General features: G+C 47.8%; 43 protein-coding genes, 1 tRNA gene and 2 pseudogenes (1 of these 46 running past the window's edge). 32 read left to right on the forward strand and 14 right to left on the reverse strand.

The annotated features are described in order from the left end of the window. From JW984_10430 to JW984_10470, 9 genes are all read left to right on the forward strand, one after another. Positions 1–121 (forward strand): PQQ-binding-like beta-propeller repeat protein (locus JW984_10430; protein ID MBN1573600.1); only part of this gene is annotated, 121 nt, incomplete at its 5' end. 37 nt (positions 122–158) lie between these two features. Further along, positions 159–1,607, forward strand: a complete 1,449-nt coding sequence (locus tag JW984_10435) for a PQQ-binding-like beta-propeller repeat protein (GenBank protein ID MBN1573601.1) — start codon at positions 159–161, stop codon at positions 1,605–1,607. Positions 1,608–1,662: 55 nt separating this feature from the next. Next, positions 1,663–3,396, forward strand: coding sequence for a VWA domain-containing protein (locus tag JW984_10440; GenBank protein MBN1573602.1), 1,734 nt, complete (start codon positions 1,663–1,665; stop codon positions 3,394–3,396). A gap of 37 nt (positions 3,397–3,433) precedes the next feature. Next, complete coding sequence (locus JW984_10445) at positions 3,434–4,897, forward strand: serine/threonine protein kinase (protein MBN1573603.1); 1,464 nt, start codon at positions 3,434–3,436, stop codon at positions 4,895–4,897. Between the two features lie 30 nt (positions 4,898–4,927). Continuing rightward, on the forward strand, positions 4,928–6,250 hold the full coding sequence (locus tag JW984_10450) for a WG repeat-containing protein (GenBank protein ID MBN1573604.1): 1,323 nt from the start codon (positions 4,928–4,930) through the stop codon (positions 6,248–6,250). Positions 6,251–6,287: 37 nt separating this feature from the next. Continuing rightward, positions 6,288–7,016, forward strand: coding sequence for a tetratricopeptide repeat protein (locus JW984_10455; GenBank protein ID MBN1573605.1), 729 nt, complete (start codon positions 6,288–6,290; stop codon positions 7,014–7,016). A gap of 17 nt (positions 7,017–7,033) precedes the next feature. Next, positions 7,034–8,428, forward strand: a complete 1,395-nt coding sequence (locus JW984_10460) for a PQQ-binding-like beta-propeller repeat protein (GenBank protein ID MBN1573606.1) — start codon at positions 7,034–7,036, stop codon at positions 8,426–8,428. 23 nt (positions 8,429–8,451) lie between these two features. Further along, positions 8,452–9,456: a serine/threonine-protein phosphatase gene (locus JW984_10465; GenBank protein MBN1573607.1), complete on the forward strand. Its 1,005-nt coding sequence runs from the start codon at positions 8,452–8,454 to the stop codon at positions 9,454–9,456. 119 nt (positions 9,457–9,575) lie between these two features. Further along, a complete protein-coding gene (locus tag JW984_10470; protein ID MBN1573608.1) occupies positions 9,576–11,747 on the forward strand; it encodes a WG repeat-containing protein in 2,172 nt (723 codons plus the stop codon). A gap of 81 nt (positions 11,748–11,828) precedes the next feature. On the opposite strand, the gene JW984_10475 is transcribed toward JW984_10470, so the two are convergent. After that, positions 11,829–12,059, reverse strand: a complete 231-nt coding sequence (locus JW984_10475; protein ID MBN1573609.1) for a hypothetical protein — start codon at positions 12,057–12,059, stop codon at positions 11,829–11,831. Between JW984_10475 and JW984_10480 the strand changes: the two genes are divergently transcribed. The 4 genes and pseudogenes from JW984_10480 to JW984_10495 all read left to right on the forward strand — a co-directional run bounded on the left by JW984_10480 (position 12,040) and on the right by JW984_10495 (position 16,128). Beyond that, entirely contained in the window at positions 12,040–13,032 is a 993-nt protein-coding gene (locus tag JW984_10480) for a VWA domain-containing protein (GenBank protein ID MBN1573610.1), read from the forward strand. The genes JW984_10475 and JW984_10480 overlap by 20 nt on opposite strands. A gap of 50 nt (positions 13,033–13,082) precedes the next feature. Next, on the forward strand, positions 13,083–14,414 hold the full coding sequence (locus tag JW984_10485; GenBank protein MBN1573611.1) for a WG repeat-containing protein: 1,332 nt from the start codon (positions 13,083–13,085) through the stop codon (positions 14,412–14,414). Positions 14,415–14,452: 38 nt separating this feature from the next. Further along, positions 14,453–15,754 (forward strand): PDZ domain-containing protein, encoded by a 1,302-nt coding sequence (locus JW984_10490; protein MBN1573612.1) that lies wholly within the window; start codon positions 14,453–14,455, stop codon positions 15,752–15,754. Positions 15,755–16,062: 308 nt separating this feature from the next. Continuing rightward, positions 16,063–16,128 (forward strand): annotated as a pseudogene (locus tag JW984_10495) (transposase). A gap of 208 nt (positions 16,129–16,336) precedes the next feature. Here JW984_10495 and JW984_10500 read toward each other — a convergent pair. From JW984_10500 to JW984_10515, 4 genes are read right to left on the reverse strand one after another with little or no spacing between them, the layout of a single operon-like run. Continuing rightward, complete coding sequence (locus JW984_10500; protein MBN1573613.1) at positions 16,337–19,297, reverse strand: type I restriction endonuclease subunit R; 2,961 nt, start codon at positions 19,295–19,297, stop codon at positions 16,337–16,339. Positions 19,298–19,309: 12 nt separating this feature from the next. After that, positions 19,310–19,672 carry a hypothetical protein gene (locus JW984_10505; protein MBN1573614.1) on the reverse strand — a complete coding sequence of 121 codons (363 nt, stop codon included), beginning with the start codon at positions 19,670–19,672 and terminating at the stop codon, positions 19,310–19,312. A gap of 1 nt (position 19,673) precedes the next feature. Then, a complete protein-coding gene (locus tag JW984_10510) occupies positions 19,674–20,987 on the reverse strand; it encodes a restriction endonuclease subunit S (protein ID MBN1573615.1) in 1,314 nt (437 codons plus the stop codon). Then, on the reverse strand, positions 20,984–22,696 hold the full coding sequence (locus JW984_10515) for an SAM-dependent DNA methyltransferase (protein MBN1573616.1): 1,713 nt from the start codon (positions 22,694–22,696) through the stop codon (positions 20,984–20,986). Before JW984_10515 ends, JW984_10510 begins: the two co-directional genes overlap by 4 nt. 571 nt (positions 22,697–23,267) lie before the next feature. Here JW984_10515 and JW984_10520 point away from each other — a divergent pair. The 4 genes and pseudogenes from JW984_10520 to JW984_10535 all read left to right on the forward strand — a co-directional run bounded on the left by JW984_10520 (position 23,268) and on the right by JW984_10535 (position 26,425). After that, positions 23,268–24,062 (forward strand): MerR family transcriptional regulator, encoded by a 795-nt coding sequence (locus JW984_10520; GenBank protein MBN1573617.1) that lies wholly within the window; start codon positions 23,268–23,270, stop codon positions 24,060–24,062. A gap of 221 nt (positions 24,063–24,283) precedes the next feature. Next, positions 24,284–24,802 (forward strand): hypothetical protein, encoded by a 519-nt coding sequence (locus JW984_10525; GenBank protein MBN1573618.1) that lies wholly within the window; start codon positions 24,284–24,286, stop codon positions 24,800–24,802. Positions 24,803–24,925: 123 nt separating this feature from the next. Further along, positions 24,926–25,381: pseudogene (locus JW984_10530) on the forward strand (recombinase family protein). 225 nt (positions 25,382–25,606) lie between these two features. Further along, positions 25,607–26,425: a zinc ribbon domain-containing protein gene (locus tag JW984_10535; GenBank protein ID MBN1573619.1), complete on the forward strand. Its 819-nt coding sequence runs from the start codon at positions 25,607–25,609 to the stop codon at positions 26,423–26,425. On the opposite strand, the gene JW984_10540 is transcribed toward JW984_10535, so the two are convergent. After that, positions 26,385–26,462 (reverse strand) — tRNA-Glu (locus tag JW984_10540). The two genes, JW984_10535 and JW984_10540, sit on opposite strands and share 41 nt — an antisense overlap. Positions 26,463–26,790: 328 nt before the next feature. On the opposite strand from JW984_10540, the gene JW984_10545 reads away from it, so the two are divergent. From JW984_10545 to JW984_10575, 7 genes are all read left to right on the forward strand, one after another. Then, positions 26,791–28,203, forward strand: a complete 1,413-nt coding sequence (locus JW984_10545) for an O-antigen ligase family protein (GenBank protein MBN1573620.1) — start codon at positions 26,791–26,793, stop codon at positions 28,201–28,203. A gap of 509 nt (positions 28,204–28,712) precedes the next feature. Then, positions 28,713–29,939, forward strand: coding sequence for a DUF2088 domain-containing protein (locus tag JW984_10550; GenBank protein ID MBN1573621.1), 1,227 nt, complete (start codon positions 28,713–28,715; stop codon positions 29,937–29,939). Between the two features lie 129 nt (positions 29,940–30,068). Next, positions 30,069–30,416, forward strand: a complete 348-nt coding sequence (locus JW984_10555) for a cupin domain-containing protein (GenBank protein ID MBN1573622.1) — start codon at positions 30,069–30,071, stop codon at positions 30,414–30,416. A gap of 268 nt (positions 30,417–30,684) precedes the next feature. Further along, entirely contained in the window at positions 30,685–32,223 is a 1,539-nt protein-coding gene (locus tag JW984_10560; protein ID MBN1573623.1) for a 2,3-bisphosphoglycerate-independent phosphoglycerate mutase, read from the forward strand. 218 nt (positions 32,224–32,441) lie between these two features. Beyond that, positions 32,442–33,428: a calcium/sodium antiporter gene (locus JW984_10565; protein ID MBN1573624.1), complete on the forward strand. Its 987-nt coding sequence runs from the start codon at positions 32,442–32,444 to the stop codon at positions 33,426–33,428. A gap of 387 nt (positions 33,429–33,815) precedes the next feature. Further along, positions 33,816–34,436: a 4-vinyl reductase gene (locus JW984_10570; GenBank protein ID MBN1573625.1), complete on the forward strand. Its 621-nt coding sequence runs from the start codon at positions 33,816–33,818 to the stop codon at positions 34,434–34,436. Between the two features lie 314 nt (positions 34,437–34,750). Further along, complete coding sequence (locus JW984_10575) at positions 34,751–35,596, forward strand: bifunctional methionine sulfoxide reductase B/A protein (protein MBN1573626.1); 846 nt, start codon at positions 34,751–34,753, stop codon at positions 35,594–35,596. A 286-nt stretch (positions 35,597–35,882) separates the two neighbouring features. On the opposite strand, the gene JW984_10580 is transcribed toward JW984_10575, so the two are convergent. Next, entirely contained in the window at positions 35,883–37,436 is a 1,554-nt protein-coding gene (locus JW984_10580; protein MBN1573627.1) for a long-chain-fatty-acid--CoA ligase, read from the reverse strand. Between the two features lie 85 nt (positions 37,437–37,521). Further along, the gene (locus JW984_10585; protein ID MBN1573628.1) at positions 37,522–38,496 is read right to left on the reverse strand and encodes a nitronate monooxygenase; all 975 of its coding nucleotides are present in this window, start codon (positions 38,494–38,496) and stop codon (positions 37,522–37,524) included. 318 nt (positions 38,497–38,814) lie between these two features. Here JW984_10585 and JW984_10590 point away from each other — a divergent pair, with 318 nt between their 5' ends. The 4 genes from JW984_10590 to JW984_10605 all read left to right on the forward strand — a co-directional run bounded on the left by JW984_10590 (position 38,815) and on the right by JW984_10605 (position 43,833). After that, a complete protein-coding gene (locus tag JW984_10590; protein ID MBN1573629.1) occupies positions 38,815–39,603 on the forward strand; it encodes an enoyl-CoA hydratase/isomerase family protein in 789 nt (262 codons plus the stop codon). A 287-nt stretch (positions 39,604–39,890) separates the two neighbouring features. Beyond that, on the forward strand, positions 39,891–40,715 hold the full coding sequence (locus tag JW984_10595) for a crotonase/enoyl-CoA hydratase family protein (GenBank protein ID MBN1573630.1): 825 nt from the start codon (positions 39,891–39,893) through the stop codon (positions 40,713–40,715). A 76-nt stretch (positions 40,716–40,791) separates the two neighbouring features. Further along, positions 40,792–42,462: a long-chain fatty acid--CoA ligase gene (locus JW984_10600; GenBank protein MBN1573631.1), complete on the forward strand. Its 1,671-nt coding sequence runs from the start codon at positions 40,792–40,794 to the stop codon at positions 42,460–42,462. 390 nt (positions 42,463–42,852) lie between these two features. Next, positions 42,853–43,833 carry a response regulator gene (locus tag JW984_10605; protein MBN1573632.1) on the forward strand — a complete coding sequence of 327 codons (981 nt, stop codon included), beginning with the start codon at positions 42,853–42,855 and terminating at the stop codon, positions 43,831–43,833. A 248-nt stretch (positions 43,834–44,081) separates the two neighbouring features. On the opposite strand, the gene JW984_10610 is transcribed toward JW984_10605, so the two are convergent. Continuing rightward, positions 44,082–46,571, reverse strand: coding sequence for a penicillin acylase family protein (locus JW984_10610; GenBank protein ID MBN1573633.1), 2,490 nt, complete (start codon positions 46,569–46,571; stop codon positions 44,082–44,084). 376 nt (positions 46,572–46,947) lie between these two features. On the opposite strand from JW984_10610, the gene JW984_10615 reads away from it, so the two are divergent. Next, complete coding sequence (locus JW984_10615; GenBank protein ID MBN1573634.1) at positions 46,948–50,028, forward strand: FAD-binding oxidoreductase; 3,081 nt, start codon at positions 46,948–46,950, stop codon at positions 50,026–50,028. A gap of 243 nt (positions 50,029–50,271) precedes the next feature. On the opposite strand, the gene JW984_10620 is transcribed toward JW984_10615, so the two are convergent. From JW984_10620 to JW984_10640, 5 genes are all read right to left on the reverse strand, one after another. Further along, positions 50,272–50,913, reverse strand: a complete 642-nt coding sequence (locus tag JW984_10620; protein MBN1573635.1) for a YfcE family phosphodiesterase — start codon at positions 50,911–50,913, stop codon at positions 50,272–50,274. Positions 50,914–51,107: 194 nt separating this feature from the next. After that, on the reverse strand, positions 51,108–51,716 hold the full coding sequence (locus JW984_10625) for a tetratricopeptide repeat protein (GenBank protein ID MBN1573636.1): 609 nt from the start codon (positions 51,714–51,716) through the stop codon (positions 51,108–51,110). A gap of 95 nt (positions 51,717–51,811) precedes the next feature. Further along, positions 51,812–52,273, reverse strand: a complete 462-nt coding sequence (locus JW984_10630; GenBank protein MBN1573637.1) for an N-acetyltransferase — start codon at positions 52,271–52,273, stop codon at positions 51,812–51,814. A 121-nt stretch (positions 52,274–52,394) separates the two neighbouring features. Further along, complete coding sequence (recN, locus tag JW984_10635) at positions 52,395–54,131, reverse strand: DNA repair protein RecN (GenBank protein ID MBN1573638.1); 1,737 nt, start codon at positions 54,129–54,131, stop codon at positions 52,395–52,397. 1 nt (position 54,132) lies between these two features. Next, positions 54,133–54,990, reverse strand: a complete 858-nt coding sequence (locus tag JW984_10640) for an NAD(+)/NADH kinase (protein ID MBN1573639.1) — start codon at positions 54,988–54,990, stop codon at positions 54,133–54,135. Between the two features lie 260 nt (positions 54,991–55,250). Between JW984_10640 and JW984_10645 the strand changes: the two genes are divergently transcribed. The 3 genes from JW984_10645 to JW984_10655 all read left to right on the forward strand — a co-directional run. After that, positions 55,251–56,408, forward strand: a complete 1,158-nt coding sequence (locus JW984_10645) for a PQQ-binding-like beta-propeller repeat protein (protein ID MBN1573640.1) — start codon at positions 55,251–55,253, stop codon at positions 56,406–56,408. 317 nt (positions 56,409–56,725) lie between these two features. Then, a complete protein-coding gene (locus JW984_10650) occupies positions 56,726–57,172 on the forward strand; it encodes a hypothetical protein (protein ID MBN1573641.1) in 447 nt (148 codons plus the stop codon). Positions 57,173–57,486: 314 nt separating this feature from the next. Further along, positions 57,487–57,671, forward strand: partial view of a hypothetical protein gene (locus tag JW984_10655; GenBank protein ID MBN1573642.1) — the 5' portion only. Its footprint extends 283 nt past the window's final position; the window shows 185 of its 468 coding nt (coding positions 1–185); its start codon is at positions 57,487–57,489; its stop codon lies off the right edge, out of view.

A 57,671-nucleotide genomic window follows, 5' to 3' on the forward strand; every position in this document is an offset into this window, starting at 1 on the left:
CAAGACAGGCCAAGAAAAGTGGCGGTTCAAGACTAGCATTGGTGTATACTCTTCTCCCTGTGTTGTGGACGGTGTGGTCTATTTCGGGAGTGGTGATGGCTTTCTCTACGCGGTGAAATAAGACAAATCTTGTAAAATTTACTCATAAGGGGTAAAAAATGAAAACTGTAAAAGTAAATTTTCTTTTCATTATTACAGCACTTTTGTTTCTATCCCCAATGTACGTTGCTTCCAAGACAAAGACCATAAGCGGGACAATCGCCTCGGTCGAGGCGGGAAACGGGAGCGTGGGGACGACCATAACAATCAACCTCGGTTCCAACAATAACCTGAAAAAGGGCGACCTGGGATGGGTAAGCAAGGGGGATGAAAATATAGCTTATATCAAGATAATAACGGTGGGCACAAACTCCGCCGCTGCTGTTGTTACCGCCCATGAAAACGTGGTGAAGGTAATGTCCGGGCTTCCTGTCCACTTTAAGGTGGAGGTGACCGAGGCAAAGCCGGAATCGAAGCCGGATAAAAAAATTGGGGAAAAACCAAAAGAAGCACCGATATCAAAAACACAGGGAAAGATATATCCGTACATGCCGATGTTTCGGGGGAACCCCGCCCGCACCGGCACGTGGATAACCAGGGGCGTTCCCGAAGCATCAGAAGTCCTCTGGAAGTTCAATACAAATAATCATGTTATATCTTTATCTCCTTGTGTTGTGGACGGTATTGTTTACTTCGGGAGTATTGATGGTTTTGGTTTTCTTCATGCTGTGGATACGAAGACAGGTCAAGAAAAGTGGCGGTTCAAGACGGGTACTATAGAATCCTCCCCATGTGTCGTAGACAGTGTGGTCTATTTCGGGGGGGATTATCATCTCTACGCCGTTGATGCCAAGAAAGGTTTTGAGAAGTGGCGGTTTAAGACTAGTGGTTATGTAGAATCCTCCCCCTGTGTTGTGAATGGGATTATCTATTTCGGGAGCAATGATGAAAATCTCTACGCCGTTGACACGAAGACAGGTCAAGAAAAGTGGCGGTTCAAGACGGGTAGTAGTTTTAGAGACTCCTCCCCATGCTTGATGGACGGCGTGGTCTACTTCGGGCGTGATGCTCTCTACGCTGTGGATGCAAAGACGGGGCAAGAGAAGTGGCGGTTCAAGAGGCCTGAATGTTTATATTCCTCCCCGTGTGTAGTGGACGGTGTGGTCTATTTCGGAAGCCAAGATTCCAATCTTTACGCCGTGGATGCAAGGACGGGTCAAGAGAAGTGGCGGTTTAAGACTGGTGGTTATGTATATTCCTCCCCCTGTGTTGTGCACGGGGTTGTCTATTTCGGGAGCAATGATGAAAATCTCTACGCCGTTGACACGAAGACAGCTCAAGAAAAGTGGCGGTTCAAAACGGGTGATAAAGTATCCTCCTCCCCCTGTGTCGTGGACGGTACGGTCTATTTCGGGTGTTGGGATGGTCATCTGTACGCCGTGGATATCAAAACAGGCCAGGAGAAGTGGTGGTTCAAGACGGGTTATAGAATATACTCATCTCCCTGTGTTTTAGACGGCGTGGTCTATTTCGGGTGTGCTAATGGTTTTCTATACGCGGTGAAATAAGGAGACGTATTAAGAATTTTGATTTTCTAATTTTTACAGTGAGGATAATATTAAAATGGACTTTCGAAGATTTTTTCTAAAAATATCCCTGTCCGTTCTTTTTATCTTCCTCTCGGCATCTCTCGTGTTTGGACAGGATTTAATCCACAAGAACGGCAAGGCCGAAGTCTATCTGCTCCCCGACAAGGTCGAGCATCGGGTAAAGGTGAAAAAGCTCATCGCAAGTGCGGTGATCCACGAAGAAATCAAACATGCCGATGTATTTTTAGAGCTATTTCTTGAAAATGACGGTAAAGTGGATTTCGTTGAGGTCAAATTTTTTGGCAATGAGTATACGGAAGAACAGAAAAAGGCGTGGAAAGAGCACATCCAGACAATGCCTGCATCATTTCATCACGTTGAGCTGGCGGAAGTTTTCACCATCCCCAACACGAGGATGGCGAAGGTATTGGGAGGCCACTACAAATATTCTGTAACCATCATCAACAATCAAAAGGCCGCCGGGGAAGTAGTCACATTTCTGACCTTTATACCATCTGAGCTCATAGATATTGTCACAAGCCTTACGATGCCCGAGCTTGGTATCGAAAGCATCGTTATTTCCGAAGGCAATTTCAGCCATGTAATTCCGCTGGGGAAAAAGCTCACAGAGATACCCGCCGTTCCAACGGAGGTCGACCTTAAAAACATAGGCATACCCGCCAAACCCACGATTACAGTAACGATAGATAAAAGCGGGAAAAACGAGATAGCGATGGGAGAGAAAATATCGCCGGAAATTGTCTATTCACCGGCCTCCTCCGATCTGACCGGAAAATCGCTTGTCATGGAGATTGTAAAAATCGAGATATTGCAAGATTATGCCAATGAGTTCACGCCTGGGTATACTCTAAAAAAAGGTCACATAAGCTACTCCAGAAGAAAGACCATCGAAGAAATTACCCTCTTAGACGCAACCGAGCTGAAAAAGCTAAATCTAAAACCGGACGATATTATCAAAATAGTGCCGACAAAGGAATTCGTATTCAACAGCCCGAGAAAGCATGAGATCATTGTAAAAGTAGATAAGGCGGAAGCCAAAACGGATTTTATGGTGAAAGCACCGGAGGGACCAAGCCCTTCCATTACGATGTCTCTGCCGCCCACGACGGAGGAAAAGCCGCCCACCGTTGCCGAGAAGCCGAAAGGCCCGGATATATCGTCTATATTGACCGAGTCTAAAGACACACAAAAAGACACGAATCTCCCGTCGATTCTCAAAAAGACGGATACGGAATCCGGGGTGCCAATTACCGCGGGACCGGTGGGACTCTCCTATACAGTCCTTTTGATGGATGTCAGCGCCAGCATGGGAAGCAAGAGCAAGATATACCAGGCCATAGATATTGCCACGGACTACGTCAACAAGGCGGGGCCGAAGGACAGGATCGCGTTGATGAAGTTCAACAACAGCTCCAGGCTCCTTCACGATTTCAATGAAAAGAGAGGTATCATAATTAGTTCCTTACATCGTTTAAAACCCGGCGGCGGCACGGCCTTGCGAGACGCTCTTTTGGATGCCATGAATGTTCTAGACAATGCGCCGGGGGGAAGAAGGATCGTCTACGTCATAACCGATGGTATTGACACGGCAAGCACCGCGACGATAGATCAACTCAAGTTCAAGGCAACCACTCTCGGTGTGGAGATAGAAACCGTTCCCGTGGGATCGGACGCAAAACTGGATGTGCTGAAATCAATCTCGGGGATATCGGGAGGCTCAAAGACTAAAATATTGGAAAAAAGGTAGAATATTTAAATATGTATAATGGAAAAAGGAGTTAATCGTGAAATCAAGGTTTTCCTATTATGGCTTGGCGCTATTAATGTTTCTGTCATTTTCGAGTCAGATTTTCGCCAATGAGCTAAAGATTATACCAAAGAGCGGTTCGGGGCTTTTTCAGAGGGATCTAACCGGTATAAAAGTGACCCTCGACGGGGCAAGTGTATACAGTGGTATTTTGGATGATGAAGGATTGGTGAAAAGTTCAACCGGGAAATCAATTAATATTAAGCCGGGCGATTATACCCTCTCATTTACACTGGATGGATATAAGCCCGCGAAGTTTGAAGTTATAATTCCCAAGACGCCGGAAGGATTGCCGATTCTGACAGTAAGCAGGGAGATATCTCTGATAAAACTGCCTCCACCACCTGTCGAGGAGAGAGGTCCCGCACCAAGATTTAAATCCTTTATGGAAGACGAAGAATTCTGGGGATATGTGATGGTTATACTTCTCCTGTTGATTGCGGTGCTTGTTATCGTATTGTTGTTTATACTGATGCGAAGGAGATCATTATACATGGGAGGTGCGGCAGCTGCCAAGGATAAACCAAAGCTAAAGGCTTCAAAGACAAAATCCAAAGCACCGCCGGCTGAATATGATGACGGGCCTATTGCTTCCAAAGAGCAGCGGTTTACGGGCAAGCGTTTCGGGAAATATCTGGTAACAAAGACTATAGCCAGGGGCGGTATGGCCTATGTTTTGGAGGCGGAGTTTGAAAAAGGTGGGGGCACTCAGAAGGCCGCCCTCAAGATACCTTACGAGAATTATCAGGAAGATAAGGAGTTTGTCAATCGTTTCAACCAGGAGGCCGAACTGGGAGATATCCTGTTTCATGAGAATATCATTCAGTTGTATGAATATGGGAAGGCCGAAACGGGGACGAAGTTTATCGCTATGGAATACGTTGACGGGACTGACCTTAGAAAGCTCATCGAAAAGGAGGGCATATTGGAGCCTGAGCGATCCGCGAAGATAGTCATGGACGTTGCGAAGGCGCTTGATTATGCCCACAGCCAGAACCCGCCGGTGTACCACCGCGATATCAAACCCGAGAATGTCATGTTTAAAGACAAAAAAGGTCAAAGTCCCGCAATATTGACCGATTTCGGAATCGCCACGCAGGGGGGCACCATGGGAACCGGAAAGGCGTTGATCGGCACCGCCCTCTATTCATGCCCCGATGCCGCAAAGGGCCATCCCGTTTCACCGGGGTATGATATCTACTCGCTGGGCGTGGTTTTCTACGAGCTGTTGACCGGCGAGGTGCCGTTCAGCGGGCCTGATTTCTATACCATTATGCGGCGGCATGAGGAAGTGGAACCGAAGCCTCCGAGAGAGATAAATCCTGACGTGCCGGAAGAGCTTGAAGAGATAGTATTGAAGATGATGGAGAAGGACCCGAAGAAGAGATACAAAAAGGTAAAGGAGTTGTTGGTAACGCTGCGAGATTACCTCAACAGGTAACAAGAAATTTTACCATAGGAGGAAAGGGAAATGAAAAAGGCTTTATTGTTTGTGATTCTTCTATTCGCGATGGCAGTTGTAATAATGCCTTTATATACTGAGGCAACTACAAAGACCATAAGCGGGACAATAACGGTCGTGGAGGGCGGAAACGGGAGCGTCGGGACGACGATAAGGATAAATATCGGCTCCAGTAAAAATATCAAAGAAGGCGACCTGGGCTGGGTGAGCAAAGGTAGTGAGGTGATTGCGTATATTAAAATTATATCTGTGCACAGTAATTCGGCAATAGCTATTGTGACGACCCATCAGCACGTAGTGAAGGTGACTGCTGGGCTGCCGGTGGGGTTTAAGGTGGATGTAACCGAAACGAAGCCGGAGCCGAAGCCGGAGCGAAAGCCGGTGAAGAAATATCCCGTACAACCGGAATTTGTCATCAAACCCCAGTTTGATGATGCCGGGTCTTTCAGCGAGGGCCTGGCTCCGATAAACATCGGCGGCAAGAGGGGTTACATAGGCAAGACCGGGAAATATGTCGTCAACCCGCAGTTTGATGATGCTGGGAGTTTCAACGAGGGCCTGGCTCAGGTGAAAATCGGTGATAAGTATGGCTATATCGATAAGACCGGGAAGTATGTTATTAACCCTTATCAGTTTGATGATGCCTACTCATTCAGCGAGGGCCTGGCTTGGGTAGAAATCGGAGGGAAGAAGGGCTACATCGACAAGACAGGGAAACTAGTAATCAAACCCCAGTTTGATGGAGCCTATCCTTTCAACGAAGGCCTGGCTACTGCATGGATCGGCGATAAGGAGGGCTACATAGACAGGACCGGGAGATATATTATCAAACCGCAGTTTAATTTTACCCGGCCTTTCAGCGAGGGTCTGGCTTTTGTTCGTATCGGCGACAAGGGCGGTTGCATAGACAAGACCGGGAAATATGTTTTTACCACGCAGTCTCTTTATGTCGGGGTTTTCAGCGAGGGTCTGGCTACGGTGTTTAACGGCAGCAAGAGAGGTTACATAGACAAGACCGGAAAAATTGTGATAACCCCGCAGTTTGAAGGGGTTGGTAATTTCAGCGAGGGCTTGGCTCGGGTAGAAATCGGTGGCAAGTACGGCTATATCGACAAGACCGGGAAGATTATCGTCAACCCAAAGTTTGATGATGCTTTAGGTTTTAGAGAGGGCCTGGCTTTAGTGAAAATCGGTAGTAAGTGGGGTTACATCGACAAGACCGGGAAGTATATCATCACCCCGCAGTTTGAAAATGCCGGTAATTTCAGAGAGGGCCTGGCTCCTGTTAAAATCGGCGGCAAGTACGGCTATATAAAAAATCCGTTGAAATAATTTCAGATTTTTTGAATTACAAGAACAGGAGAAATATATGAAATCGATTAAGATATTTGTCCTTCTTGGCATTATTTCTATCTTGGTTCTATCTCCAATGTACGTTGCTTCAAAGACAAAGACCATAAGCGGAGCGATAACTTCGGTTGAGGCAGGGAATGGGAGCGTGGGAACGACTATAAAGATAAATATTGGTTCCAGCAAAAATATAAAAGAAGGCGACCTGGGCTGGGTGAGCAAAGGCAGTGAGGTAATTGCGTATATCAAGATAATATCGGTGCACAGTAATTCTGCAATAGCCATTGTCACAACCCACCAGCACGTGGTGAAGGTGACGTCTGGCCTGTCGGTGGGGTTTAAGGTGGAAGTAACTGAGACAAAGCCGAAAAGTGACAAGGAAAAATCTGAAGAGTGGTTTAAAAAAGGGAGAGAACAACATAAAAAGGAACACTATGAGGAAGCTGTTCGATCTTTTACAGAGGCAATAAAAATAAACCCAAATTATGAAGAAGCATACAAAAATAGAGCTTATTCATACAGTAGAATGAAAAAGTATACTCAAGCAATATCTGACTTTAAGAGAGCTTTGGAAATTAATCCGAACAATGAATATTACTATTGGGTTTTAGCCGTAACATATAAAAACTACGAGGGAACGTGGCACGGAACAGCCAAGGACTACTTACGAATAGGTTGTGAGCATGGTGATAGTAATTGTTGTAGAAACTATCATTGGCATTTAGAAGATCCAGGAAGTTATGAATAAGCAAATAGGGGAAAAAGATGAAACCAATAAAAGCATATATACTTTTTACTATTATAACCTTCTTGATTCTATCTCCAGTGTATGTAGCTTCCAAGACAAAGACCATAAGCGGAACGATCACGGCCGTGGAGGGTGGAAACGGGAGCGTGGGAACGACGATAACGATTAACCTCGGTTCCAACAATAACCTGAAAAAAGGCGATTTAGGTTGGGTTTCAAAGGGTGATGAAAATATAGCTTATATCAAGATATTGTCTGTCGAAAATAATTCTGCAATAGCCATTGTCACGACCCATGAGCATGTGGCAAAGGTCACTTCGGGGCTGAGAATCAGCTTTAAAGTGGATGTAAAGGAGGAGATTATACCGGAAAAGAAAACTGTTTCAAAAATTAAAGAACCGACTTTTCTGTGGCGATTTGGCAGGTTTAATATTGCTAATGTACCAGAAACTGTAAAGCCTCTTTTTTCTAATGGGACTATCTATTTTGGATCCTCTGAATTGTATGCCCTTAACTCAATGACGGGAAAACAATGTTGGAAATTTGACAAGGATGTGTTTGAAAGTAGCATTTTTCCTATAAACTCACCAATGGTTTATAGTAATACACTTTATGTATGTAACTCGTTTTCAATATGCGCTTTCAATATTGACACAGGGTATCTTTTTTGGGCGAAGCAAACCGAACAAGTCTACGATGGCCCCCCCGTTTTTATTGATAATATGTTATTTTATAGCGTAATTCATCAGGGTATTATAGCAAGAGATGCCAGAAGCGGCAGTTTGCTTTGGAGATATAAGACTTATGAAAGTATCTATAATGCCCCGATTATTTTTGATAGTAAAGTATATGGCTGGGATCAAGAACAAGTATATTGTCTGAATTCAAAAACAGGAAGTTTAATATGGAAAAAGAAGGTAAAACCGAGAACAGAAGAAGTAGTGAATTACAAAAATACACTTATCATTCCCTGTGTTGAAGGACTTTTTTGTCTGGATAAAGATTCTGGAGAGATTGTAAAACAGCAACGATATCCTTCTAATTTTGGTTTTGGGGATTTTTTTAGAGCACATTCTGTTATTAATGGGAGTAATGTGTTCTATAACATCGAGAGCAGTTTAATATCAATAAATCTTGATTCCGGAAGGGTCAATTGGGAAGCGAAGTTAGAAGGTTCTACAAGATTTTCAGCTCCAGTGTTGTCGAAAGGCAGGGTATATATTGGAGATAATGATGGTTATGTGTATGCTTTGGACGCTTACTCGGGAAAAATATTATGGAGGTATACAGAAGAAAATATTAAGGAAGTTTATGGATTATGTGTGGAAAATAGTATTCTATATTTCATTTGTGTTGAGGGATTAAAACACACATCGGTAGATGGTTGGCTTTATGCTATCAAAATTCAATAACCTCAAAATACGAGACAGAATAAATGAAAAATACTCATACCCTACCTATAACCTTTTCATGGAGAACCGATACCGGCAAAGTCAGAGAAAACAATGAAGACAGCTTCCTGGCCTTAAGACAAGCCGGTAAAAATCCCCTGAACATACGCTCCGTCCTCATTGTTGCCGATGGCATGGGCGGACACGTTGGCGGAGATAGGGCCAGCAGTTCCGTGGTGAGATTCGTTGATGAAATTTTCAAACCGAAGAGCGTCAGCAAGCTCGACAAATTTATCGGTAAAGAAGATAAGGCGATTGTATCGATAATAAAAGCTGCGGATAAAAGAGTTAGAGATCTTTCTGGAGGGGATACACACAAAGCCCCTGGCACTACCTTTACCGGGGCGTTCATAATAGACAATAAGGCATTGATTGGTCACGTTGGGGACAGCCGCGCTTATCATATCAGAAACGACGAAATTGTTCAGGTTACCGAGGATCACTCCTACGTGGCGAGCCTTGTGCGGGATGGAAAACTCACTCCTGAAGAGGCGAAGGATTTCCCTCATAAAAACGTAATCTTAAAGTCATTGGGATCGGGCGAATCTCTGAAAGTTGATCCGCCGAGAAAAATCAATCTCTTGGATGGAGACATTTTGCTACTCTGTTCCGATGGCCTTTGGGATCTCGTGTCGGATACCGAGATATTGTCGATTATCCACAAATCGAAAAGCATAAAGATAGCAAGTGACAGACTCATAAAGCTGGCAAATCATCGTGGTGGGCACGACAATATCACGGTAGTCATGGCGGAATTCGGCCAATTAAAGAGAAACCCAAAATTATTCAGTGATTTAAAAGAGCTCCCACGCATTCAACCATTGAGCAATAAAAACTTCAGAAATCTTTTGAAAGGGATTTTGGTGCTTCTCTCAATCTTGCTTGTTTTTATTATATGGCAAATCGTAAAGGATTATAGGGGAATCGAAAAAAATGTAATGCCTCGTGCGGGGCAATCGACATCAAAGCCATTGGGAGATATCCCTTAGAATTAGGACGATGTGGGGGGAACATAGAGAATATAAAAATACCAATTCCGATAGTCCAAATTTGAATTAAGTAAATTGTGAACGAGTATCCATTTTTTTAATTGTCGGAGTAAAAGATCATGCCTATTTGCGGTAATTGTGATTACAAAAATCCAAAAGATGCTGAATTCTGTAAGAAATGCGGGGCGAGGTTAAAAGGAGACGAAGATCCTTTTGTTGGGACGATCATTGAAAAACGATACGAGGTGCTCGAGAAGATAGCTGAAGGTGGGATGGGAACGATCTACAAAGCTCATGACAAAAGGCTTGATATAACCGTTGCTCTGAAAATACTTCATCCGGAGCTCGCTCGCAACAAGAAATTTCTTTCCCGCTTTGAGAACGAGGCGAAGACCGTCGCAAAACTGAGACACGAAAATATTGTCTTGGTAAACGATACCGGCCCTGTCAGGGATACCTATTTCATCTCGATGGATTATGTTGATGGAGATGACCTCGTGGAGATCATCAATGACAGGGGGCTGTTGTCTATTGATGAGGCCTTCTCCATCGCCTCGCAGGTGGCCGAAGGGCTGGCCTATGCCCATTCCAAGGGAATCCTTCATAGAGATATCAAGCCTGCCAATATCATCATAGACAGGTCAGGAAAGGCGGTGATTACAGATTTTGGGATATCCAAAGCATTGGGTGAAAAGGGTCAGACAACTACCGGGACATCTATCGGCACACCGGAATATATGAGTTTAGAACAAATCAAGGGGAAGAAGCTCGATGGGAGGACGGATATCTATTCGTTGGGAGTTGTGCTTTATGAGATGCTGACTGGGAAATCTCCATTTCGCTCAGATACAGGAGTGTCCGCCATCGCCAAGATACTGAGTGAAGAAGCGGAGCCAATAGAGAGTCTGCGTCCCGATATTCCAGGCTGGGCTCTAGGGCTGCTCGAAAGGGTGATGGAAAAGGATCGGGAAAAGAGAATCGAGACAGCAGATGAATTTATTACTGTAATAAAGAAAGAATCTGAAAAAGAGACCAAAACCTCCGAACCAAAACCAAGAAAAGCTGATAAAAGCAAAGCTCCTACAGCCCCGGACCTAATTAAGAAGAAGAGGAAGGATAAAGTACAAGAATTGAAACTAAAGCTAAAAACCCAAAAGCATGCCTTCCCACGTAATAGAAAACTTGTTATTGCAGCGCTGTCAATTCTCATTGTTATTGGTATATCAATAGCCTTATTTCCCTTGGTGCATACATGTTCAAGTATGAAGAGTGTAGATGATTACGATGAATTAAAATCAGGCCTTTACAGAGTGATGATTAAAGATAAATGGGGTTATGCCGATGATAAAAAGGTGATGGTAGGTGAAGGATTCTTCCATATAATTATTGAGCCTCGATTTGATGAAGCTGGTGATTTCATCGATGGTATTGCAGTGGTGAAGATGGGAGATAAGTATGGCTATATAGATAGAAGGGGATATTTCATCGCAGATCCTCGTTTTGATAAAGCTGAAAATTTCAGCGAAGGATTAGCCGAAGTAATGATCGGTGATAAATATGGCTACATTGATAAAACGGGAAAATATGTAGCTGAACCTAAGTTTGATTTTATTGGTGATTTCATCGACGGTATTGCAAGAGTCAAGATTAATAATAAATATGGCTATATTGATAAAACAGGAAAATGTATAGCTGAAACTAAGTTTGATTTTATTGGTGATTTCATCGACGGTATTGCAAAAGTCAAGATTAATGATAAGTATGGCTATATTGATAAAACAGGAAAATATATAGCTGAACCTAGGTTTGATTTTATTGGTGATTTCATCAATGGCATTGCACGAGTAAAGATCAATGATAAATATGGCTATATTGACAAAACATGGAAATATATCGTAATCCCACGATTTGATAAAGCAAGTGATTTCGAGGGTGGTAGGGCGAAAGTGGAATCAGGGGGGAAATGGTGGTATATAGACCAAACTGGAGAACTAATCAAGGGAGAATGCCATTCAACGGAATCATCTGCATTGGGGTATCTGTCAGGCCCCGGAGATTCATGCAAATTTAGGGTACCTGTGTCGCGGAAAGAGAACAAACAATCCCCAATTAGATTTACTTGTGAAAACAAATCAGAAGATTTTTGGATTAGATTTATACATTCCGGCGGCAAGGAAACGAAATATTCTTTGAAAAAGTATACATCATTCTCGGCATGGGATTCAAGTGGTTACGTAAATATATTAATCTATTCAAATTCAGGTTCCGGAGATTGGAAATGCAATTGGTAATAACGTTAATGGAATACAAAATGCCCATAAAAATGTTTCATTGCAAAGAGTTTTTCTTATTGTTTATACCTATTCCAAAGTTTAATTGAATTTTTCTAATTCAGTTATCGAGTACTGATAGATAATCTCAATAATAGGAGAATAAAATATGAAAGAGAAATATAATCGCAAAGCCATTTTCCCCTTGTTTGGAACTTTAACAATTTTTTTTGTTCTCTCGATCTTACCGTGCCTTTCGGCCGAAAAAACTTCTAATCCATCTTCGAAATCACCTTCATCAAATATTGGCGTTGTGACCTTATCCCAGCTCAACCTCAAAGACTATCCCACCATCACTGCTTACCTCTCGATTACCGATCCCGATGACAGGCCGATTAACCTCATTGATATAAAAGACCTCACGGTTACCGAAGAGGAGAAACCCGTAGGAGACCTCAAGATAATCGAGGCCGATCCTGTGACTGACCCACTTTCGGTGGTTCTGGCTATCGATATCTCCGGGAGTATGGCGGGCAAACCACTGGAAAAGGCAAAGAACGCCGCAGAGGCCTTCGTAAATCTACTTGAGGTGGGGGACAAAGCCGCCATCGTCACATTTGATCAGGATGTTTATCAAGATATGCCCCTCACGGATGATAAAACTGCATTGGTCAATACAATCCGTGGCCTCAAATACAAGGGAGATACCGCATTGTATCAGGCAATCATCGATTCGGCCGATGTATTAAAGGATGCACCCGATGGAAGGCGAATCGTGATTATCCTGACCGATGGGAGAAACGATAAGGCCAACAGCACCTCCACCAAGGAAGATTCGGTCAGTGCGGCGGGTGTGGGCAGGGCAGTTGTCATTACCGTGGGTCTGGGAAACGAGATAAACGCCGATGTGCTAAAATATATTGCCGAGGAGACGGGCGGGAGATTTTTCTTTGCCCCGAAGCCGGAAGACCTAAAGGAGATATATGAGCTTATCTCCGACCAGATACACGCCCAGTACCGCCTATCTTTTACATCCCCCTTTCCCGAGCGCCCCGATCGGGTTGTCCTTTTTCACACCATCGATGTGGGCCTTCGTTACGGTGGCGAGAAGATCAGTGGAACAAGAGAATTTTTGGCCTCCACCAACCCCCCACCCAATACCGGGATACTTCTCGATTATCAGAAGAAAAATGTGGCGGAATCTGAATGGCAGGCTATCTTATACACGTTGATTGCTATCGCCTTTGTGTTGCTGGTGGTGATATTGTTGGTTTTGATACTAAAGGCGGTGAAGGCAAGGAAGTAGGAGTTTTTCCTAAGAGACAATTTCATACCAAAAAATTGGAGGTGCTTTCCATGAAAGGAAAAAAATATTCATATGTACTGGTCTCTTTGCTGGTTTTTGCTTTCTTGATATCGCTTTCCACATTTTTGATGGCAAAGACGGAGACAAAGAGCGGGACAATTATTTCTGTAATAAGCGGGGATGGTAGCAAGGGAACGGTTATAAAGATAGACCTTGGGTACAGTGATAAGCTCAAAGAGAAGCAGCTGGGCTGGGTCACAAAAGACGGCGACGCGATTGCGTATATTGAGATCGTATCTCTCGAAAGCCATAAGGCCGTTGCTCTTGTAACGACCCACGAGAACGTTGAGAAAGTAACAACTGGGTTGTTGGTAAGCTTCAAGGTGGAAGTGTCCGAGACAAAGCCGGAGCCGAGGCCGGAGCGAAAACCGGTGAAGAAATATCCCGTACAACCGGAATTTGTCATCACCCCGCAGTTTGATGATGCTGGGAGTTTCAACGAGGGCCTGGCTCAGGTGAAAATCGGTGATAAGTATGGCTACATCGATAAGACCGGGAAGATAGTAATCAACCCGCAGTTTGATGGTGTCTGGGATTTCAGCGAGGGCCTGGCTAGTGTGAAAATCGGTGGTAAGTGGGGCTATATAGATAAGACAGGAAAGTATATCGTCAACCCGCAATTTGATTATGCCGATGTTTTCAGTGAGGGGCTGGCTTTGGTGAAAATCGGCGGCAAGTGGGGCTATATAGATAAGACCGGGAAATACGTCATCAAACCTCAGTTTGATCGTGCCAACCCTTTCAGCGAGGGACTGGCTCGTGTGGAAATCGGCGGCAAGTACGGCTTCATAGACAAGACCGGGAAGACAATCATCAACCCACAGTTTGACCAAATCTATGATTTCAAAGAGGGCATGGCTAATATGAAAATAAGAGGTCTAAAGTCAGGCTTTATCGACAAGACCGGGAAATATGTAATCAGCCCTCAGTTTAATTCTGTTCGTTTTTTCAGCGAGGGGCTGGCGATGGTCGTTGTCGAAGGGAAGCGGGGCTTCATAGACAAGAGCGGGAAGATAGTCATCAACCTGCAGTTTGATGATGCAGATTGTTACAGCGAGGGCCTGGCTTGTGTGAAAATCGGCGGCAAGTGGGGCTATATAGATAAGACCGGAAAAATTGTCATCACCCCGCAGTTTGATAGATCCGGGTCTTTCAGAGAGGGGCTAGCTATAGTGAGAATCGGTGAAAAAAGAGTCTACATCGACAAGACCGGAAAGTATATTATCAATTTGCAGTTTGATGGTTACGGGCATTTCAGCGAAGGACTGGCTCAGGTGAAAATCGGTGATAAATGGGGCTACATAAAAAATCCGCTGAAATAATTGCAACCCTTTTTGAATTACAAGAACAGGAGATATATATGAAATCGATGAGGATATTTGCCCTTCTTGGCATTATTTCTATCTTGGTTCTATCCCCAGTGTACGTTGCCTCCAAGACGAAGACCGTCAGCGGAATAATCACCTCGGTTGAGGCCGGGTCTGGAAGCGTGGGAACGACGATTAAGATAAACATCGGCTCCAATAAGAAAATTAAAGAAGGCGACCTGGGATGGGTGACAAAGGGTGATGAAGCTATAGCTTATATCAAGATCATTTCAATTCATGGCAATTCGGCTGTTGCAGTTGTGACCGTTCATCAACATATTGAGAAGATAACATCAGGATTGTCGGTCCATTTTAAAGTTGATATCCACGATCCAAAGCCGAAACCTAAACCTGATACAAAAGCTGAACTCATTACTAAACTTGGTTTCACAGTGGAGAATGTAACAGACAGTATAGCAAAATATCTGGGGCTTCCAGATACTAATGGTGTTATCATAACTCATGTAAAGAGTGGAAGTATTGGTTCAAGATTAGGATTAAAGAAAGGTTTTATTATACAAAAGTTAAATGATAGCAAAATAAGAAACACAGCTGATCTTAAACAAGCAATAAAAAAGGTTGAAAAAACTGGTAACTATAGATTCTCAATATGGCATGACGGGCATTCTGTCACTTTTGTTTATAATGACCTAGAAAAAGTAAAAAAGGATTTAGATGATGAAGGTTATATAGGAGTTGTTGTTCAAAAGATAAATACAGAAATAGCAATGTCGTTAAAAATGGAGAATCCAAGAGGTGTGTTAATAAGCGGAATTGAACCTGGGAGTCCTGCGGATAATGTAGATTTAATAGAATGTGATGTGATAATTAAATACAATGACATAGAAGTAAACGAGCCTTCAGATCTTGTAAGACTTGCATCGAACTCAAAAATTGGAGAAAGAGTTTATATAACAATAATAAGACATGGAAAAGAAAAAGTTGTTTCCTTAAAAATGGCGAATAGAAAATGGTATCTTGGTTCATCTAAAAGTAAAAAAGGTTTTCTTGGAGTGGATTGTAAAGTGATTTATTCTGATCCTTTTGGTCCTTTTACTAAATCTGGTTCAATTAGGTTTGAAATCACAGGGATATTTCCTGGGAGTCCTGCAGATAATGTAAACCTTCAGAGAGGTGATATTATTTATAAATTCAATAATAAAAAGATTGAAAGCAGTGATGATTTCAAAACATTGGTTGCTAATACAAAAGTTGGCGAGGGAGTGGTGGTCAATATTTTAAGAGAGGGTAAAAAGGTAGACATATACGTGAAGATCGGGAGAAAACCTGAATAGTCAGACTTCCGAATCATTAAATTGAAAAAGTTACGATTTCCCAAAATTGTATAGTCGTATTAGTTACGGGTTGTATTAACAGTTTGCCTCCCTGAGAGATGTTATCAATTTACTCTTCTTAGTATACTTCCCACCTTATTTACCATGACCTTGCCCCCCAAAACGAGTCAATTTTAGAGTTAGAATTTGAGGTAAAATAGGCTCAGAAAGGAGGGACAAGGCAATATCAAGAAAACGACTTGCCGTAGAACAGATCATCAGCAAACTGAGAGAAGCAGAGATGGAACTGTCTCAGGGGTTAAACGTAAGAGAATGGATACATCGAATCTTTCAATGGGAAATTTAGGGACGAATTGCTGAATGGAGAGATATTTGATATACTGCAATATACTGCAATATACCACAGTAAAAAAGTTGTCACTTTTTGCCGCAAATGCAATATCATCTAGTAACTCGACTATCTGGTCTTCACCCCATATATAGGGTCGCTGATAGTTTGGAGTCTTAAACCACTTACTGAAGGCGTCTCTAATGAATATCTTTTCAATTTCGATTTTCGTTTTTGGCATTTATTTCCTCTTCTTATTCTCTTGCAGCTTCCCCTATCATCCCCTCAAAAAGTTTCCTCTTCAACATCGCATTGACCTTCGGGTCGTTCATCTTCTTATAGAGGTCAATCTTGGTGTTCACAAATTCTAGAAGCAAATCATCGAACACCTTGTCAAACTTGTATTTCTTGTTCTCTTTGGTATTGTTTCCGCTCAAAACCGCTTGAAGCCCCTCATCTCCATTGAGTTTCTCTTGAATGCGTTCTAGGTCAACTTTATCCTCATCGGTTAGATCGACTCCATAGGTTTCGTTGAGAGTTTTAATTATTAAAGATAGGAGGTCTTTTTCACCTTTCTCATGCTTTACCTTTCCGTTACTCCATGTTACTACTCCATCCTTTTCTTCAGGTTTCGGACTTCCATTGAATGTCTTCTGTATTCTAAAGGAGTCTAAATCAACCGCATCCCGAATCTCGTCTGGGTAAATCGGCTTTCTCTTCGGCAGTTTCCTGTTGAGGTTTTTCCCGAATACGTATAATTTCTCCCATTCGATGTTCTGGAAGATGATAATTTGTGAGATAAATCCATACAGGCGGACAAACCTCTGCAGGATTGACCGGAAGTCCTCCCGCTCTTCTTCAGTTCGCTCTCTCCATACTTCCACCACCCTATCAAGAATCGGTTGCATCCTTTCGGGTGGCTCCTTTGGATTGAAGAATATCTTGGCAAATTCCTCAATATGTTCTTTGGTGAATATCCCGAATTGCTCCAACTCATCTTCAAGGTTGTGGAGCTTATTGGGATCGATTTCTTCCTCAAGGAAAGTCGTCTGGTAATAGGGTTGGAACGCATCCCGAATCTCTTCCGCCTCGTTCACGAAGTCAAGGATGAAGGTCTCAGACTTACCCCTCAACGTCCGGTTGAGCCTGCTCAACGTCTGCACCGCCTGAAGCCCACTCAACTTCTTGTCTACATACATGGTGTGGAGTAAAGGCTCATCAAATCCGGTCTGGAACTTCTCGGCGACAATCAGTATTCGGTATTCGGGTGTCTTATAAGCATCCTGAATTGCCACCCTCGGTGGAAGCCTGTTAAGGCTCGTCTCGGTGTATTCTTCCGGTGAGTCGGGGTCTTTAACGGTTCCAGAAAAGGCTACCAGCGGTTTGTAGGGAAGGTTCATTTCCTCCATTACTTTCTTGAACATCAAGAAGTATTTTACCGCATGGAGCCTTGACCGAGTCACCACCATAGCCCTTCCGCGACCCTGAATGGCTCTTTCGGTTTTTTCAAGGAAGTGATCCAACATTATCCGAGTCTTGGTCTCAAAAGTATGAGGTTGCAAGTCTACATAGGAGACTAAAAGACGTTTTGCCTTCTTTGTCTCATACTCTTTGTCGGTTTCCACCGTCTTCACCAGCTTGAAATACCTTTTATATGTCGTGTAGTTCTCAAGAATATTGAGTATAAATACCTCTTCAATCGCCTGCCTCATGGAATAGATATGGGTTGCCACGAAACTGCCGTCTTCGAGTTTTTGCCCGAAAAGCTCAAGCGTTTTATTCTTTGGGGTTGCGGTAAAGGCAAAGAAAGAAATATGTGGCTGTTTACCCCTTGCTCGAATTTCTTCGATAATATTATTAATCTCGTCTTCAGGGTCAAAGTCATCCCTGTCCTCTTCTTCCGCCTGTTCGAGGTTAACGGAAAGAGTCTTCTTCAGGTGCTTCGCCGACTCTCCCGACTGGCTCGAATGAGCCTCGTCGAGGATCACGGCGAACTTATGACCAGCTAGTTTATCCGTACTTTCTGAAATGACTGGAAATTTCTGGAGCGTGGTGATGATGATGTCCTTGCCTAATCCAAGGGCGTCCCTCAACTGAGCGGAGTTTATGTCTATCGGATTGACTACCCCTGTCGTTTGCTCAAACTGCTTGATGGTGTTCTGGAGCTGCCTGTCGAGAATCTTCCGGTCGGTAACAACGATGATTGAATCGAACATCCTTTCCTTGTCCGTTTCTTTCCTATAGAAACTAGCAAGCTTGTGGGCGAGCCATGCAATAGAGTTTGATTTACCCGACCCCGCCGAGTGCTGAATCAGATAGTTATGGCCAACACCCTGCTGTCGGACGGCAGTCAGAAGCGTCCTGACGGCATCCAACTGGTGATATCTCGGAAAGATAAGGGTTTCGTATTCCTTCTCAAATAATCCCTTTTGCTTATCAAACTTCTTCTCGGTTATCTTCTGAATGTGGAGGTAGCTCTTCAATAGCTCAAGCAGCGTATCCGGCTGGAGTATGTCTTCCCACAGGTAGGCCGTCTTGTGGCCGTTGGGATTGACCGGATTTTCAGTTCCCTTGTTGAAGGGCAGAAACCTTGTGCCGTCTCCCTGCAACCGTGTGGTCATGAAGACCTTTTCGTTGCCAACGGCAAAGTGTACCAGGCACCGCTTAAACTGGAGCAAGGGTTCCTTCGGATCACGGTCTGTCTTGTACTGTTTAATGGCGTTTTCAACGAATTGGGCGGTGAGCGAGTTCTTCAGTTCCGCCGTGATGATGGGGATGCCGTTGAGGAATATAACGACATCAATCGTCTTCTCGTTTCTCTTGCTATAGGCAAGCTGTCTGACGATTGAGAACCTGTTCTGTTCATAGAGCCTCCGATGCTCCGGATTCATCCCGCTCGACGGCTTGAAGTATGCCATGCGGAAGCTCGCTCCCCTGTCCTTGAAACCCTTACGCAATACTGCAAGCGTTCCCCTGCTCGTGATTTCGTCAGAAAGACGCCTGCAGAGTTTTGCGGGAGTGTCCGCCCCGTACTGCCTTTCGAGCTTCTCGTATTCCTTTGGCTGGGTGGATTTAACGAAGTCCAGCACCTCATCGGTAATGAGACACAACGATCTGTCGTATTCTTCGGACAGCCGTTTGAGGTATCCGGTGGAGAGGAGGTGTTCTTCGATATGCTCTTCAAAGTCCTTCTCAAGATATGATTGCGGTGTCATCAGTATTCCTTATTAATCCCAACAGCCGATAGAAATAAATTCCATAGTCATCTTTCCGCACTTCGGGCAGAGGTACATAGTGTCAGGTAATTCAAAGAAATTGTCATCCTCAAGACGCCAGTCAAATATAACATTGTCTTCTTCTGATGAATCAATGGGAGCATGAACAGAAGGGTCGTCATAGAATATTACCGGCCTTTTGCAGTATGAGCACTTTGGGTTATCCTTTAGGTAGTTCTTGACGAACAGCTTCCTGCATTTAAGGCATATTGCCGGAGCGCCACAGTACTCTGTAAAATTCAACATCCCGCCGCCTGCAAAGATTTCTTCGCTTTCAAAGCCGCATTCACATTTTGCTTGAAATACTGTTCCCATATCACTGCCTCACATCAAATTTGCCCGTGACAACATCTGAGATAATGGATGTTTTATATTCATTGAGCATTTCTATTGATTTTTGATGTTGCTCGATGAGATTGTAAATTTCTTTTGTTTTATTATCCAAATATCTTGAAATCTCATTTTGTTCATTTTGATTTGGCAGCATAATTAACAAATTCTTTATAAAGTTTTCTGGTATACGTTTTTGACCTGCAGCACCTGTCATGAATGCTTCACCTATTTTACGAAAAGAATCTTGTCTGGTGAGGTAAAATATAAACTTAGAATCAACATATTCAGAAGTTCTAAGAACATGTAGCTCAGTTGTGCCAAAACCGATACCATTTTTAAGTTCTCTTGCCAGAGCACCCTTACCATTTTCAAAACAAGGAGTTATTTTTGCAATTAATACATCACCATCGCCGAAATAAGTATAGCCTTCCCATACTTCATCTAATAGTCGAAAATCTTCTAAATAAAGCTCTCCTTCTTCACCAATCATTTCCATTGGCAAAAATGACACTTCAGTATCTTTTGGAAAATGGGCAATTTCTTGTTTACTTGGATTTAATTGTACAGCAAATCGCATTCGCTTCACTCCCCAACCCTCCGGTATCTCGCCAATCCACTCGATGCCGGAATCCTTCATCTTGGCGCTGGGATTGAGGCCTTTTGTGACCGCATGGGTGATGACGGCGGTGCGGTATTCCTTCAGAAGCTCTATTAGCCTCCGCTTCTTATCGATCAGGTTGTCTATCTGCAGGGTTTTTCGGTCGAGAAAATCGGCGATGGAGGTTTGTTCTGGTAAAGAGGGGAGTGTCAAAGGATAGTCGCAAACTTCTGGTTTACCTATATTATCTTGTGCTCCACCTCCACATTCATAGTCTATATGCCTCTTAAAAAAGTGGGAATCAATAACATACTTTAAGAAAGCTTTAGTTGTCACTTCTTGGGGACGAACAATAGCAACACGCTGATTTAATAATGCATCTTCAGTCAAATTAAATACTGCAGTCTTACCGATTGTCGCACCTGTTAAAGCAAGTAGTATATCACCATACTCAATTTTGAATTCGGAATGGCTCTTGAAAAAGCTCTTGGGCACCTTTTTTGTTTGGGATAAGTCTATATCCCTTTTTATATCCCCAATCCTTATAATTGCAATTCCTTCATCTACGTATGAATCCGAGTTAAATGCGAATCCATTTTTGAATTGGCAAAGATATTTTAGTCGTTTCTTTTCCCAATGTTCTGGTATCTCCCCCAACCACTCGATACCACTATCCTTATACGCCGGATAACGCTTCATGGCTCCAGTATCTCCTTCAGCAACCCTTCCGTTTCCGCCTCCAGAGCCAGGATGTCCGCCTTGATTTCATCCAGTGAGCGAAGCGGCTGATATTTGTAGAAATACTTCGTAAAGCTTATCTCGTACCCAATAACGTCCCTGCTTCTGTCCATCCACGCATCGGGGACATGGGGTTTCACCTCCCGCCTAAAATATTCGTCTATACTCTCCTTCAACGGCACCTTCTCGTAATCCCTCAAGGACGTATCTGGTTTGGGATTACCTCTGGCATCCTTGACAACCTTACCCTTTTCAAGCAGAGGACGCTCTACAGTTACCTTTGTATATCCAAAATCACTGTTATCAAATATCTTGCACTGTTCTCCCTCCTGAAAGGCGGTGTAGATTTCGGTTATCTCAACTATCTGGTCATCATGAATGTAGTTTCTTTTGTTCCCCAGACTCTTCTTCATCTTCTGATAAAAATCGACTGCGTTGACAAGCTGAACCTTGCCCTTTCGTCTCGCAGGTTTTTTGTTTGTGACAATCCAGACATAGGTGGCGATTCCCGTGTTGTAGAAAAGCTCGGTGGGCATGGCGATGATGGCTTCGAGCCAGTCATTTTCGATAATCCACTTCCTGATATTGCTCTCCCCAGAACCTGCATCGCCCGTGAAGAGGGGGGAGCCGTTGAATATGATGGCGATTCGGCTTCCCTTCGGCTCCATCTTCGAGATCATGTGCTGGAGAAAGAGCATTTGCCCGTCGCTTATCCTCGGCAGTCCGGCATGAAATCGCCCGTTTGGGTTGCTTGATTCATTGGTGATGAACTCCCGTTCCTTCTTCCAGCTCACCCCAAAGGGGGGATTGGTGAGCATATAATTGAATCGCCTTCCTTTGAAGTTGTCATCGGAGAAACTCGTACCGAGTCGGATATTATCTGCTTCCTCCCCCATTATGAGTACATCAGATTTTGCGATGGCGAAGGTCTGGTCGTTCAGCTCCTGACCGAACATAACGATTTCGACATCGGGGTTGATGTTCTTCTGGATGTATTCCTTCGAAAAGGTCAGCATACCGCCCGTCCCGCATGCAGGATCAAAGACCGTCCTGATAATCCCCTTTCCCTTCAGCTCATCGCCATGTTCGGCGAACAGCACATTGACCATTAAACGGATCACCTCACGAGGGGTATAATGCTCCCCTGCGGTCTCGTTCGACATTTCTGAAAACCGACGGAGCAACTCCTCGAAGATATACCCCATCTCGTGGTTGTTCACGACCTTGGGATGGAGATCGATTTCGGTGAACTTATCGACCAGCATGAACAGCAGATTGTTTTTGGCAAGTTTCTGGACGGTTTTGTCTATTTTAAAATTCTCGATTATCTCCCCGACGTTGTCGCTGTATCCGTTGATGTAGTTGTTAAAGTTCAGCTCGATGTTTCCCGCATCTTGTGCAAGCCTGTAGAGATCAAACACGGAAGTATTGTAGAAGTTAAGCCCACCTGCAGCCTTGAGCAAGACCTGCTTGAGGTCGGGAAGCTTGTCCTTGAACTCATTGTACGTATGAATGACGGAATCTTTACGCTCTTCCAGGACACAATCCAGCCGTCTAAGCACAACGAAGGGAAGTATAACATCGCCGTATTCGTGCTGCTTGAACGAACCCCGAAGAATATCATCAGCGACCTGCCAGATGAAGTTTGCCTTTTGCTGGAAGTTGTTCATTGAGTTGAACCTTCAGAATTATTACTCGTTTTGGTCAATTAGATTAAATGGATTTAGTCTTTTAAAGAAGATTATATATTTATTTCTTACTTCGACTGGTTTTCGGGTCTGTCATCAGAAAAACTGCCAGTAGTATTTCTGACTAACCGAATCAAAAGAGGTAATGCTACTTTGCTTAGTAATATTAGCTTTTATAGGATAAAAAGTAAAGATTTTTAGCAAAGGTATTTTTTAAAGTTGATTTTTTAATGCCCAAGTCGGCAATTAATAAATAGCCTTGTGCTTTGATAATAGGGGAGGTAAAAAATAGAGCGATTTGGTATTAGAGATGAAAATAGAGGGTCTGCGTTATATTCATTATCATGTGTTGTTCAAGAAAGTCTTTTTACGAATCCCAACGATAATAGAAAAAATAAAACAAAATTGAAGTATAGTTCAATTTGTAACAGTATTTTCAGAAATTATTTTTGGAATTGTCTTAAAATACATTTTCCGCAGATTAGGTAAATTATACTTGACGGTATAATTTAGATATGCTATAATTGGCACAAAATTGGGGTAAAATTGAAACATGTCAAAAGATAAAGTAAAAGAAACTAACGGAGATGAGGTTTTAAAGGCAAGTGATGTGCAAAAATGCGCTGGTATTTCTTATCGCCAGCTAAATGACTGGGATTCTAAAGGCATTATATCTTCTTCAAGAAAAAAAAAGGCTGGTTGGCGAACTTTCTCTACAAAGGAAGTTTTTATGCTGATGATCTGCAAGGAAATTAGAGATAAGTTTGGCACGCCTTTAGAATCTCTTGGTTTCATTAAATCATTTATGCTACAGGATAAAGCTGATCATTTCAGATATGCTTTGGAGATGATGGCTCTTTATGGATTAAATGTCTATCTGCTGACAGATCTCAAAGAAACTTTCATAATGGATAATGAGTTGGAGTTCAGGGATTTATTCAAATTAGGCTTTTTTAGGGGAGAGGAGTCAAAAAGTTATATTTTTATCAGCATCAATCCAATTGTTAATCGTATGTCAGAAGCAAGAGGTATCCAGACCTTTAAAGCGGACGGTCGTCTTGTTATAGAGTTAGACAAAATGGCAGCTAAAGGCTTTGAATTGCAACAGATTTTACAAGGTGGTAATTACTCTAAAGTAATCATTCAGCTTAAAAATGGTCAAATTTTTCAAGTAGATACTGAAGAAGAACTGGGAGAGGAGGAGAAGGAAAACTTAAATAGAGAATTGATGAAAGTGTTTGGATCGGAGAAATACGGAAATCTCATGCTAAAAATGCATGATGGGGAAATCACGAGAGCAACCCGAACCTTACACAAAAAAGTAAAAAAGGCGACAGAAAGAACCTGAGCCAAGTGAATTAGTTAATTGTCCGAAGCGACAGAGAGACCCTGAGTGACGGACTTAATGGCGTAGTAAAATAGCGCCTTGGGTTTATATTATGCTCTCTGTCTCGGAATGTCGCAAAAGACTAAAAAATTCACATTTAACAGACTTACAAATAGAACTAATACGGGACTCTCTTTATCAATTAGCTGAGATAATCGTATTAGGCTATGAAAAGGAAAAAAATGACAACGGAAAAACAGATAATGGCAAATCGGAAAAATGGTTTACTGGGCGGTGTAAAGACAGAAGAAGGAAAACAGATATCCCGTCTTAATGCAGTAAAATATGGCTTTTTCAGTAAAATCCTAATTGAAGCAGACAAGTTGTCAAATCAGGATTTATGTGAGGATATTTATAATGTTTTTAAACCTAACAATGCCTATGAGGCTTTACTAGTGGAGATTATTCTCTCTAATCTTCTTACCTATCGTCGTATATGTATCATTGAGAGTGAACTCACGCAAAAGACCTTAAAAAGTAATCCTCTTGAATTCTCATTTGGCCAGAAATCTTTTGAATGTAAAATGGAACGTGATTTTACAGCTGAATTACTGAAGTTCCAGCGGTATAAAGTATCATGCTTCAATATGATAATCAAAACACAACATGAGTTGGAACGACTCAGACGTATAAATAGCGGAGAAGAAATCCCTCCGCCGGAGGTTAGTGATATTAACATATTAGTCAGTACTAGTCAGTAATTCGGTTCGTTCTGAAAAATCATTATTGAGAGAAATGGGTAATAATCAATGATACGGGAATTGATTTCAAGTCATCTTTAGATACGAATGGAAAAGTAATATAAAATATTTTTGGAATATGTAATGAAGGCAATAATCTACTGTAGAGTGTCTACAAAAGAGCAAGCTGAGCAGGGTTTTAGCCTTGAAGCACAGGAAAAAGACTGTAGGAAGTTTGCTTATAATAATGGTTATGATGTAGATAAGGTCTTTATTGAAAGAGGTGAGAGCGCAAAAACCACTGAAAGAACACAGCTACAAAAACTAATCAAATATGCGGTCGAAAACAAAAAAAGCCTGTCCTTTTTAATTATATGGAAATATGACCGTCTTGCCCGTAATCTTACCGATCAAACACTTCTTGTAAAAAATTTTACCTCATTAGACATTAGGGTTCTATCAGTTACAGAGAACAATGAAGATAATTCTGTTGGGCGACTAATGAGGAATATTATTGGTTCATTTGCTCAATATGAAAATGATGTCAAAACTGAGAGAACAATTAATGGGATGAAACAAGCAGTTCAACATGGAAGATGGTGTTGGAAAGCTCCTATTGGCTATAAGATGTCAAGAGATGCCGAAAATAAGCCTTTATTAGTTCCCTCAGAGGATAGTCGATTCATAGTTGAGATTTTCGAGCTATTTGCCTCTGGTCTTCATAGGCAAACCGAGATTGTAGATAAACTAAAAAAAGAGGGTCTTAAGAATATATCTAAACCTCTAATAAATAAGATTCTAAGGAATCCTCTTTATGCTGGATTAATTAAAGTCAGTTGGTTTCCAGACTACATTAATGGACTGCATAAACCACTTATTTCGCAGGAACAGTTCTTCAAAGCATACGCCATCCTTCATGGAAAGAAACCAACAGTAACAACAAAAAGTAGAAATAATCCTGACTTTCCGTTGCGTAATTTCGTTCGATGTCCAAAATGCGATCAGAAGCTAACGGCAGGATGGTCTACTGGGAGAAAAGGGGTAAAGTATCCCTATTATCATTGCCGGACTAAAGGTTGCTCTTTGAATATCAGGAAAGAGGACTTCGAAAGGAAGTTTCTTGATTATCTGACGTGTTTTCAACCTAACGAAGAAGTAATGAATTTATTTGAAGAGATCGTTTTGGATGTTTGGAAAACAAAGCAAGCAGAAATGATTAAAACTGAAAATCGTATTGAAAGAGAGCTAAAGGATTTAAAGGAAAGAAAAAACAGAATCGATGATTTGGTGATAGATGGGGTTTTTGACGAGGGAACTTATAGGGAAAAGTCAGATGCATTAAGAGATGAAATGTTACTGAAGCAAGTCGAGTTAGACGATTCAAAAATTCACTTTGTTGATTTTGAAGAGTGCTTAAAATACTGCAAATATGTTCTGTCAAATCTCGGAAGTTTTTGGGAAAATGCCGATATTGACCTACGGCAACGGTTCCAAAGTCTTATATTTCCTGAAAAACTCTATTATGAGAGCAAAACTTTTAGAACCACAAAAATTCCCTATATTATCAAAAAGTTACAGGACAAAAGTCCCGAAAAATTGCATTTGGCGTCCCCAAGGGGATTTGAACCCCTGTCGCCGGCGTGAAAGGCCGGTATCCTAGGCCAGACTAGACGATGGGGACGCAAAACTCCACTAATTTTAATCAGACTCTCTTGCTCAGATTCTCTCGCCTTTCGCCTTTCGTTCGATATCACCCCCGCCCCGAATCACGTGATCCAGATCGACCGGAGGCCGAAAGAAAATTCCGAGAATTCCATAAACTAGTAATATATCAAAAAATTTGGAAAATACCAACACTTTTTTTATAAAAAGGCGCAAATTTCTTTTAGGCCGTACAATGAACGGAAAAACCGTAAAATTTCTTTGAATTATTTTTATCGATGTGATATTGGACAGATACTAAAAGAGTAAAGTATTTTAATAAAATATCCTGATATAGTGATCGTGAAATGTCTAAAAAAACGTCTGATGACAGAGGCGTTACGAAAAGGTTGAAGGAAAACCCCGTTAAGGCCCTCGGGAGTTTCATCTGTGACCCCTATTCGTACATCCTCCTCATATCCTTTTTCGAGACCTCCTTCAACTATTTGAGAAAAGGCTACGTCTCGGTCTATATGGTCCTTCTCATCGCCGGTTTTCTCATCCAGTTTTACCGCCTTCTAAAAGCCAGAGAGCTCTTCGGACTTGTAAAGAGCGAGCTGGCTTACCGGTTTATCCTGCCGATGTCCCTCTTCATCGTCCTCCTGGCGGTCTCCCTTATAGGGGCCCAGTCTCATAAAGTGGGCGTCCACTTCATCAAAAACTATATCGGCTCCGGGATGCTCGTCTTTCTCATCGCGACAAACATAAAAAGTACAGATAAGATAAAGAGGGTCCTGACCCTCCTCTCCATTATGGCCGTCGTCAACGCCGTCTTCGGGATGCTTCAGGTCTATGTGAGCTCCCGCTTCTACCTCGTTCCCTACCTCTACCCAATAAAAAACGCCTTTTATTTTAATTCCGCGGTCTTGCCGAACGCCTTCGGGCTCTTCATGATGAACTTCAACTTCGGCTTCACGATTATGCTGGGAGCGCTGAATATTCTGTCAAGGTTCTTCAACGAAAAGAGAACGGGGTGGAAGATCATCTTCTTCTTGGCCTGGGCTGTAGTCCTTTACGGTTACCTTATAAGCTTTTTGAGATCGAGCATAATCGCGCTTCTCCTCGGCGCAATTGTAATCGTTGTTGCGACCGTATTGATTAACAGAGGGAGAGGCGCCTCCCCCTCTCTGGTCAAGAGGCTTTTGGCGATCTCCCTCGTTACGCTGATAATAGTCCCGTCGATCTTCGCCCAGGTTCACTTCTTCAGCAAGAGGGATAACATCATCACTAATAAATATAAGGAACGGATCATAAGATCGAAAGTGGAATCGGACGAGGCAAGGATCGTCCTTTACAAGCTCGGCCTTCGGATATTTCTCGACCATCCCTTGAAGGGGATCGGCATTGGGAACTATAAGACGGAAAAGGTAAAATATCTAAAGGATTCTGATGTAAGTAATATAGAGGTTATCGGCAAGCTCGATTCCCACAACGTATTTATGGAGATATTATGCGGGGCGGGGATTTTAGGCCTTATCACTTATCTCTACTTGATGCTCTTTCCGGTTGTCAGGAGCGTGAAGGTTATTTTTAAAGAGAAGGTCACGGATGACGCCCGTGTTATCTACATACTCCTCCTGGCGTATTTCTGTGCCGCCCTCTTCGATTCCAACTTCCATAACTTCTTCTTCGAGAATATGCTCTGGATCGGGATCGGCCTTTTCTACTCTATGGAGTTGAAGGGGAGGGAGCGGGTCGGGTCCACAAGCGAGTCTCGCTGATTAGGCGCTTCGGTTGACGTTTCATAGGGGGCTGTTTCGGTTAAGCATTGATATACCCACACGGCTTAAAAAGCCACAGCCTGCGGCAAACACTCGGGTCGAAAGGGATCTCCCGCCTCACGCCGCTCTCTTAATGTATCGAAATGTTTTTCAGCCAGAAAAATCGCCGTTTTGGATATTACAATTCACCTTCATCGGTAAGGGAGTTTTTTCAAAAACCTGACCGTAAACTTCCGGCCTGTCACCTTGGGTAGGTCAAACGACATTTTGTCAGTACAGATTCTGCAATTTTGTTGATAAGTCGCTTGAAAAAATGTAATATTGAGTTCCCTTTGAGTGGCACGGGGAGAAAGTCGAAAGTAGTGGGAGGCGATTTGCATTTTAATCGGGGGATCGGCCGACGGGCTTTTGAGCCGGCAAAGATGTTGTTTAATAAAGAGACATGAAGCTTCGATATTAATAATAAGTAAATAGATTTTTAAGACATTAAAAATGAGAGGAGGCTTGATATGAAGATAGGACTGCCGGAGCTTGTGTGGTACGGCAATACCACCCTCGAGATAGACCTCCCGGACGAGTGGGACGTGGAGATATGTCCCATGCGGGGGGCGGGCAGAAGGCCTCTTACCCCGGCGGAGATGGAGGAGGCGATAAAAAAACCGATCGGCTCTCCTGGATTGAAGGAGCTCGCCAAGAACAAGAAGAGCGCCGTCATAATATTCGACGACATCACAAGGCCCACCAGGGTCTACGAGATAGCCCCTATGGTTATCCGGGAGCTCGTCTCCGGGGGGATCAAGGAGGACGCAATAACGTTCGTCTGCGCCCTGGGGAACCACGGCGCCCACACGAGCCACGAGTTCAGGAAGAAGCTGGGGACCGACATATTGGAGAGGTTTCGTGTCTTCAACCACAACCCTTACGAGAACTGCGAGTACGTGGGGGAGACCTCCCGCGGGACAAGATTGATGATAAACAGGGAGGTCATGGAGGCCGACATCAAGATCGGGATCGGCTGCGTTACCGCCCACGCAAACGTAGGCTTCTCCGGCGGGGGGAAGATACTCCTGCCGGGGGTCGCCCACTATGACAGCTCCTCCCACTACCACATCGAGGTAAACGCCCAGGCGCCAGAAACGACGGGCCTCGGCAAGTTCGATAACAATGTCCTTCGCTTCAACATCGAGGAGGCGGCGAGGATGGCGGGGCTCGATTTCAAGATAGACGTGATCGTGAACGATAGGGGGGCCACTACGGCGCTCTTCGCAGGGGACTTTCTGGAGCAGCACGTAAAGGCCGTTGAGCTGGCAAAGGACGTCTACGCCGCCGAGCCGAGGCCGAGAAACAAGGACCTCGTCATTGTAAACGCCTTCGCCAAGGCGAACGAGATGGCGATAGCAATCCTATGCGGAGGTCTCGGGCTTGAGAACTTCACCGGCACGATCGTGGTTATCGCCAACGCCCCGGAGGGACAGGTCGTCCACTACCTCCTCCGCTCCTTCGGCAGGAGCTACGGCGGGAGGCAGTACCCGGCCGGTACGATACCCCCGTCTTTCAACGTCATCATCATGGCCCCATACATGGACAGGAACTTCGGCGACTGGCTCTCCAATCCGGAGGCGATTACGTGGACGAAGAGCTGGGACGAGACGTTGAAAATCTTAAAGGGATCGTTCGGTGACGGGAGCAGGGTGGCTGTGGTGCCAAACGCTACCATGCAGTATTACGACTCGTAAATCTGGTTTTCACCTTAAATATCGAAAGGCATTTAAAAAGAATTATTAGCAAGACGGTTTGTAAAGGGGCTTTCGGCCGCAATTGGGTGCACTTTAAAGACAGATGATTATAAAAATAGGAGGAAATCGATGAAGGTGATTAGCCTGAAGGACGTTGAGAAGATAAGGCCCGAGATGGAGGGGGCAGAGGGTGTCTTGAAGCAGGTCCCTATCGGTTTGGCGGATGGCTCCCCGAACTTCTCATTTCGGGTGTTCACCATAGAGCCGGGCGGCCACACGCCCTACCACACGCACCCCTTCGAACACATCAACTATGTCATCGAGGGCCGGGGGGAGATAATCGACGGGAAGGGTGACGCAAAGGCCGTCTCCCCGGGTGACTTCGCCCTGATAAAGCCTAACGAGAAGCACCAGTACAGAAACTCCGCTGACGCCCCCCTCATGGTTATCTGCGCCGTCCCTAAGGAGTACGAGTGACTGCCGGTGCCGGTGAGCCGATAGATTTAAGTGATATAAAGAAAGCTTCTGGAGGCTCTTCACGCATCAGGTTTTGAACAATTCAATTGGTAAATATCACCCCGCTTACCTGAAACCCTAATCCCTATATCCCAAATCTGCTGCAAATCGGTTGCAATTCGGAGATTTTATTGCTAAACTATAGTTAGGGGGGAGACACTGTCTATCCCCCGTTGTGTAATTGTAGGAGACACGCTGTAGACGTTGAAGAGGTGCGATAAGTAGCAGTATGGTAAAAAAACCGGTTATCTTGATCATCATGGACGGATGGGGGATAAGGGAAGGAGCCGAGTATAACGCAATCGCAGCGGCCGAGACGCCCAACGTGGACGCCATGATAGCGAAATACCCATTCACGACGCTCGGGGCGAGCGGATCGAGCGTAGGACTCCCGGACGGCCAGATGGGAAACAGCGAGGTCGGCCACCTGAACCTGGGCGCGGGGAGGATCGTCTATCAGGATTACACAAGGGTGAACAAGGCGATAGAGGACGGAAGCTTCTACAAGAACGAGGCCGTCCTTGATCTGATCGACAAGGTGAAGAGAAGCGGCGGCGCTCTCCATATCATGGGGCTTTTATCGGACGGGGGCGTTCACAGCCACATAGAGCACATCTTCGCGGCGGTTCGGGCGGCGAAGGAGGGCGGGCTGAAAGAGGTATACTTCCACGCCTTTCTTGACGGCAGGGATACCCCCCCCACCAGCGGCGCCGGGTATATGTCCCGGCTGGTGAATTTCTTCAAGGCGGAAAAGATCGGGGCGATAGCATCAGTCGGCGGCAGGTACTGGGGGATGGACAGGGACAACCGCTGGGACAGGGTTAAGAAGGGATACGATGCGATAGTCTTGGGTGTGGGGAGATTGGGGGAAGACCCGGTCGGCGCGATAGAGTCGGCCTACAAGATGGGAGAGACGGACGAGTTCGTTCAGCCCACGGCCATCGTAAAAGGGGGCAGACCGGTGGGGCCGATAAAAGATGGCGACGGGGTCTTTTTTGTAAACTTCCGGGCGGACCGAGCCAGGGAGATCACGAGGGCGCTGACGTTTCCGAGCTTTAACGGCTTTATCAGAGAAAAGGTGCCGACCCTCGCGGGTTTTCTTACCATGACCGAGTACGAAGACGATTTCGGTCTGCCGATGGCGTTTCCGCCCATCGATCTAAAAAATATACTCGGCGAGATAATAAGCGGGATGGGCGAGAAGCAGCTCAGGATAGCCGAGACGGAGAAGTACGCCCACGTCACCTTTTTCTTCTCCGGCGGGGTGGAGGAGGAGTTCCCAGGCGAGGCGAGGGTGCTTATTCCCTCGCCGAAGGAAGTGGCCACGTATGACTTGAAGCCGGAGATGAGCGCCCGGGAGGTGGCGTCTGCCGTGATCGACCGAATCGATCAGAAAAAATTCTCCCTTATAGTCCTGAACTTTGCCAACCCCGACATGGTGGGACACTCCGGGGTGATGGATGCGGCGGTTGTGGCTGTGGGCGTCGTAGATGAGTGCGTGGGAAAGGTGGTCGAGGCGGCAAGGCGGGCGGGATACACGGCCCTTATTACCGCGGACCACGGAAACGCCGAGGAGATGTGGGATTACAAAAACAATATGCCCCATACCGCCCACACAACGAATCGCGTTCCGTTTATTGCGGTCGACGACGAATTTGTCGGGCGATCCCTCAGGTCAGGGATCCTGGCGGACGTCGCCCCCACGATCCTTGCGATTATGGGGATTGCGGCTCCCGCGGAGATGACGGGGTCATCCCTCTTGGAGTGACCGGACGTCGACGGACACTATCTCTTTGAAGAAGAAACCTTTTTCAAGGCCGGAAAAAATACTCCGGTTCTTCTTTTTGTGTTGCGTGTTTTTTATTGATTTGCAGATCCCGATGTGTGAAAATTCGACGCCTAATATAGATTGAAAGCCGATGAGTTTGACCCATCGAAGGGATTTGACGGTTTTATTGATATTATCTGTTATTTTGGGATGAGAATATGTGTTTTGATCTTCTGATGAACTCCTTATTGACTGCTATCGGTTTTGTGCTTCTTATATGGGGTGCGGGTCTCCTTGTCAACGGCGCGGTGAGCCTGGCCAAGAGGGCCGGAATATCAAACCTCGTCATAGGGTTGACGCTCGTAGCCTTCGGGACGTCCGCCCCGGAGCTTGCGGCCTCGCTGAACGCCGCACTCAAAGGGATCGGTGACATCGCCTGCGGCAACATCGTGGGGAGCAACATCGCAAACCTCGGCCTCGTTATGGGAGCGTCGGCGATATTCATGCCGATCGCCATAAAGAAGAACACTGCCTTCTGGGAAATCCCCTTTGTCATCATACTCAGCGTAGTCTTCTGGCTCATGGAAAAGGACCTTCTCTTCAACCGCTTTGACGGAGTCGTCTTGATAATCCTCTTTCTGGTATTTACGATCTACTGTATCATAACGGCAAAGGCGGATACCGATGTCGAATTGGATATGATAGAGATAGAAATTGTCAAGGAAAAGTCCCTTTCGATCTCCAGGGCGTTCTTCTATGCGGCCTCCGGGATCGTCTTTCTGGCGGCCGGATCGGACTACCTGGTCAAGGGCGCCACGGGGCTCGCCGTCAACTTCGGTGTGTCGGAGGCCGTTATCGCAGTCTCCATAGTGGCGCTCGGGACATCTCTCCCGGAGCTGATAACCTCCGTGATTGCTGCGTACAAGGGGGAGGGCGACATCAGCATCGGTAACATACTGGGCAGTAATATCTTCAACTTTCTCATCGTTGGTGGAGTTTCGGCCCTGGTCAGGCCGTTTACCCTCTCAAGGCGGATATTTGCGTTCGACACGCCTGTAATGCTCTTCATAACCGTTATCCTCTTCACTATCGTGACCACAAGGAGGAAGATTGGGAGGATAGAGGGGGTCTTTTACGTTCTCTTCTACTTCGCCTATATCGCCGTTGTCTATATCTTCCCCGACGGCCTCTTTATATCTAAATAGGAGTGTCTTTGGTATTCTGTTTTTTATAGGGAATTTCCAATATCTGGATGACGCCGGAGGGGCCTTGAGGGGGGGTGGGGGGAAAGAGGCTCGTCCGTTTTCCCCTGACCTCACGATTTATGTCCAACTGCGGTGGCGATAAAGATATTAGGTAGATACATTAAAACATTAATATTTAGGCCCGTGAAGAGATTCACGGGCCGTTTTATTGTTAGGGGTATCATTTTGGCTTCAATCACCCTTCGGTTCTTAGGGAGGCCGTTTACGAAGAGGTCTTTTCATTTTTTTCTTGACATAGAAAAAGTTCCTATATATACAAGAGATATATATACTTTGTATATATATCTCTCTACGGAGGAATACTGCGTACAGACGTGAGGGGGTGCTATGGAAGACAGGTTGGTCAGCAACATGACATTCAGGGTGATGCTCTTGGGCATTAACGAGATAGTGGGGCAGAACGGCCTCGACGTTGTCCTAAACTTCACCGGATTGACCAAATACAGGAACGCAATCCCGCCCAACAACGACCTCGTCGAGGACTGCTGGATATCTGAGGCGACCGGGCTCGACAAGGGGATCGAGGAGATATTCGGCGGCAATGGCGCCGCGGCGATCCTCGTTCAGGTGGGGAAAAAGCAGGCGGTCTGGGGCCTCGAAGAAAACGGGGAGGTGGCGGGACAGCTCAAAAAAACCATGGATGGCAAGGGCGATTTCGAGCGGATAAAGATGATCCTCACAATAACCGCTACGATCATCTCCGCCCAGATGAACACCGAGGTATGGATCGAGGAGGATGATGACGCCGTGTACTACTGCGACAAGAGCGCAACTCACTGCTTTAACCGAACCAGTATATTGCCGGTCTGCTTTGTGACCGTGGGCTTTCTCCTCGGGCTGGTCGAGTGGGCCACCGGAAAGAACGACTGGAGGGTCAAGGAGACCCGATGCATGGCCCTCGGCGAGGAATACTGCGCCTATCGTGTTTCGAAGAGGGTGGAGCACTGAAGCGGGGGCCGATAGATAATCCGTTTGTCGCCTTGTCTTTGGGGCCGTTCAAATAGACGGTCGTTTATACCAATTCTCGATTACTATCTAGGGAAGAACTGTAATTTTCCAAGGGGGTTGAAAACCTCCCTTTTTATTGACTTTCAGATCCAATCATCAAAAAATCCCATTTCAAGCCATAAGTTTTTCGAAAAACAGGTTGAAACCGGCAAAACCGTAGTTATATTATAGTAAAGCAGTAAGGATTTGAGACAGTAGAGCTGAATTTCTCTTTGTCCGGTCAATATTAAAGAAAAACCTTAAGGTAAAAAACCATGAAAGAGGAAGAGATAAAAAATAGACTTAACCCCCAGGAATACCATGTATTGAGGGAGAGGGGGACGGAGCCCCCCTTCAGCGGGAAATATTACAAAAACAAGATGAGGGGGGAATACTCGTGCAAGGTCTGCGGGAATAAGTTGTTTGAGTCTGAAACAAAGTTCGATTCGGGCACCGGCTGGCCGAGCTTTTTTGACGTGGAAAAAGACTCCGTTGAGCTTAAGCAAGACAGGAGCCACGGCATGGTGCGCACCGAGGTCGTCTGCAAGAGGTGCGGGAGCCATCTGGGACATTTGTTTGACGACGGGCCGAGGCCCACCGGAAAGAGGTACTGCATAAACTCGGTCTCCCTCGATTTTACGGGAGACGAGACGGAGACTAAGAGGGCGGCGTTCGGGGCGGGGTGCTTCTGGCAGGTGGAGGAGGTCTTCAGAAACGTCAAGGGCGTCGTCAATACGACGGTCGGGTACGCCGGGGGGGACAAGGAGAACCCGACCTACAGGGAGGTCTGCGGGAACAAGACCGGCCACGCGGAGACACTCCTCGTGGAGTACAACCCGAAGGAGGTCTCGTACAGGGAGCTTCTCGACGTCTTTTTCGCCCTGCACGACCCGACCCAACTGAACAGGCAGGGGCCGGATATAGGGAGCCAGTACAGGTCGGTGATATTTTTCTATGACAAAGCGCAGAAAGACGAGGCGCTGAAAGCAATAGGTGAAAAACAGAAGAAGTGCAGCAAGAAGATAGTCACCGAGGTCGTACCGGCGTCGAACTTCTACAGGGCGGAGGAGTACCATCAGCGCTATCTGGAGAAGAGGGGAATGAAGAGCTGCGGCATTTAGACGAAGCGGGCGGGGTGCTGTAAGTGCCTTATTATCGGCGCTGAGAGGCAATCCGGCCTTCTATGAAATCGAACGGCTAAATTAAGCATATCCTGTAGCTCCCACATTTGTGGACGTGGTTAGTCAGATATAACAAAGGGGGGACAGACTCCCGTCTGCACCCCCTAAATTTCTTTATTTCAAGAACTACACGCTCTTAGACATTACTTTTTAAAATTTCTTCTACCTCGGATTCCCATCTATCAGCGTTTGATGTAACATCCCTTCAATTCCAAAATCCCTTTTATTACACCTTCCTGTCCCTCCCCTCCCAGAACGGGGCGCGAAGCTCGTGCTTTAAGACCTTGCCCAGGGCGCTTCTCGGGAGCATATCCACGAAGTCCACGCTTTTAGGCTTCTTATAGCTGGCGATGTTCGCCTTGCAGTGTGAAATAACGTCCTCTTCGGTGATCTCCGCTCCCGGGGTCTTTACCAATATCGCCTTTACCGACTCGCCCCACTCGTCGTCCGGAACGCCGATCACTGCCACCTCGAAGACGCCTTCCAAGAGGAGGATCGCCTCCTCCACCTCCCTCGGGTAGATGTTCTCGCCGCCGGAGATTATCATATCCTTCTTCCGGTCGGCGATGAAGAGGTAGCCGTACTCATCGAAGTATCCCATGTCCCCAGTGTAGTACCAGCCGTCCCTTATGGCTTCGGCGGTGGCATCCACCATCTTGTGGTATCCCTTCATGACATTGTCGCCCCTCCCTATGATCTCGCCCGTCACGCCCGGCGGGCAGTCATTCCCCTTTTCGTCGATGATCCTCACCTCCACGTTGCTGATGGGCCTGCCGGCGGACCCGAGCCACTTTACCTTGTGCTCCGGCCCGTCCAGGACGTGGTCATCGGGGATGAGCATGGTGAGCGTCGGGCTCATCTCCGTCATCCCGAAGAACTGGATGAAGTCGCACTTGAACTTCTCCAGGGAGCGTCTCAGGAGATCGACCGGCATGGGGGCCGTGGCGTAGATCACCTGCCTTAGGGAGCTGAGGTCGTACTTGTCTATGTCCGGGTGGTCGAGGAGGAACTTGAATATCACAGGCGTGAACCCGACGGCGGTGATCTTCTCGTCCTGCATCGTCTTTAAGACCGTGGGGATGTCGAAGGAGTGGATGAACGTCACCTTTCCTCCGATCAGAACGAGGTTGATGAGGACGAAGATGGCTATGTGAAAGATCGGCAGCAGCCCGAGGACGTTCATGTCCCTTGTCATCTCCATCTCGATTATTGTGCTTACCGCGTTTGCCATCATGTTCTTATGGGTGAGCATGACCCCCTTCGGTCGTCCCGTCGTTCCGCTCGTGTAGAGCTGGAGGAAGGTGTCGTCCATCGAGACTTCGACCAAAGGCTCGTCCGCGGGGTATTTGGCTATCAGCTCCTCGTAGTCGATCATCTCTTCGTCGATTTTGCCGTCAACGGCTATATATTTCAGCTTCTTAGGTATCTGCTCCTTCGTCGGCCCATAGAGGTGCTCGAACCTCTTGGAGAAGAGGACGATATTCGCCTCCGAGTCGTCGATCAGAAAGGCCAGCTCCTTGGGGGAGAGGCGCCAGTTCAGGTTTGTGGATACCGCCCCGATTTTTGCCAGGGCAAACAGGATCTCCCCGTAGTGGTTGGAGTTGTGGCAGACGACCGCCACCCTCTCGTCCTTTTTCACACCCATCTCCAAAAGGGCGTGGGCGAGGCGGTTCGTCCTGTCGTTAAACTCCTTGTAGGTGAGCCTCGTCCCCTCGAATACGACCGCCTCCTTTTCCGGAAACCACTTCGCGGCTCTTGTAAGGATATCGCCGATAAGCATAGTAAACCTCCAATATAAGAATCAAAATCTTAATATCTATAATCCAAAAATCTACTTCAGTACAAAATAAAAAAGCCTTATATTTTTATTCTTTCACAATCGCCTTGTTGAGCCTTTCCATTACCTCCTCCGCCTCGGAGACGATATCTTTTACTATTTCGTTGATGCCCTTTATCTCATCTATGAGTCCTATCCCCTCACCCATCGATATGAGGCCCATATCCACATCCCCCTTCTCGTTTGCCGCCTTTCCCATCTTGTCCGCCGCAAAGGTCAATAACTCTTCCATGGTCCCCCCGTCCGCCTCTATCTCGGCGAGCTTTTTCGCCGCCTCGTTTTTTATCGACCTCACCGGCATCGAGATCGATTTCAGAAGTACCATGGTGTCGGTCTCCGCGGCCTTTGTTAACCACTCCTTATAGTTTTTGTGGATGCCGGACTCCTCCGAGGCCAGAAACCTCGTCCCCATCAGCACCCCCTCGGCTCCTAAGGCCAGGGCCGAAACAAGGCTTTTCCCGTTCGTTATGCCGCCCCCGGCGATCACGGGTATCTTTAGAAGCCTCGACGCTTTGTTGACCAGTATCTGAGTGGTTATCTCCGCCCCGCCCACGTAGCCGGCGCACTCAAAGCCGACCACTATAACGGCGTCAACGCCGATATCCTCCGCCTTTTTTGCGAACCTCACCTGGGGGACCTTGTGGATTATCGGGATATTCGCCTCTTTCAATATCGGGACGAAGCGGTCAGGGGCGCGGCCGGCGGTCTCGAATGCGGCTACCTTCTCTTTAATCCCCAGCTCGAGAAAGTCCATGACGATTTCGCCCGGGTCCACGTTCGGGAGAAGAGAGATGTTAAGGCCGATGGGGCCGTCCGTCAGGTCTTTCGTCTTCCTGATCTCTTCTCTGAGCTCGCCGACGCCCTTGAACGAGGCGGTGGGAATGAAGCCGACCCCCCCGGCGTTGGCCACCGCGGCCACCATCTTTGAGAAAGACACCCAGTGCATCCCTCCCATCAGGATGGGATATTTTATCCCGAGAAGTTCGGTTACCCTTGTCTTTATCATATGACCTCCAGAACAGCTTTGGATTGGAATCAAAAGAGATCTCGGCAAGATTGGAAACAAGCTCCAAGTTCCCAATAGCCTTACCAAAATAGGTTATGGCTGTCAACCTTTTTCATTTAAGTTTTTACCTTAATGACAAAAAGGGAAAAAGTTTTTTAAAACACGGTTTTTCAAAACGTCTTGAATTTTCGTTATGTTGCTTTACGCCCTTGACAAAAGGGGAAAAAGACAATATTGTTTTGTTGTCGTATTTGCGTTTTATTGGATCTCTTCGAGAGCGATCGTTTTTTAAAAATGGAAAAGGAGCTGAGCAAAATGTCGAAGGATGTTGTTTTGACGGAAAGAGACGGCTTAAACCTGATCGTTACAATAAACAGGAACGAGAAGAGGAACGCACTGAACGAGGATATAATATACGGGCTTCGGGATGTCTTTGAGAGCATCAAGACCGACTCTCAGGTGAGGTGCATTATCGTAAGGGGGGAGGGAAAGGGCTTTTCAGCCGGGATAGACTTCAGCTTTCTTGCGGGCCTCGGGCTTATCGGGGGGAGCGGGGACTTGGTCCGCTCCAAGATCGCAGAGGCGCAGTCGATCATCAACCTGATAACTGATATCGAGAAGCCGGTGATCTACGCGATCCACGGTTTCTGCTTCGGAATGGCGCTGGAGGTGATACTCTCCGGCGATTTCCGGATAGCGAGGAAGGGGACCGAGTTCGGCATTCAGGAGGTGGCCGTAGGATTCATCCCGGACGTGGGGGGGATAACGAGGCTGACGCGGCTTTTGGGGCCGGTAAAGGCGAAGGAGCTCATAATGACCGCGAAGATCATCGACGCCGACGAGGCGAAGGAGATTCAGCTCGTCAACGATGTGGTTCAGGACGAGATGGAGGGGGCCCTAGCACTGGCGTCACAATTGAACAAGAACGCACCGCTGGCGGTGGGGCTGGCAAAGAAGCTGATCAACCGCGGCCAGCACATGGATACCCGGTCATTCTTGGAGCTGGAGGCGATAGGCCAGTCGACGCTCATGCACACAAATGACGTGAAGGAGGGGATAACGGCAAAGCTGGAGAAGAGGGAGGCAAAATTTAAGGGGGAGTAGGATTTCCCGGTCGGGACGGTTTTTGTTTCAAGACGATGCCCCGAGACGGTTTTTTATATTCAAAATTCGTTTTGATGGCCTATTTAATTGGACATTTCCGCGTGGTGTCGCTATTATATTAACTTAACTGTTTCAGCACGGTTGTCCGGGCACGATGGATTTTTGTCCGGCGGATTTCTCGATGAGGGGGGCCGCAATTATATGTATATCGTGGCATCGTTTTGAAACTGGTTGGTATAAAGCTGATATGTCAATATGTTAGTGGATTAAAGTGAAAGGTTAGAGCTATGGCAAAGAAATACGAGGTATTCGAGGTCGAAAAGAAGGATCATGTCGCCTGGTTGTTCATGAACCGCCCCGAAAAGAGAAACGCCGTGGGGAAGATCTTCTTTAAGGAGATATTGGAGGTCATGGGGGAGCTGGAGGACGACGACGATGTGCGCGTGGTGATCCTGGCGGGGAGGGGAAAATGCTTCACCGCCGGGACCGACCTCTTCGACCTGTTCAGCGAGGTCCCCGGGATCGCCGAGAAGGGCGTTATGGGGAGGAAGCGCTACAATCTGGTGAAGTTCATCATCGACGGGCAGGAGTCGATATCGGTGTTCGACAAGTTCAGAAAGCCCGTGATAGCGGCCATCCACCACTACTGCATAGGGGCGGGCGTCGACATCATCACGGCGTGCGATATAAGGCTCGCCACGGAGGACGCCCTGTTTTCCGTCAGGGAGGCGAGGCTCGGGGTCGTGGCGGACGTGGGCACGCTCCAGAGGCTCCCGAGGATCGTGGGGGAGGGCTACGCAAAGGAGCTGACCTATACGACAAAGGACATCAGCGCCAAGAGGGCAAACGAGATAGGGCTTATAAACTGTGTCTACAAGGACATCGACGCCCTGTACGCCGGGGCGGAGGCGATGGCGAAAGAGATCGCCGAGCAGTCGCCGCTGGCGGTCATGTCGGCGAAGGAGGTCATGAACTACTGCAGGGACAAGAGCGTTGCCGACGGACTGAACTACGTGGCCCAGAGGAGCGCCAACATCCTCCCCTCGGAGGACATCTTTGAAGCCTTAAAGGCGTTTACCGAGAAGAGAAAACCTGACTTTAAGGGCGAGTAATTGAGATTAATTCTATAAAAGACATCCAATTTAAAAAAGGATAGAAATTTATTTAATTAAATTTAGGGAGGAGTAGATGAAAGAGAAGTTATGGTATAAGTCTTATGCGCCTGGGATTGAGAAGAACCTCAAGTACGAGAAGGTCACAATATCTAATGCTCTGACGAGGTCAGCGGAGAGATTTCCCGACAACGTGGCCATCGACTTCATGGGAAAGCGGATTACCTACAAAGAGCTCAACGGGATGGTAAACCAGTTTTCAAGGGCGCTCCTTGACCTCGGTGTCAAAAAGGGGGACAAGGTCGCGGTATGCATCCCCAACATACCCCAGCTTATCGTGGCGAATCTCGCAATATTCAGAATAGGAGCGGTGGCGGTTCAGAACAATCCCCTCTACTCCGAGCGGGAGCTTCAGTACCAGCTTGACGACTCCGACTCAACCGTAATAATCACCTTTTCTCTCCTCGTGCCCCGGGTCCAGAAGATCATGTCGGGGACGAAGATAAAGAAGATAATAGCGTGCCACATTCACTCATATCTGCCCTTTCCGATAAAACAGCTTTTCCCGATAGTCAAAAAGGCGATGTATCGCAAGATCGAGCCTACCGAAGACCTATTGATCTTCAAAGACCTTATAAAAAAATATTCCACGGAGCCGGTCAAGGACGAAAGCAAGTGGGACGAACTTTCAACTCTTTTGTACACCGGCGGAACCACGGGGGTCAGCAAGGGGGTTATGCTCTCCCACGCGAACATCAGCTCCAACGTCCAGCAGATCGTCGGCTGGTTTACAGACATGGAGCCGGGGGTGCACCAGATGGTGGGCACCATACCGGTGTTTCACTCGGCGGGATTTACCGTGGTTCAGAACGTTAATATCTGGCAGGGATGGGAAAATATCTTGATAGCGAGGCCGGAGGCGGAGACGATCGCTAAGATCGTAAAGAAATACAAGCCCTCGATACTCCCAGGCGTCCCGACTATCTTCGTGGGACTTCTGAACAACCCGAAGTTCAGGAGCATGGACCTCTCTTTCATAAAGGGATTTTTCTCCGGGGCGGCACCCTTGGCGATGGATACGATAAGGGACCTTAAGGAGCTTACCGGCGCCACGATGGTGGAAGTCTACGGAATGACCGAGGCGTCCCCCGTGGCCACCGGCACCCCCTGGGGCGGGGAGATCAAGGCGGGGACGGTGGGGATTCCGTTTCCGGACACCGATGTCAAGATAGTCGACGTGGAGACCGGGAAGAAGGAGATGAAGGTCGGGGAGTCGGGCGAGATAATCATCAAGGGACCGCAGATAATGATGGGCTATTACAAAAAGCCGGAGGAGACCAAGAACTCCCTCAAGAACGGGTATTTCTACACGGGAGACATCGGCGTATTCGACGAGGACGGCTACCTGAAGATCGTCGACAGAAAGAAGGACATGATAATAGCCGGCGGCTACAACATATATCCGGTGGAGTTGGACAACACCCTCTTCGACCACCCGAAGATCCTCGAGGCGTGCACCATCGGGGTGCCTGACAAATATCGCGGCGAGACGGTAAAGGCCTTTATCGTCCCGAAGGCGGGGGAGACTCTGACCGAGGAGGAGGTGATCGCCTTTTGCAAGGAGAGGCTCGCCGCATATAAGGTTCCGAAGATCATCGAGTTCATGGACGAGCTGCCGAAGAGCGCCATAGGAAAAGTCCTGAGACGGGAGCTCAAGAAGATGGATCTCGAGAAGGCTGGGAAGTAAACGACTCCTCACCGCTTGATGGTTTTTTAGAGGATGGGACGGACCTCTTTTACGATTTGCTTCAGTGGGGGGATGTTGTTTGAGATAGGCCGATGATTCGACTTCAACGGGAGAAATCTTAAAGGGCAGGCAGGTGTTATCTTAGACATTTTGAATCAGGGAAAATCGAAAGGATAAGACGCTTCAACATAAAGCAAAGGAGGTCTGTTTGTAGTCTTTTAGGGATAGGGATTCCGATCTCCAAGGATATCGGGCGTCTATAAAGATTTAGCCCATGCTGAGAAAAAGCTGTTTTGGATATGTCAATCTATGCTAAAATGGTAGCTGGTCGTTGATGGAAAATGTGGTGATAGGATAAGGCGGTATCGTTAAGGACGACGGTGAAAAGTCATGGATGATGTTAAGGAAAAAATCCCTCAGATCGAAGGCCATTTCACGGCGTTGTCTATGATAAGCCTGGTGCAGGGTATCTCCGGCAATAAAAAGATGTTGATAATCCTTTATTCCAAAGATGGGAAAGAGGGCAAGCTTTATTTCGATAGCTCAAGGATAGTGGGGGCAAGCCTTGGAGATACGTTCAGGGGGGAGAAGGCCTTCTTCAGGCTGATCGAGTGGGAGAACGCGCGTTTTCAGGCCTTTGAGGTGAATAAAATAAAGCCTGAAAACAATAATATCAAGATGGAGCTTTCACATCTGCTCCTGGAGGGACTCCGGCAGAAGGATGAGAAGGAGAAGATCAAGGAGCGTATTCTGCCCATTTACAAGATAAAGCGGGCCGAGGGGTCTTTTGATCTGTCGTCAAGGGAAAGGGATTTGTGGGAGATCATTAATCCACGAGGGAGCTTTGTCATTGATCTGGTTAACGCCACGTCCATAACCGATTTCGAAGCCTACGAGGCACTGACGTCTCTGATGTTGAAAAAGGCGCTCCAGTTTGTAAAGATCAAGACTCTCGTGATCGACGACAGCGCCTTCATGATAAAGATACTCAAGGATATACTTGAAGGTATTTACAGAGACACAATGGCGATAAAGACGCTGGAAAACGGGGCCGACGCAATAAGGGCGATAAACTCCTCCGACCCCGAGGCCGTCCCCGATCTCATCTTCACCGATATACTTATGGAGGGAACCGGCGGGATGGAGGTAATAAAGGCCGCGAGGGAAAGGGACAAGCCGATAAACACCATTGCGGTGACCACGCTCCAGAGGGAGATGAGGGACATCCTGAAGGCAGGCGCGAATTACCTCCACAAGGACTGGATTACCAATGACGACATAGAGGATATTGTCAAGGATCTGGTCGAGAGGACCATCTCCGGGGAGCTGTCCGTTATCGGCGGGAGCCTCGAAAGTAAAAAAAAAGCATGACAATAACCATATAGGGGGCTTTTCTCTCAAAAGGGCGTAAGCTGCCTTGTGCCGCATGCGTTTTGGAGATCATTATCAAATCCAGTTATCTTCAATCCTTTCGTCGGCGGGTCTGATCGGCGGGTGAAGCTGCAGTGGGGTGGTCGCTTTTTGTCAATATTTTGCGTTTTGAAATAAAAAAATGTCGCCCCGAAAGATATGGTAATATCTTTCGGGGCCTTTTTAAGTACGAAATTTTTTTAAAACCGTCACTCCGGCACCATTGTCAGCCTGTATTTAGCATCCTTCTCCACCTGATTTCTGTAAAGCATCAGGGTCCTGAACTCGAAATTGTACCACATATCGAACTGGTCGTCGTAGTGGGGGCTCATGAAGTTGCCGGAGATACCCGGCATGGAGACTACCTTTGAGTTCCTGTTGTCGGAGCAGTCTATGACGTGCCTTGCCTGGGATATGCCTGATGGTCTGTAAGGATCGTTAAGCATGGGCGTTGTGGCATAGGGCACGATAAATCCCCCGCTCATCGGATACGGCCCTATGTCGGCGAAATATTTGAGGAGGGGCACTTTCTTGCTGAAGGGGTGCTCGAGGGTCAGCGTGAACATCTCCCCCCAGACCCAGCCGTCTATGTTTTTGCCGCGCTCCTTTTCGAGAAACTTAACGGCGTCCCTGAAGCTCTTGGCGAGCATGTCGCCCCTCTTTTCTATCTCAGGCGTGTCGGGATCGTCGAACCATTTCGAGTCTTCGTCTTTCATTATATTGCCCAATCCCTTGAAGACATTGGAGTTCACCTTGATAAACTCGTTGTAGAGGTCATCCCCCAGCCGGTTCGAGAAACTGTTTTTTACCATATGGACGAGGGTCGCCTGGAAGATCGCCGGGGCGATCTCACCCTTGTCGGACATATAGTCCCAGCTTGAAAGCTCCTCAAGTGCCCTCTTTTCATTGTCGGTGAGTTCTTTCCCCTTCAGCGATTCTATTATCAGGGGAACGAAGTCCCTCCCCATGACGACGTAGACGTCGCCGTAAACCTTGTTTATATCCTCCATACCGAAGCCGCCCTTCTCCGAAATCGTCTCTTCGATTATCTCGTTGACCCTGAGCGCCCTGTAATGTGACGAACATACGTTGCCCAGTTCAAATGGGTAGTCCACCGGCACGGGGTAGCGGGAGTTGGAGGAGTTGATAAATCCCTTCTTTGGATTTTTGACGATCGGTTTTTTATCCGGGGAAACATATCCCTGCCACTCATATTCACCAGTCCAACCGGGCATGGGCAGGCTCCCGCTAAATCCCATCCTTATCGGTATTCCGGCGCCGAGAATGTAGCCGAGGTCCCCGTTGCTGTCGCCGACAATCATATGTGCGGCGGGAAAGCCCCAGTCACCGAAGCCCTTTATGAAGCTGTCTACGTCATTCATCTTTTCGGTAACAAGATAGGCCACTTCAAACTGGTTTGTGATATCGGTCCCGGCCCAGCGCATAGAGAGGAGTTCATCCTTGGAAACGACCCCCTTTACCGCATCGGCGATGATGTCGTCGACGACCGGCCCGTGAACCGTCAGCCTTACATTCAGCTCAACGTCTTTACCCCCCTTGACCTTTATTATCTCCTTTTTGATCTCCATGTCTTCCCATTTGCCCTTATAGAGATACTGGTCTCTGTTTTCGGGATTTACCCTTTCAATGTAGAAGTCGAGTTCGTCAACAAAAGCGCCGGTATACACCCATCCGGCGGTTTCGATTTGCCCGCTCCAAAAAACCGGCAGTCCAACGGATACTTGACCGGAGATATTGGTAGTCGGGGTTACCATGTGACACTCGTAAAACATACTGGGTATACTCTTTGGTATGTGACAGTCGTGGGCCAAGATAGGCATCCCGGTCTTTGACTTTTCGCCGGATATGCCGAAGTTATTGCAGGCCTCAGTTATAGGTGAAAGACCTATCTCCGTCAACTTCGTTTCGGCTTCGCCCATGACGTTAAGGAGCTTTAGGGAGGTGTCATCGTCGTAACCACCGGCCAGCGCCGGGCTGTTTTCATATATCCCCCCCTCTTTATCGTAAAGGGCGGTTTTCGATGGATTGTAATAATCCAATTCATATTCCCTGTTCGGCGGGAATATCTCTGATGCCATCTCATCTCCCACGTGGTCTATGAATGTAGCGTACATTAGATCCCTTTTAAAGGAGGAAGAGAAAAACCAGCTGTTAAAAACGGTGATCGAGATCACATCCTCCGGCTTCCAAGGTCCCGGCTTGTGGTTGAGGAGGAGAAACTCGAAGGGTAACGGCTCCTCCATATTTTCGATGTAGTGGTTGATCCCCTTTACGTAGGCTTCGAGGACGGCCTTTGGCTCTGGAGACATGTCTTCGTAGACTTTCTTGACGTCGCAGGGCGAGAAGACGGTCCTGTAAAGTATATCCGCCTTGACCATATCCTTTCCGAATATCTCGGAGAGCCTCCCCTTGCCGGCGGCCCTAATAATCTCCATCTGGAAGAGGCGGTCCTGGGCCGTCGCGTAACCTATGGCGAAATAAGCGTCCTCGTTGTTTTCCGCAAAGATATGGGGGACGCCGTAGGAGTCACGGATGATCTCGACCTTTTCTTTTAGCCCCTTGACCTTAATCTCCCCGTTATAGTCGGCAACCGTGGATTTTAGATAGCCGAAAAAGACTCCCACTGTGCCCAACAAAAGAATCAGAATTATTGCCAATGTCCATTTCAAGAATCTCATTAAAACCTCCATTAGAATTTTAAAATATTTTATCTATCTGGAAATCGAAGTCAATAGATATTCCACGGAATTTTTTAAAAAGCCCGAATTTGACGTGTTTTTTCTTATCTCGATATTTTCACCGGGGGGGGGCAAATTTGGGGAAAATGCTCAATATCTGTGGAGAAATCCCGTAAACAGACCTGTTTAAAAAAATAGAAAAAAATAATAATGCAGACTTACGTATTCAAGAAAATATGCTATAATATAAATAGTATTTAATACTATTTAGCCTAAATATTTAGCCAAAAAAGGTTTCATTGATATTCTTGCCGCTGACTGTGGTGTTTCTAAAATTTGAAAGATATATTTAAATTCAAAGAAAGAGGAGATAATCATGGAAAGTTTAAATAATAAACAGCGCTCGTTCCTTGAAGATAAATTCAGGGATCGGGTCTGTTTCGATAAAACGGAGATGAAGCTCTACGGCCATGATATCGGAGCGATGCCGAACATGATAAAGCCGATCATCGGAAACACCGTCCCCAATGCCGTAGTCCAGCCGAACACGGAGGAGGAGCTCGTTGAGCTTGTGCGCTGGGCAAAAGAGAACAGGATCCCCTTGACGCCCAGGGCTAAGGCGTCCTCCGGCTACGGCGGGGCGATACCGGTGAATAACGGGGTGGTGGTCGATTTCTTCCGCCTGAATCGCGTCCTCGACATAGACAAGAAGAACAAGACCGTCAGAGTCCAGGCGGGCACGGTCTGGGAGAAGGTCGACGCCGCCCTTAAGAGAGAGGACCTGACCGTCAAGCTCTACCCCTCAAGTTACCCCGGCTCCACCGTGGGCGGGTGGCTGGCTCAGGGGGGGACGGGGATCGGCTCCTTCGAGTCCGGCTGGTTTAGGGACAACGTGGTGGGCGCCCGCGTTGTCATGTCCGACGGGGAGGTTAAAGAGATGAAGGGGAAAGACCTCGACATGGTCTCGGATGCCGAGGGGATCACCGGCTTGATCGTCGACCTTACCATGAAGGTAATGGATAACGAGGAGCTTGACGTGGTGGCGATCGGCTGCCCGAATCCTAAAGATACCCAGAGGCTCATCGAGATGATGATCGAGGAAAAGCTTCCCATCTGGTCGCTGGTGTTCATCAATCCGAGGATGGCGGAGCTGAAAAACAGGGCGCCCCTCATGCTCATGCACGGCCACCCCGTTGAGGAGCGCGTCCTCCTTCCAGCCTCCTACATCCTTACCGTTGCCTATCGGAAGAAGAACGCCGGCCTGGTGATGGAGAAGCTCAGTGAGATCGTAAAGCCCTGCGAGGCGGAGATATTGAGCGAAAGAATCGCGGACCACGAGTGGGAGAACAGGTTCAAGCTGATGGTGGTAAAGCGCCTGGGGCCGAGCCTCATCCCCACCGAGGTGGTCATACCCCTGTCTGCGCTTGGCGACGTCATGGAGGAGATCGAGCGAAAGGTCAATCAGCCGATCGTCAAGGAGGGCGTGATAATAAAAGAAAGCAGGGACGGCAGGCCGGAGGTGGTCATCCTGGGCTTTATCCCGGGCGACCAGAGGAAGTTCAGCTTCAACTTCGTCTACAGCCTCGCCATGACCGTCATCAAGATCGCGGAGAGGCACGGCGGGAGGGCATACAGCACCGGCCTATATTTTGCCAAGAAGGCCCCCCAGATACTTGGCAAGAAGAGGCTCAAGAGGCTCAAAAAATTCAAGAAGGGCTCGGATCCGAAGGGGATATTCAATCCGAAGAAGGTGATAAAAAACGGCTTTATCGGGACCTTTATGAAGGTCGCCGGCCTCTTCGAGCCTTTTGCGAGACCCTTCGGGAACCACATCATAACAAAGGTCGGGGAGCTGCCGACTATGCCTGTCAGGGATATCCCCCCCGACGTCGCCTGGTACGCCTACAGCTGCTCCCAGTGCGGCTATTGCGTGGAGGAGTGCGACCAGTTCTACGGCCGGGGGTGGGAGAGCCAGTCCCCCCGCGGGAAGTGGTACTGGCTGAGGGAGTACATGGAGGGGAGGGAGGATTGGGATCAGTCGATGGTGGACACGTTTATTGTCTGCACCACCTGCGAGCTCTGCAACTTCCGCTGCTCGGCGGCGCTTCCCATCGAGGCCTCCTGGATGAAGCTGAGGGGAAGGCTGATCCAGGAGGAGAAGAAGATGACCTTTCCCCCCTTCGAGATGATGGCGGCGGCCCTCAAGAAAGAGGGGGACATCTGGGCGGGATACAGGAAGGACCGCTCCAACTGGTTCCCGAAGGAGCTTGTTAAAAAGCACGGTCCCGGGGTAAAGTCGAAGAACGTCTATTTTGCAGGGTGCACCGCAAGCTACGTAGAGAACGACATCGGGATGGCCTCGGTGACGCTTCTGGACGAGGCGGGGGTGGACTTCACGTTTCTGGGGAACAAGGAGAGCTGCTGCGGAACGCCGATGCTTGTTGCCGGGAAATGGGACGTCTTTGCGGACATAATGAGGAGCAACATCAAGGCGGTGAAGGCCTCGGGCGCCGACACGGTGATCTCGTCGTGCCCCGCCTGCGACATGATGTGGCGCCACACGTATCCGGAGTGGGCGAAGAAGCTCGGGATAGACTACGACATCACCGCAAAGCACTACAGCGAGGTCGTTACCGAAAGGATAAAGGAGGGGAAGTTCTTGTTTCCGAAAAACGGGAAGAAAAAGGCGACCGTAACCTGGCACGACTCCTGCCACATCGGCCGGGTCTCCGGCGTCTACGAGCCGCCGAGGGAGTTGATCAGGGCTATCCCGAACACGAAGCTCGTGGAGATGCGCCACAACAGGCAGGAGGGGCACTGCTGCGGAAGCGTCCTTACCCTCATAAAGGAACCGCCGGTGGCAGCAGACATAGGCAAGGAGAGGCTGGACGAGGCGGTGGAGGCGGGGGCCGAAAAAGTCCTGGCCCTATGCCCCTGCTGCGAGTTTCAGCTTCGGGTCTCGGCGGACAAGAAGGAGATTCCGGTCGAGGTTATCGACCTTGCCCGCTACGCCTCGGAGGCGTTGGGGTACGACTTTCCCGACCCGAACCTGGAGGTCAAGAGGCAGTGGGCCGTCTTTGAGGCGATGATAGACCTCATGACGCCTCAGGGATTTGCCGAGCTTATGGGCACGATGTGGCCGGAGCTGATCAACGCCATGCCGCTTAAGATGGGACCGATGATGAGAATCATGGGGAAGATCCCGGGGGCATTGAGTCTGATGAAGCCGATCTTCCCGATCCTCTTTCCGCTGCTCCTTCCGATGATGATGCCGAAGGTGATGAATACGATGCTATCCCGGGTGGCGGAGAAGATCCCCATGCCGGACTACATGGCCGAGCAGATGCCGGACATGATGCCGAAGGTGATGGATAACCTCATGCCCCACATGATAGGGGACGTGGTGCCCCTCGTTACGCAGCCGATGATCGACTACCTCAGGGGGAAAGAGGGATAATCTATGACCTAAAAGGCTCCTGGACAGGATGGTCGATCGTGTGGATTCGGCCGATAAAGATCAAAACTAAAAAAGGCCCGGTCGAGTGAGCTGTTCTCACCCCGCCGGGCCTTTATGCCCTCCGCAGTCGTTAAGACCGGGAGTCGAACCGAGTGGATGGAAGCGGGAGGCGCCGTGGCACAAATCGACATTGAAGTTAGTCGGATGGCAAAGGACGGCCCCCCCCTGACAATTTAGATAGTTCTATACCCTGAAAATTAATTCGGAGAGGCACTCGAAGCCGCGCCTTTCGTTAAAGCGGCGGATTTCCGCCCTGATTTCCCTGTCCGACACCTCGATTGTCCCGATGTGCCCCCACTCCGCCCCGGGGTAGACGTCTCCGGGATTCATGGCCAGAACGCCGCCGACGACCTCCAGGAAGGGCCTGTGGGTGTGGCCAAAGAGGACCGCCCTTGCCCCCTCCTTTTTCGCCCTCACCGCGAGGGCTTTCAGCCTCTTCCTCCACTTATCCTCCCCGTAGTAGGGATTTATGTCGAAGGTGTGACCGTGTGTTGCATAGATTTTTATCCCCCGGACGGTGAAAAAAATCTCGTTTGAAAAGGACTCGATTCCGGTCAAGCCATTGGTTTTTCCGTCCCGGTTGTCCGCAGAATCTACGCTGATGTCCCGAGATGTCAAGGTGTCTGAGCCGAAATAGGGGGGGGCCGTCTTGTCCTCGTTTCCGAGGATACCGATCGATCTTAAGTCGAACCTATCGTTCAGGGCGATGAGGTCTCCGGCGTGGTCGCCGAGATGAAGAAGGAGATCGAGGGGGAGGACTTTTTCGATAATTAGGGACGCCCTCTTAACGTTTCCGTGAGTGTCCGATATAACGCCGATCTTCATTTTTTTATTCGAGTTAGAGATGACGCCCCTTTTTCCCCATCCATTTTTAGAACAGACTAAGATCGAGGAAAGGCAAAAAGATTAATCCGTAAAATAGTCAAAGCCGATGCCCCCTCAGAACAGAGCGGAGATTTGCGGGCGTATTCCCCTCACCTCTTACGTCTCCATTGTAACTCGAGGACGGGTCAAACCCCCTACTTGGTCTTAAGCCTCTTGCAGGCATCCGCAATGCCGAGCTCACAGGCTGTTATGAGATCTTCGGCGGACTTTTCCTTGTTGCCCATATCGTAATACACCTTGGCCCTGGCGTAGTATGCGTGGCCGAAATCGGGCTTGTTCTTTATCGCATCGTTAAGGTCTGTCAGCGCCTTGCCGTTGTCGCCTATCTTCATGTACCCGACCGCCCTGTAATAGTAAACCCTGGCTACGTTCGGGTCCATCTTTATGGAGCTCGAAAAATCCTCGATCGCCTTTGTGTAATCCTTCTTCTGGGCGTACGCCAGCCCCCTGAAATAGTAGGCCGGGGCGAGGCCGGAGTCGAGGGAGAGTACCTTGTCGAAGTCCGATATCGATTTATCGAACTCGCCCGCGGTCAAGAGAAGCGTCCCCCGATAAAAGAGGGACATGATATTATTCGGATCTATCTCCAACGCCTTGTTGAAGCACTCGTGTGCCTCGGCGAACTCCATGGCGTCCAAATGTTTCTTACCCTTATTCTTCCACTCTTCGGCTGTCTCTGCGTACGAAAACGCGGCCTGAAACAGAAAACATAACGATACAAAAAGCAAAACTCCCTTTTTCATCGATTTCCTCCGGTTCTTCTACTAAGGTGATCTTAAGTCTCCCCTTCCATCGGAACGGCGTGCTCCAAGTCGGGACAAAAAAATCACCTATTTGATCATAATTTCTTTATCATCGCCACTTCCCCGCAGTCTGGAAAGTTCACACACTTGATGCAGTGGGACCAGACCTTGTGGGGCAGAGTCGACTTGTCGACTATCGTAAATCCGAATCTCTCGAAATATTCCGGGATGTACGTAAGAACGAACACCCGCCCTATTCCGAGGCCTTCGGCGTCCTCCAGACACGCCTCTACCAGCATCTTCCCTATTCCGTTCCTCTTCTTCCCCTCTCTTACCGCGAAGGAGCGTATCTCCGCAAGGTCCTCCCACGTGACGTTGAGAGACGCCGTGCCCGCTATCTCTTCATTTCCGTCGGCGTTGTCCATATAGACGAAGAACGAACGAAGCCTGTCGTAAATCTCCGACAGTGAAACGGGGAGCATCACCCCGGACTTGCCGTAGGGCTCTATCAACGCCCTGATCTCTTGCGCATCCTTTACATGGGCCTTTCTGATCATCTAAATTCCTTTGGTTTAGCCCCCGATCCTCTAAAAATAAAAGAGAGAGCCCTTATTAATAATCCGATCTTGAAAAGATCGGCTCTGATTACGGTCGGCGGTTGATGTTTCCGAACCTCGACTAATTGTGTCTCCCCTTACCCGCGTCGAGAGCGGACTTAATCATCTCCTTTGCGTGCCTCAGCGTCGTCTCGGTTATCGTCTCCCCGCCCAGCATCCGGGCTATCTCCATGACCCTCTCGTCCTGGGAGAGGCGCTCGACCTTTGTTATCGTCCTGTTTAGCCTTGTCTCCTTTACGACCGAGTAGTGGGTGTCGGCAAAGCCGGCGATCTGCGGGAGGTGGGTTATGCAGATCACCTGCTGGTGGAAGCTCACCTCCCTGAGCTTTCTCCCCACCACCTGGGCGATTCCCCCGCCTATGCCGGAGTCGACCTCATCGAAGATCAGGGTCGGGATGACCTGTGTCTCGGCAAGGGTCTTCTTCATGGAGAGGAGTATTCTCGACAGCTCCCCCCCGGAGGCTACCCTTGCCAAGGGCCTTGGCTCCTCGCCGATGTTCGGGGAGATGAGAAACTGGAGACGGTCTATCCCCTTTCCGGTAATGACATATCCTCCGGCCGAGAGCTTGTCGTCGCCGGTCGCCCTGTCCCTTTCGATTGCGACGGTAAAGGTCGTCCCGCCCATCCCGAGGGATTTCACCTCGTCGACGATCTTGCTGGAAAAGATTTTGGAGACCCGGCCTCTCATCTCGGAAAGGGAGTTGGAGAGGGAAAACGCCCTTTCCCGCTCCGCCTCGATCTTCTTTTCGAGCTCTTCCATCCTCTCCTCGCTCTTCTCGATTCCGGTAAGCTCCTCTTTCGCCCTCTCCCCGAAGGCTATGATGTCGGCCGTCGACGCATCCGGCGAGGGGGCGTACTTCTTCTTGAGGGAGGAGATGAGCCTCAGCCTCTCCTCGACCTCTTCGAGCCTCTTGGGATCGAAAGAGATCTTGGATGAATAGGCGGAAAGCTCCTTTGCGGCGTCCTCAATGATGTATAGGGCGCCGCTCAGCGATTCCACGAGGGGGGAGATCTCGCCGTCGATGTTGGCGATCTCCTTCAGGTTCGCAAGGGCCGACCCCACAAGCTCCTGGGCCGATCCCTCTATGGCATAGAGGCTTCCCCTCGCCTCCTCGGCCCTTTTGTAGAGCTTTTCCGCGTTTGCAAGAATTACCCTCTCCGACTTAAGCCCCTCCTCCTCCCCGCTTACGAGCTTCGCCTCCTCTATCTCCTTTATCTGAAACCTTAAGAATTCCTCCTTCCTCGCCTTCTCCCGCTCGTCAAACTTGATCGAGTCAAGCTCCTCGATCAGTTTTTTGAGCCTCCCCACCGATTGGGCGACCTCCATTCTCAACGGCATCAGCCTTCCGTACTCGTCGATGACGTCCAGGTGCCGCTCCGGCCTCAGGAGGGTCTGGTGTTCGTGCTGCCCGGAGATGTTTATAAGCTCCTCTCCCACCTCCGAGAGGGTGGTAATCGTCGAGAGGGAGCCGTTTATGAAAATCCTGTTCTTCCCCGCCTTGGAGATGACCCTTTTTATCACAAGCTCATTTCCGCCCCCCTCTATCCCCCTCTTGGACAGGAAGTCGTAAATGGGGTTCTTTTCCGGGAGGGTGAACAGCGCCTCGACCACCGCCTCCTCGGAGCCGGTCCTTATGAGGTCGCTCTGTGCCCTGTCGCCCAAAATCAGGTTCACGGCGTTTATGATGATCGACTTTCCCGCCCCCGTCTCTCCGCTCAGGATGTTCAACCCATTCGAGAACGTGACGGTAAGCTGGTCAATAATGGCGAAGTCCTTTATGGTAAGCTCGACAAGCATTTTATCTCACCCCGCCCCACCTCAGTTTCGTTCGCAGAACGTCGTAGTAATCCCTCTCCGGCGGCTCGATGAGGCGCACCTTCCTCTTCGACTTTGATACCGTAATGGTTCTTCCCTCCGGGAAATCCACCCCGACCTGTCCGTCGAGGGTCACGTAGACGGTGCCGTCGCCGGACAGCAGCCTTATCTCGATCTTCGATTCCTCCGGGACGAGAATTGGCCTGTTCGTCAGGGTGTGGGGGCAGATCGGGTTGATAATGATGGCAGACAACGTCGGGTGCACAACAGGCCCCCCCGCGGAGAGGGAGTAGCCCGTCGATCCCGTTGGGGTTGACACTATAAGGCCGTCGGCGTTGTACGTCGTCAGGTACGCCCCGTTCACCATGACCTCGAGGTTTATGATCCTCGCAAGGACGCCCTTGTTTATCACGACGTCGTTTAAGACCGAGTATTCCGACTTCTTTCCGTCGGCCGTTGGAATCTCGGCCTTCAGCATCATCCTCTCTTCTATCCTGAAGTCGCCGGAAATGACCTTCTCGATCGTCTCATTCAGCTCCTCCAGGGCTATCTCGGTAAGGAAGCCGAGGCTTCCGAGGTTGACTCCGAGGATCGGTATCTCGCTTTTCCCAACCAGCCTCGCAGCGTAAAGGAGGGTCCCGTCGCCGCCGAGGACTATGATAAGGTCGGAGCTCTTCGGGACGTCCTCGATGTTGAAAGACGAGCTCTCCCCCGTGAGGCTTGCGGTCTCATTGTCGAGGATCGTCTCGATTCCCCTATCCTTCAAGAACGGGATCAGCCCCCTTACCGTGTCGATCGCCTCGGGCTTGTTTTTCTTCGCGACGATCCCAATTTTCTTTATTTTTTCCATCTCTCCCGATCAAGTCAGGTTCCGATCTCGTGCGGTATACCTTTTCACTTTTTCTCTTCAAGAACGACATTATCATTCATATCATATATCATTTTAACTGTCCATAGGGTTTTTTAAGGTTTGGTTCTGCCCCTCTATTTTTGGCAAAGGTGAATGGACATTTTCACTTTTTATTTAATTCTTTTTAGTGTTGACTGAAAAAAATAGTGTGTTATAATTTTAAACTGAATTAGTGTTGAATCGGTGAAGAAGTGGACACTCTGCTCCCGCTGAAAAGAGAAGACCAGCTGAGGGCTCCAAAGATACTCTGGACGAGGAGGCTTTCTGAGGCGATCCTTAATCCTATTGAGGTGGTCGATCGATTTATTGTCGTGGAATCGGGCGGCTGTCTCTATGCCTTTGACGCCGTCGACGGCACCGTAGCCGACAACATCTATTTCAACAACAGGATGAGAAACTCCGGCTCTCACTACTTCTCCTTTTCGGGCCTCGACGAGCTTGACATAAAGGATTTGGTCAGCACGCCCATCGAGTCCCAGGCCATCGAATCAAACTCCATCTACGATCTCTCCACCCTGAAGAGAATCTACAGGCGGGACGGCGGTATGGCGGGGGTTCCCCTCATTGTCGGTAAAAAGGCGTATTTCGGGTTTATAAGTGAATGGCAGGATTCCTTTGTAATCGCCTTTGACCTTGAGAAGGGTGAAGTCGTCTGGGAGAAGGGCCTGGATGGCCATCAGACGATCCTCAAGTTCCCTCCCACCACCGACGGCGAAAGACTGTATATAAGGAACCTCTCCCACCTCATGGCTCTGGACATCAGGACGGGCCGTGAGGTCTGGAACACGAAGCTCACGGGGAAGGAGAAGGAGGAGGGATTCAGGGACCTTATCTTTTTTTCGGCCCCGGTAATGTACAACAGGTCCCTCTATCTTTTCAGGGATGAATACATAATCCCCTACCGCCCCAAGACGGGGGAGACGAACTACAACTCCTGGAGGAGGTATCTGGGCTCCATCGGTCTCAACGCAATGGAGGCGGGCCCGCCGCCGATTATCTCGAGGGACAAGCTCTTTACCGCCGGAGGACTCTACTTCATCAGCGGACAGCTCGCCTCGATAGGCGGTGATCCGGGCGGATTTTCAAGGATATCCTCCTACGACATGGCCCAAAAAAAGGCCCTCTGGGAGATTGATACGGGTCACGCCTCCGTGGACAAGATGACGCTCGGGGGCAAATTTCTCGTGACCGCCGATTTCAAGGGGAAGGTCCTCTGTCTGTCCTCCATAACGGGGGACATCCTCTGGGGCAGCAGGCTCGAGGGAGGTGTTCGGGTAAAGCCGGTGATCTTCTTCGGGAGGGCATACTTCGCCACGGACAGGGGTCTCCTCTACTGTCTCGCCCTTTAATCTCCATTCGCCGTCGTTTCGGGGTCGCCGGGATTTTTAATATTTGATTCCAGCCCGGCTGAATTCCTTATATTTAGCAAACCGGCGATTGATGGTAATCTTTCTCTAAATACACATGTCTTTCCCGTCATTTTGGAGGCCGGTCCCGTTGTTGTCCAATATTTATCTGTAGGCGATCTCGGCCCGCGTCGTTTTCACCCCCCCCTCTCTCAATACAAATGTGACAGAAATCACAGCGCCCTTTTCGTTTCCGTAGTAACCTTACGACAGGATAGGGTTTTATCCTGAAAAAATCGACTGAAAAAGGAGAAAGGAATATGAATATAGAAAGAATCAAGACGGTAAGGGGAGGAACGAGGGGGATCAAAAGGATTAAGACGGGGGTCGCCGCTTTGGCCATAGTCTTTTTCGTCTTCGGCTGTGCCTACGGATACGGGAGCGGGATGGGCGGCTATGTCGGCCCGAACGCCCTCTGGGGCGCCCTCTACGGGGCGAGCATCGGCGCGGCGATAGGCTCCTCCTCGGGACACACCACCGAGGGCGCCCTCTACGGGGCGCTCGCCGGGTATATCCTCGGCGGGGGACTCGGGTTCGGAGCGGGGATGAACAACTACAACAACCAGAATCGGTACTATGGGAACAATACCCAGAACAATCCATTTTATCCAAATGAAAATCCCCAGGATAAAGAGAAGTACGGGCCATACGACACAAATCCAACACCGGACAAGAACAGCGGGACGGGAATCAACTATAGCTACTAATCCAATGGTACAAATAGACGCGAAGATCGAAGTTCAATAGACGACTATAATAATAGGGGCGGGGAGCATTATCCAACAATACGATCTGGAGATCCCCGTCTTCGGTTATCTCTGGTGATTTTGAATTGGCGATCGGTATGGGCTTAAGCCTGGTTTTTAAAATGGGTTGTTGAAAAGGAAAAAAAGTAAGTTTATTTGATGGGCCCCATATTTTGGGGCCCTTTTTTTGGACAATTTACAATATATTATGTATTATAATGTGACGCGAGATTTCTATGTTAAAAGTATTGTAAATATTACCAGGAAAAAACGATATGAAGGCAAACCTGAAATTCTATCTTTCTCTTTTTATCTCCGCCCTTCTCCTCTCCGGCTGCGCCCATATGAAGGGGGGAAGGTTCGGAGTGGCGTCGGTAAGGGACCTCGCTGTTGAGACTGCGGCCTCCCTTGCCGACTGTTATCAGCAGAAGGACGTCGAGAAATTCATGACCCTGGTGTC

This window comes from Candidatus Zymogenus saltonus (assembly GCA_016929395.1).
In the GTDB taxonomy this organism is placed as follows: domain Bacteria; phylum Desulfobacterota; class Zymogenia; order Zymogenales; family Zymogenaceae; genus Zymogenus; species Zymogenus saltonus.

Bases quoted from the DNA above. Each gene is read 5' to 3' on its own strand.
- JW984_10630 (MBN1573637.1), bottom strand. From the start codon at position 52,273: ATGATCAGAAAGGCCCATGTAAAGGATGCGCAAGAGATCAGGGCGTTG.
- JW984_10510 (MBN1573615.1), bottom strand. From the start codon at position 20,987: ATGAAGCGTTATCCGGCGTATAAGGATAGTGGTATCGAGTGGTTGGGG.
- JW984_10505 (MBN1573614.1), bottom strand. From the start codon at position 19,672: ATGGGAACAGTATTTCAAGCAAAATGTGAATGCGGCTTTGAAAGCGAA.
- JW984_10450 (MBN1573604.1), top strand. From the start codon at position 4,928: ATGAAAAAGGCTTTATTGTTTGTGATTCTTCTATTCGCGATGGCAGTT.
- JW984_10600 (MBN1573631.1), top strand. From the start codon at position 40,792: ATGAAAGAGAAGTTATGGTATAAGTCTTATGCGCCTGGGATTGAGAAG.
- JW984_10490 (MBN1573612.1), top strand. From the start codon at position 14,453: ATGAAATCGATGAGGATATTTGCCCTTCTTGGCATTATTTCTATCTTG.
- JW984_10650 (MBN1573641.1), top strand. From the start codon at position 56,726: ATGAATATAGAAAGAATCAAGACGGTAAGGGGAGGAACGAGGGGGATC.
- JW984_10595 (MBN1573630.1), top strand. From the start codon at position 39,891: ATGGCAAAGAAATACGAGGTATTCGAGGTCGAAAAGAAGGATCATGTC.
- recN (MBN1573638.1), bottom strand. From the start codon at position 54,131: ATGCTTGTCGAGCTTACCATAAAGGACTTCGCCATTATTGACCAGCTT.
- JW984_10620 (MBN1573635.1), bottom strand. From the start codon at position 50,913: ATGAAGATCGGCGTTATATCGGACACTCACGGAAACGTTAAGAGGGCG.
- JW984_10545 (MBN1573620.1), top strand. From the start codon at position 26,791: ATGTCTAAAAAAACGTCTGATGACAGAGGCGTTACGAAAAGGTTGAAG.
- JW984_10470 (MBN1573608.1), top strand. From the start codon at position 9,576: ATGCCTATTTGCGGTAATTGTGATTACAAAAATCCAAAAGATGCTGAA.
- JW984_10565 (MBN1573624.1), top strand. From the start codon at position 32,442: ATGTGTTTTGATCTTCTGATGAACTCCTTATTGACTGCTATCGGTTTT.
- JW984_10485 (MBN1573611.1), top strand. From the start codon at position 13,083: ATGAAAGGAAAAAAATATTCATATGTACTGGTCTCTTTGCTGGTTTTT.
- JW984_10555 (MBN1573622.1), top strand. From the start codon at position 30,069: ATGAAGGTGATTAGCCTGAAGGACGTTGAGAAGATAAGGCCCGAGATG.
- JW984_10520 (MBN1573617.1), top strand. From the start codon at position 23,268: ATGTCAAAAGATAAAGTAAAAGAAACTAACGGAGATGAGGTTTTAAAG.
- JW984_10440 (MBN1573602.1), top strand. From the start codon at position 1,663: ATGGACTTTCGAAGATTTTTTCTAAAAATATCCCTGTCCGTTCTTTTT.
- JW984_10460 (MBN1573606.1), top strand. From the start codon at position 7,034: ATGAAACCAATAAAAGCATATATACTTTTTACTATTATAACCTTCTTG.
- JW984_10435 (MBN1573601.1), top strand. From the start codon at position 159: ATGAAAACTGTAAAAGTAAATTTTCTTTTCATTATTACAGCACTTTTG.
- JW984_10590 (MBN1573629.1), top strand. From the start codon at position 38,815: ATGTCGAAGGATGTTGTTTTGACGGAAAGAGACGGCTTAAACCTGATC.
- JW984_10515 (MBN1573616.1), bottom strand. From the start codon at position 22,696: ATGAACAACTTCCAGCAAAAGGCAAACTTCATCTGGCAGGTCGCTGAT.
- JW984_10615 (MBN1573634.1), top strand. From the start codon at position 46,948: ATGGAAAGTTTAAATAATAAACAGCGCTCGTTCCTTGAAGATAAATTC.
- JW984_10550 (MBN1573621.1), top strand. From the start codon at position 28,713: ATGAAGATAGGACTGCCGGAGCTTGTGTGGTACGGCAATACCACCCTC.
- JW984_10560 (MBN1573623.1), top strand. From the start codon at position 30,685: ATGGTAAAAAAACCGGTTATCTTGATCATCATGGACGGATGGGGGATA.
- JW984_10575 (MBN1573626.1), top strand. From the start codon at position 34,751: ATGAAAGAGGAAGAGATAAAAAATAGACTTAACCCCCAGGAATACCAT.
- JW984_10625 (MBN1573636.1), bottom strand. From the start codon at position 51,716: ATGAAAAAGGGAGTTTTGCTTTTTGTATCGTTATGTTTTCTGTTTCAG.
- JW984_10605 (MBN1573632.1), top strand. From the start codon at position 42,853: ATGGATGATGTTAAGGAAAAAATCCCTCAGATCGAAGGCCATTTCACG.
- JW984_10500 (MBN1573613.1), bottom strand. From the start codon at position 19,297: ATGACACCGCAATCATATCTTGAGAAGGACTTTGAAGAGCATATCGAA.
- JW984_10570 (MBN1573625.1), top strand. From the start codon at position 33,816: ATGGAAGACAGGTTGGTCAGCAACATGACATTCAGGGTGATGCTCTTG.
- JW984_10525 (MBN1573618.1), top strand. From the start codon at position 24,284: ATGACAACGGAAAAACAGATAATGGCAAATCGGAAAAATGGTTTACTG.
- JW984_10610 (MBN1573633.1), bottom strand. From the start codon at position 46,571: ATGAGATTCTTGAAATGGACATTGGCAATAATTCTGATTCTTTTGTTG.
- JW984_10455 (MBN1573605.1), top strand. From the start codon at position 6,288: ATGAAATCGATTAAGATATTTGTCCTTCTTGGCATTATTTCTATCTTG.
- JW984_10465 (MBN1573607.1), top strand. From the start codon at position 8,452: ATGAAAAATACTCATACCCTACCTATAACCTTTTCATGGAGAACCGAT.
- JW984_10580 (MBN1573627.1), bottom strand. From the start codon at position 37,436: ATGCTTATCGGCGATATCCTTACAAGAGCCGCGAAGTGGTTTCCGGAA.